Here is a 54,191-nt window from a genome sequence, read left to right as displayed (position 1 = left end):
CCCCCGGAAGAACGGCTGCTGTACGCCTCAGCCCTGGTGGCCGGCCTGCGGCGCCGTGGTCAGGGCGGCGTCCAGGAGGATCTCGGCGGTGGCCCGGGCCGCGGCGGCGGCGCCGGGGTCGCCGTCCATGCGGACCGAGACCGCGCACCCGTCGTAGAGCAGGTGCAGACGGCGGCCGAGGGTCTCCGGGTCGGGAACGCCGGCGTGCCGGGCGAGGTCGGTGAACAGGCCCCGCACCCATGCCCGGTAGTCGTTGGAGGCCTGTTCGGTGCTGCTGCCCGGCTCGGCCTCCGCGCTCGCGGCGATGAACGCGCAGCCGCGGTAGCTGGGGCCCTTGAACGACTCCGACAGCGCGTCGAAGACGCCGAGCAGCCGGTCGCGGGGGTTCTCGAAGCGTGCGAGGGCGGCGAGGAGACGGGCGGAGGTGGTGGCGTGCCGGGACTTCAGGTACGCGTGGACCAGCTCGTCCTTGCTGCCGAACGTGTTGTAGAGGGAGGCCTTGGCCACCCCGGCGCGTTCGATGATCCGGTCGATCCCGACGGTCTGCACGCCCTCGGCGTAGAAGAGCTCGTTGGCGGCGGACAGCAGACGCTCGCGCGCCGGAGCCTTGACCTCGGTGCGCGCGTCGTGCGCCCTGGTGCTGTCGGCAACCATTTCAGCCTCCCTGCTGGTTCGTGCCATCTTCCGGGTCTCGAGGCTCACCTTAGGCAATCACGGGTCGCGAACGGCTGCTGCGCCGTTCCGTCAGCAGTCCGAGCAGGGCCAGCAGTGCCAGGACGATGACGGCCGCGCCGTACTCGCGGGCGGTGGCCAGCAGGCCGCCGGCGTGGACGACGAGGTAGCCGGCGATCACCGACGGCACTCCCATCCCCAGATAGGACACCACGTAGAGCAGGGACAGCACTCCGGAGCGTTCGTGGGCGGCGGTCAGCGGAATCACGGTGCGGATGCCGCCCTGGAAGCCGCTGCCGAAGCCGATGCCGGCGATGGCCGAGCCGGTGAAGAACAGGGCGGGCGAGCCGTTCTGCACCGAGGCCAGGGTGAGGCCGACGCCGACGACGAGGCTGATGATTCCGCCGACCATGACGCCGCGGGCGGGTGCCGAGCGCAGTACGAGGGTGGCGGCGGCGGCCACTCCGGCCAGGACGAACAGGGCCAGTCCGCCGTAGACGGCCGACGTGGAGTGGGTGAGGGTCCGCACGAGCGCCGGGCCCAAGGATGCGTAGAAGCCCGCCAGGGCCCAGACCGCGAACAGGACCGGGGCGGCGTTGAGGACCGCGCGCCGCACCGTCCTGGGGAGCTTCACGTCCGGGACCAGTGTGGCGAGCGCGCCCGGGGTGGGTGTGAGGGTCTCCCGCATCAGGACGACGCCCAGTGCCTGCACGGCCATCACGACGATCAGGGCCAGGTAGACCAGGTGTGTCGGCGCGGGCAGGTACTGCACGAGGAACGCCGACGCCAAAGAGCCGGTGGCGGTGCCGAGACCGGGGGCGAAGGAGTTGGCGACGGTCCCGCGGCGGCGGTCGATGTCCAGCATCCCGGCCCCGATCGCGCCCAGTGCGGCACCGGTGGACAGTCCCTGGACCACCCGGCCGATCATCAGTTCCGGCACTCCGTGGGCCGTCGCGAACACCACCATCGCGGCCGCCTGTACGGCGAGGGCCACGAGCAGGACCGGGCGGCGGCCCAGGTGGTCCGAGAGCCGTCCCAGGGTGAGCAGCGAGACCAGGACCGCGATCGCGTACACGCCGAACACCAGCGTGGTGGTCACCGGGCTGAAGCCCCACTCCGCCTGGTAGACCGCGTACAGCGGGGTGGGGGCGCTTGAGCCCGCCAGGAACGACACGACGATCGACGCCAGCAGGTAGAAGGCCGCGCGCTGAGGCAGCACGCCGCCTGCGACGCGCCCTCTCCGCCTGGGCGCGGCCGAGGTGAGCGGGGCAGGGCCGGCTGTCTCCTCGCCGACCCGGCCGGTATCGGCCGCCGGCGTGGTGACCACGTTGCCGCGGTCCTGCGAGGTGGGCTGCTCGGGCATGCCACCGTCCCCATCTTGAGTAGACCGGTCTGTTCATTTTCGCTAGACAGATCTGTCTAACGCTGGCCTGAGGCGTTTCCTTCCCGTCATACCGACCGGATTGGCGTCACCGCGGAGGCGCTGCCGGGCTCGAGGGTGTCCACGACGAGGGCCTGGCGGGATCGTCGGCCACCCGCGGGTCGCCCGGGTAGAGGCCCGCCAGCAGGCGCGCCTCGGATCCGGCCGTGCGCCCGGGGGCTCGCGAGGCGGAGGGCCGGCCGTCGCCGGGCTGTGGTGCGCGGCGCAATGTGCCGAACGGCGTGTTCCGGGACGCTGAATATCTGTGCTCGCGAAGTGAGAAATTGGCGCAACGCGCGATGAGGTTTCTCACACGCCGGGGCGGGGCCCGGTTATTAACCGTGCACAGGCGATCGCGCCATGCTACTCTCGAATAAGTTGCAGTTGTGGTTCCCAAAATAAGTGCCCTCACCGGCTCCGTGCCGATGGGAGTGCTTCTTTATTCCGGTTCATTTGCTGGCGGGGCAATCATCGCGGCGACGCGGGGTCCGTACAGTACAGACTCCGGGCACTGCCCCAAAGGAGATGCACCACATGGCTACTGGCACCGTGAAGTGGTTCAACGCGGAAAAGGGTTTCGGCTTCATCGAGCAGGACGGTGGCGGCGCTGACGTGTTCGCCCACTACTCGAACATCGCCGCCCAGGGCTTCCGCGAACTGCAGGAGGGCCAGAAGGTGAGCTTCGACATCGCGCAGGGCCAGAAGGGCCCCACGGCCGAGAACATCGTTCCCGCCTGACGCTGAGCGCACGCATCGCAGCTGGGGCCCGCACCTTGGGTGCGGGCCCCAGCTTGCTGCGCATCAGGACGCACCCTGCCCTGATCACGCCGTGACGACCTAACTGGTCTCACGATTTTGAGGGTGCCGCGATCCCACCGGCAACGGACGTTCCCGTCAGACTCCGGATACACATCCGTCAGAGCTTCCCGACGCCCGTAACCCCGGTCTTTCGGACGCGGACCGGATCACCCCACCCGTTCGGCGCCTCAGCCCGCGGACATCGCCCGCCGGCCGAATTCGCCATCGCATTTGCTTGGCCCATTCTTGCGATTCTCTGTCCTGCTCATCGCAGCGGAATCCCTTGATGCGGCCGCTTCAAGGAAGGTTCTGCATGAGCCGCACACGTACGAATGACCGTTTCTCCGACCCGAGCCGTTCCGGCGGCCGACGCCGTCGCCCCGCCGCACCGCAGGGGGAGTTCGCCCTGCCGGACACGGCGACTCCGGCACTGCCCGCCGCCGGGGCGTTCGCCGATCTCGACATGCCCCGGCCGCTGCTGGCGGCGCTCACCGCCGAAGGCGTGACCGTGCCGTTCCCGATCCAGGCGGCGACCTTGCCCAATTCCCTCGCGGGCCGTGACGTGCTGGGCCGCGGGCGGACCGGGTCCGGCAAGACCCTCGCCTTCGGCCTCGCGCTGCTGGCCCGTACCGCCGGACAGCGCGCCGAACCCCGGCAGCCACTGGCCCTGGTGCTCGTACCCACCCGGGAGTTGGCCCAGCAGGTCACCGACGCTCTTGCCCCCTACGCCCGTTCGATGAGGCTGCGGCTGGCCACCGCGGTCGGCGGGATGCCGATCGGCCGTCAGGCCGGCGCGCTGCGCAACGGGTCGGAGGTCCTCGTCGCGACGCCGGGCCGGCTGAGGGACCTCGTCGAGCGCGGCGACTGCCGACTGGACCGAGTCGCCGTCACCGTCCTGGACGAGGCCGACCAGATGGCCGACATGGGCTTCATGCCGCAGGTCACGGCGCTGCTGGACCAGGTGCACCCCGAGGGGCAGCGCATGCTGTTCTCGGCCACCTTGGACCGCAATGTCGATCGGCTGGTCCGCCGCTACCTGCACGACCCGGTGGTCCACTCCGTGGATCCCTCCGCGGGCGCGGTCACCACGATGGAGCACCACGTGCTGCACGTGCACGCCGCCGACAAGCACCAGGCGACGACCGAGATCGCGGCGCGGGAGGGTCAGGTGATCATGTTCCTGGACACCAAGCACGCCGTCGACAAGCTGACCGAGCACCTGCTCAGAAGCGGCGTCCGCGCCGCCGCGCTGCACGGCGGCAAGTCGCAGCCGCAGCGGACCCGGACCCTGGCCCAGTTCAAGACGGGACACGTGACCGTTCTGGTGGCGACCAACGTCGCCGCGCGCGGGATCCACGTCGACAACCTCGACCTGGTCGTCAACGTGGACCCGCCCAGCGACCACAAGGACTACCTCCACAGGGGCGGCCGCACGGCCCGCGCCGGCCGGTCCGGCATCGTGGTCACGCTGGTCACCCCCAACCAGCGCCGCGACATGGCCCGTCTCATGCAGCACGCCGGAATCCGCCCGCACACCACTGAGGTCCACCCGTCCGGGGATGACCTGATCCGCATCACCGGCGCGCAGACCCCCTCGGGCATCCCGGTCGTCATCACCGCACCGGCGGCCGAACGCAAGGACGGCGCCCCCGCCTCCCGCGGCGGGCGTGGCCGTGCCGGCGCTCAGGACCGCCGCACCGGCCGGGCGGCACGCCGCACGACCCAGCGGCGGCCCGCCTACGACGCGGTGGCCTAGGACGTCTCCCCGTCACACCGCCCATCCACTTCTCCAGGAGGCACTTCTTGACCCTGGCACACGACTTGCCACGCCCTGCGGATTCCGCCCACGCGACCGTGGGCGACGCCATGGACGTGCCCGGACCGCAGGTCTGGGACGACATGACCGTCGAGGTGGCCCTGTCGGTCATGGCCAGCGCCCGTACCGGGCACCTGGTCGTCTGTGACGAGGACGGCCGGTGCACGAGTCTGGTCACCCATGCCCAGCTCACCGCCGCCCGTGACGGCCACGGCTACACCGATCAGGTCCGCCTGCGGGAGGTCGCCGGTGACGGCGGGCCGTTCGCCTCGCCGATGACCAAGATGGCCGAAGCACAGCACACCATGCGCCACCGGCAGCTCGCGGCCGTGCCCGTCGTCGACGAGCACGGCTGCGCCGTGGGCGTTCTCACGCGCTCACGCTGACCCGTCGCCCACCGGTCCCATCGCTTCCCACTCCTCCTGCGAGGCACCATGCGCTGCGTCATCGCCCGTTTCGCGTTCGACCTGTCCAAGACCGGGGTGGTGGCGTCGATGAAGGGCGTCAGGCCCGAGCCGGTCACCGGTGAGTCCGTGATCATCGGCCGCCGCCACTACCCCGTCATGCAAGTGGGCGAGGTCATCACCCGGCAGGACCGCCGTGACTTCACCGCCGGCGAGGTCCTCCGGGCCATGACCCGCCTCGGCTTCACCTGCCGCGCCCTCCCTGCCGCAGCACCGGCACCCGGGCTCACCCCACTCCAGGAAGCGTCTGCCCTGCTCGGCGTCCCCACCGCCGGGTAACCGGGAATAGGACGACGCCCTGGCCTGACCATGGCGGCATGAGGGCTCGGCCGGCGCATGCCGACCGAGCCCTCATCGCGTGGGGCGTCCGGACGCCGCCGACGGCTCACCAGCGGGCGCCGGGTGCGGCTTTCAGCGGCCCGCCGTCCGTGGAGGGCAAGCGGCACACCCCGGCCGTCCTCGCACTCACGCGCCGCCGGGTCAGCGTGCTGTGGGCCCCTGCCGCGTTGGCTCTGCTCGGACTCCACTCCCCCATCGCGGCGACCTCGACGAGCAGTTCGTCAGCGTCCGGCATGGGAACCGCCGTTGTTTCACCCGCCCGTCCCGACTGGCCGGGCCGGGGGCCCGTGGGACGGGGCGACCGGCCTGCCGCCGGTCTTCGTTCGGGCGCTGCCCCTGCCGGTCCACGGAGCGGGGCCATGCCTGCCATGACCGGATCCGTATATCTTCGACCTCGGCACACCAAAACCATTGCGAGGAAACAAGAGGTCGGCGCGGGACCAGGGCCGTCAGAAGGCGTAGCAGTTCCTTCGGGGCCCTGGTGCCGGGACGGCGTCAAGGCCCCTCCACATGTTCCACAAAGAGGTGCAATGACGGCAGCTGACTCCTTCGGCCGTATCGATGACGACGACTACCCGGCGTACACCATGGGCCGGGCCTCCGAGATGCTCGGCACCACCCCGGGCTTCCTCCGTGCCATCGGCGAGGCCCGCCTGATCACCCCGCTCCGCTCCGAAGGCGGACATCGTCGCTACTCCCGGTACCAGCTGCGCATCGCGGCCCGAGCCCGTGAGCTCGTCGACCAGGGCACCCCCGTCGAGGCCGCCTGCCGCATCGTCATCCTCGAGGACCAGCTCGCAGAAGCCCAGCGGATCAACGCCGAATACCGCCGCGCCGCCGGATCGACGGATCCCACGGGCGCAGCCTGAGACAGGCTGGAACCCGCGGCTTCCCCAGGATTTCCGCCGCTGCCGACCATGATCCGCGACGGATGCTCGACCGGAGGGTCCGCCGGTTCTCACCCAGGACCGGGGAGGGGGTCGGCTGGGGGCGTCTCGGCCTGGGCCGCGTCGGCGAGGGCCTCGGCGGCGGCTTCCGCGGCCCGCGCGGCGTCGGCGGCGGCCTGGGCGGCCTTGTCGTCCGAGGACTTCTCCCGGGTGGCCGGCGACTGGGGCAGGACTTCGCTGAAGGCGCGGGACACACCCTCGAGTGCGGAGGTGACCTCGCTGGGGATCACCCAGAACGTGCTGCCCGCGCCCTGGGCGAGCTGGGGCAGCATCTGCATGTACTGGTACGCGAGCAGCTTGGGGTCGGGGTCGTTGCGGTGCACGGCCTGGAACACCTCGTCGATCGCCCGTGACTGGCCCTCGGCCTTGAGGATCTCAGCCGTTCGGTTGCCCTCCGCGCGCAGGACGGCGGCCTGCTTGTCGCCTTCGGCGGTCAGTATCTGCGATTGGCGTTGTCCTTCGGCCCCGAGGATCACGGCCCGCTTGTCCCGCTCGGCCCGCATCTGCTTCTCCATCGCGTCCTTGATGGACTGCGGCGGGTCGATGGCCTTGATCTCCACCCGGTTGACCCTCAGCCCCCATTTGCCGGTGGCCTCGTCCAGCACACCGCGGAGCTGGTTGTTGATGGTGTCGCGCGAGGTGAGGACCTTCTCCAGGTCCATGGACCCGACGACGTTGCGCAAGGTGGTGACGGTGAGCTGCTCGACCGCCTGGAGGTAGTTGGCGATCTCATAGGCGGCCGCCCGCGGGTCGGTGACCTGGAAGTACAGGACGGTGTCGATCTCCACGACCAGGTTGTCCTCGGTGATCACCGGTTGTGGTCGGAAGGAGACGACCTGTTCTCGCAGGTCGATCACCGGATAGACACGGTCGATGTAGGGGATGACGACGTTGAGGCCGGGTTTCAGGGTGCGGTGGTAACGGCCGAGCCGTTCGACGTTGCGAGCACGTGCCTGGGGCACGATGCGTACCGCCCGCAGGACGGTGAAGACGACGAAGAGCGCGACGATCACTGCAGCGACGAGGAGCCCCGAATCCATGGTTCACTCCTGGGGGTAGACGAGCGCGGTGGCGCCGCTGATCTCGATGACGTCGACGGTCGTTCCGGGAGGGATCACCAGCGTCTCGTCATAGGCTCGGGCCGTCCATTCCTCACCGCCTATGCGGACCCTGCCGCCCGTGCCCGTGACCTCCGAGACGACATAGGCGCTCCTGCCGACCAGCGCCTCTACGCCGAATCGCTCCGCCTGGGGCCGGCGCACGTGGCGCAGCACGACGGGACGCATGAACAAGACGGTGCTCGCAGCAACGATGGTGAACACCACGAACTGCAAGGGCAGCGGCAGCCCGACTGCCGCGAATCCCGCTGTGACCAACGCAGCCCCACCCAGCATCCCCAGCGCGGCGGTGAGCGTGAAGAGTTCCGCCACGGCCAACACTGCCGCGGCGATGAGCCAGATCACCCAGGGGTCCATGGCCCCTCCTGCCGCGTGCAGTAGGTGGATGGCCGGCCGACGCGCCCCGTTCAGTCGGCGACCAAGCGTTCCCTCCAAGGTGGCGTACGTTCAGGGTCACCCGCGCCTCGGCCCTCCAGGAGTGTGCGACATGCCGTGCTCCTGGGCGCGAACACCACCGGGACGCGTTGTTGCCGCGGCGAGCGCGAGCGCCAGGCCGATGACTCCGACGACCACGTTGTTCGTGATGGTGCGCCACGTACCGACATCTCATTCCACATATCCCCATACCCGGACTGATGCATTCGAGTCCGGTCGTTTCCGACCAGGCACGACGCCGCGATCCAGCCGCCGACAGGGCAGGGGTGCGGTCGGCGAGGGCGTCCGGAGCGTCCGGGCGGGCGTCGGCGGCGGTGACGCGGGAGAGCTCGGCGGCGCACACGCCCCGAGAGCGATGAATGCTTTCAATGACAGTGCTGATGGCCCCGGGCGAAACGAGCGGGAACCGCGGACGGCCCGCCCGCACCGCCGAGCGGGTGGGTCAGTCCTGGTGCGCGTGAGGTCCGTCCATGCCGCCGAGGACACTCGCGGAGGCGAGCAGGCGCTCGCGGAGCCAGAGGTGCGCGGGGTCGGTGGTGTGACGGGGATGCCAGTACATCCTCTCGTGGATGTCGGGCAGGGCGACGGGCGGTGGCAGGAAGCGGATGTCGGTTGTCGCGGCGGCGAGTTGGCGTGCCGCCCGCTCGAGGACCAGGCTGGCCAGGGACGTACCCCGGATCAAGAAGGGGACGAGGAGGAAACTCTCCACCGTGAACTCGATCCGGCGTGGGGTGCCGAGCCGGGCGAGGTGCTGGTCGGCCAGGTTGAGTTGCCGGTCCGGCCCGATGCTGTACACGAGGTGCGGAAGACGGAGATATTCGTCGATCGTTATTCGCTGCGCCGAACCGGCCGGATTCGCGGCGTCCACGGCGCACAGCCATTGATCGCCGAACAACGGATACGACGGGAATCCGGTGTCGCCCATCAGTTCTTTCGGTTCGATGATGAGGTCGGCCACATCGGAGTCGAGCAATTGCCGCGCGTCTCTCGATCGGGGAAGGACGTGGATCGTCACCCCCGGGGCCTCGGCGGCCACCGCCTGGACAAAGGGGCTCAGCAATACCAGCGTCGCGTAGTCGGACGCGCTGATGGAGAAGCTCCGCACATCCGTGGCCGGGTCGAATTCGGAACGCTGCGCTATGGTCCGCTCGACCAGGTCGAGGATCTCCCGTACGGGTCGCACCAGCCGCTCGGCCTCCGCCGTGAGCGCGAGTTCCCTGCCCTGCCGCACCAGGAGCGGGTCACCGAACAGCTTCCTGAGGCGGGCGAGTGACGAGCTGGTCGCGGGCTGACTGAGGCCCAGACGCCGCCCCGCTCGGCTGACGTTGCGCTCGGCCAGCAGGGCGTCCAGCGCCACGAGGAGATTCAGATCGACGTTCCGCAGGTTCATCATCCCTGACCAGTCCATATATTCGCAGCACGAATACCGTGAATTCAACATATCCATTTGACGGGTGTGTTGCGCAGATCATAGCGTCCCGGTCGAGCGGTGCGGCCCGGACGGCCGAAACTGCGTCAGGTTTCCCCTCCTGGGCGGTGGCACTCGCGCCGTCGCCGGTTTGGAGAGATCGGATGATGGAATCAGGAAATACCGGCGGCGGCCTGTACGGGAAAGGCACCGTGCGGCTCGACGCCGCGCCGCGGCCGCCGGAAAGGACGGCGGATGCCGATACCTTCCGCTCGGCGATGCGCCGAGTGGTCGGCGGATTGGCCGTGGTGACCACCCGTCATGACGGCCGCGCCTGGGGAATGACCGTCAGCGCGTTCGCCTCGGTCTGTCTGGAGCCGCCGACGGTGCTGGTGTGCGTCAACGAGCGCACGGTCACCGCCGCGGACATCCACCGCGAGAGCCGTTTCGCGGTCAACCTGCTCAGCCTGGACCAAGTCCCCGTGTCACAGCTGTGCTCACGCCAGGGAACCGTGAAATTCGTCGACGACCACGTCCTCGCGGGCAGCGAGCTGCCGGCCGAGGTGAATTCGCCGGTGCTGCGGGATTCGTTGGTGACCTTCGACTGTGAGACGGCCGAGGCACGGCCCGTGGGCAGCCACCTCGTCGTCATCGGCACCGTGCGGGCCGTCATCGCGCCCGACCTCCGCTCCCCCCTGCTGTTCGGGCGGGGACGCTACCAACGCGGCGTGGATATGGAGGCGGTTCCGGCGATGACGGAGGCGGTGGCATGACGCCGACCGGCCTGCCCGCCCGCCTGTACGGCGCCGCCACCTTCCACCGTCACATGTACGACACCACCACGGGAGACACGCCATGAGGACCGGCAAGGAATACCTGGAGTCGCTGCGCGACGGCCGCAAGGTCTACGTCGGGGGCGAACTCGTCGAGGACGTCACCACGCACCCCAAGACCCGCGGATACGCCCAGGCGATCGCCGAGTACTACGACCTGCACCTGGACCCCGAGCACCAGGAGACCACCACCTTCATCGACGGGAACGGCAAGCGCCAGTCGATGCACTGGTTCCTGCCGCGGTCGAAGGAGGACGCCGTCCGCCGCCGCAAGTACGCCGAGTTCCTGTTCCGGCACTTCAAGGGCGGCATCTTCACCCGCCCGCCGGCCGGCATGAACGTCGTCATGTTCACCCAGGTCGACGACCAGCAGCCGTGGGCCGAGAACTCCCGCTTCACCGGCCCCCGCCGCGACCTTTCGGGCAACATCCAGCGCCAGTGGGAAGAGGTCACCTCCAAGGACCTCGCGATCTCGCCCATGTTCGTCGACGTGCAGTTCGACCGCGGCCGCGACGACGCGCTGGCCGAGACCCCCATGCTGCGCATCATGGAGGAGACCGAAGAGGGCATCGTCGTCCGTGGCTGGAAGGCCATCGGCACCTCGCTCCCCTTCGTCAACAACCTCCTGATCGGCAACCTGTGGCGGCCCGGCCAGACGCCCGAGCAGACCATCTACGCGATGGTGCCACTGGCCACTGAGGGCGTGACCGTGGTGGCCAGGGAATCGCGGGCCCAGCCCGACGCCGACCCCTACGACCGTCCGCTGGCGACCATCGGTGACGAGCTCGACGGGATGGTCTACTTCGACGACGTGCTGATCCCCTGGGCACAGGTCCAGCACATCGGCAACCCCGACCACGCCAAGTGGTACCCGCAGCGGCAGTTCGACTGGGTGCACCTGGAGACCCAGATCCGGCAGTGCACGCACGCCGAACTCATGGTCGGCCTCGCGCTGCTCATCACCCAGGCCCTGGGCACCAGCCGCCAGCCCGTGGTGCAGTCGCAGCTCGCCGAACTGATCCGATTCCGCGAGACCTGCCGCGCGTTCATGCTCGCGGCCGAGGAGACCGGTTTTGAGACCCCGGGCGGGCTGTACAAGCCGAACAACATCTACATCGACTTCGGCCGGGCCCACTACCTCGAGAACCAACACGACATGGTCAACAAGCTGATCGACTTCTGCGGCCGCGGCGTGGTCATCCAGCCGACCAAGCGTGAGCTGGACGACCCCTACATCGGCCCCAAGCTGGAGGAGGCGCTGCGTGGTGCCGAGATCAGCGCCCGGGACCGGATCAAGATCTTCCGGCAGATCAGCGAGCGCTTCCTCACCGAGTGGGGCACGCGCCACGAGATGTTCGAGAAGTTCAACGGCACGCCGCTCTACCTGATCAACATGCTCACCATGCAGCGCACCGAGTACCAGGTCGACGGACCGCTCACCCAGCTCGCCCGCGACGTCCTCGGTTTCGGCGACACCTCCGAGCTGGGCAGGCGGGCGCAGGAGGCGGAGAAGGCCTCGCACTACGCCGGCGTGCGCTTCCAGCCCGGGTACGCCCGTGGCCAGGACGTCCACGAGGGCTACATCGGCCCTCGGCCGGAGGAGGCGGCCGATCGGCCGTGACGGCGCCTCCCCCGGCCGTCCTGCGGCTCGGGGCCCGAGGGTCCCGGGCCGCAGGACGGCCCCGACGGCGGGTGGTGTCCCCGCCGTTCCCGGCATCCGTCATCCCACCGCCAGCAGATGGGCGGGGGCGATGCGTGACTGGGCGCGGACCGGGAGGGCGAGGGCGGCGCAGACGAGGACCACGGCGGCCAGGGTGGCGAGGAGCGCCGCGCCGCCGACGGCCGGGAGGCGTCCGTCCAGGGTGCCCCAGCCGATCGCGAGGACCGTCCCCAGCCCGGTGACCGCGCCGGTGAGGCCGCCCAGGAGGGCGAGCAGGGCACCTTCGTAGTAGCTGAGCAGGGCGAGTTCACGGGTCGTCCAGCCGGTGGCGCGCAGGACGGCGAGGTCGGCGGCCCGTTCGCGCATGGACAGCACCAGGACGTCCACGGCGCCGGCGGCGCCCAGGAGCAGCGACAGGGCGACGCTCAGGTAGTCCGCGGTACGGGCCTGTGCGACGACGGCGTTGCCCAGCAGTGAGCCGGCCGCCTCGCCGCGGAAGCCCAGGGTGAGGGCGAGCAGGACGGTGAAGGCCGCCACCGCCAGGGCCAGTCCCGCCGCGCCGAGCGCGGTACGGCCGCGCACCCGCAGCAGGTTGCGTACGGCGAGTCCGAGGACCGAACGGACGGGCGCCGCGCGGCCGGTGGCGGTCACCGGTGGCGTGATCGCGTCCAGGGGCTTCAGCCGGGTGGCGCGCCAGGCCGGGAACAGCCCGGCGGTGACCGCGAGCAGCAGCGAAACGGGCAGCACGAGCGCCGCCTTGGTCCCCGCGTCGGGCAGCTTCAGCAGCAGGCCCAGGACGTAGGCGAGCACGGCGCCCGCGGCGCCCGCGCCGAGGCCGATGGCCACGAGTTCGCCGAGGATGAGCCGGAGGATCTCCGGCGGGCTCCAGCCCAGGCAGCGCAGGGTGCCGATCTCGGTGCGGCGTGATCGCACGGAGGCCAGGGCGGCCTGGGCGAGGAAGAGCGCGCAGACGACGAGGACCAGCACGAACAGCACGGCGCTCTTGGCGTCGACGGCCTTGAGGATGCGCAGGGCCACGCCCTTGGCGGTCCAGTTCTCGACGACGTCGACGCCGGGCAGCGCGATGGTCTGCGGTGCCGGTGAGCTGCCGATGGTGATGTCCACCTGGAGACCGGGGTACGCGGCGCGGATGCGGCCCGCGACCGCGTTGACCCGTGCCTGTGAGGCGGGGTCGACGCCGGTGACGCCGGCGACCCGGATGCGGATGGCGCTGATGGGGGCCTTGTCCTGCGGGGTCGGCTGCCGGCGGCTCTTGGTGAGGACGGGGAGCGCGTCCAGGGAGGTGAGCATGGTGGGCGGTGCGGCGAGGTAGCCGCCGAGATTGCGGTCCGGACGCAGTGGCCGGTTGTGCAGCGCCGTCCGCCCGGCCTCGTCGGCGCCGGTGACCTGGGGCGAGCGGTAGGTCTCCAGCGGTACCTCGGACAGCGAGGAGAAGCCGGGCAGTTCGGTGGCGTCGTAGCGGCCGACCGGGGTCAGGTACGGGATCGGCGTCCTGCCGTAGTCCTCGTGCGCGCAGGTCCGGGTGCCCCAGCAGGCGGTTCCGGGGTGGCTGACGACCTCGCGGAACTGGGTGCCGGTGTTCTCCTCGGGCACGAACTCCACGAACTGGCGGTCCGCGTTGGTGCGCCACACCTCCGGGGACTGGTCGGCACGGGCGTGCGGGGCCAGGCCCGCCCCGGCGCGGCGGTAGCCGACGGGGCCGACCGTCCAGTAGCTGTCGACCAGGGGGGCGAAGAGGGACTTCCCGGGAAAGCCCCGCTCCAGGTCGGCGCTGACGCGTCCCACCGCCGTTCCGCGCAGGTCGTCGACGAAGTCGTGGGCGGCGGGGCTGCCCAGCTTCGCCCGCAGGGCCGCGGGGTCGCCGGCGTCCAGCCGTTCCACGGTGGCGTTCACCGTGCCGGAGGTGAGGGTCTGGTCGCTGAGCACGGCCGGGATCGTCCAGTAGGGCTCGTTCGACCAGTTCTCCTTGCGGCCCCAGACGGGTTTGTCCCGGTCGGTGAGCATGCGGCCGGAGGAGATGGCGTGTCCCAGGCCCACCAGCCGGTCCTCGGCGGCGGGGTCCACCGCCGACAGGAGCACCGGGTAGGAGACCGGGATCTCGGCGATCGCCTTGTCCTGTCCCGACCGGCAGGTCAGCCAGGAGTTCATGTCGGGGTCGAACGGCGACTCCTCGCGGCGGTCCTCGCGCAGGAGACTGGGCTTGAGGGGTCCGAATCCGCCGTCGTCGGTGTGTTCGATGTGGATGTCGGTCTTGTTGTAGTTGTAGTACCAGCAGACCGGATAGGTCCGGTGGTCCGCGTGCTCCTCCAGCAGCCCCGGGAACGTGGAGTCGGAGAAGGCCTTCGACGGCTCGATCGGATTGCGGCTCAGGTAGACGTACTGGTCGGCGGTCCGGTAGCGGCCCAGCCCCGCCGTCAGGGTCGGCTTGATCCGCAGGATCTGGGAAGGTGCCGTGCCGTCAAGGAAGGACGACACGTCGACCTTCAGCGTCCCCGGCACCGTCAGGTAGCCGACGTTGGCGACCGGCGCGGCGACCTCGATCCCGGGCATCTTCTTGATCCGGTCGTACTGGCCGAGGCCGATGCCGCCGAAGATCCCGGACAGGAAGTTCGCCTCGACCAGTCCGTCGTCGCGCTCGACCGCGGTCTGGCTCGCGTGGGGGCGCACCAGGACGTCGTACGCGGAGCGGGCGTTCTCCCGGACGGTCTCGGTGGTCCGCGCCTGACTGGTGGTCACCGTCGAGGTGAGCAGGGTGAAGCTGGTCGCGGCCACGAGGATGCCGGCGGCCAGTGCCAGCGCGCGGGCCCGATGACGCCGCAGCTGGGACCAGATCATGGCGATCACGGGCGGAGCCCCCCGAGCCGGTCGAGGACGTCGGCCGCCGGCGTCACGCGTTCGTCGGCCACGATCCGTCCGTCGCGCAGCCGCACGATCCGGTCGCAGCTCGCGGCCACCTCCACGTCGTGCGTCGCGACGAGCAGCGTCATCCCGTACTGCTCGGTCAGCGAGAGCAGCAGGTCGATGATCTCCCGGCCGGTCGCGCTGTCCAGGTTGCCGGTCGGCTCGTCCGCGAGCAGCAGGCCGGGCCGGTTGATCAGCGCCCGGGCGACCGCCACGCGCTGCTGCTGACCGCCCGACAGCTCCGAGGGCAGCGCCCTGGCCCGCTGTGCCAGGCCCACGGCCTCCAGGAGTTCCATGGCACGGGCCCGCCGGTCGAAGTCCACCCGGCGGGGCAGCACCGGCGCCAGGACGTTGTCCAGCACCGTCAGCGCGGGCAGGAGGTGGAAGCGCTGGAAGACGAAGCCGATCCGGCGTCGATGGGCGTCGAGCCCGCCCGGTGTCAGTGCGGTGCCGTCGACCTCCACCGTGCCGGAGTCGGGCAGGTCCATGCCGCCGACCACGTGCAGCACGGTCGACTTGCCGGCGCCGGACGGGCCGGTGAGTGCGACGGATTCGCCGTCCCCGATCTCCAGGTCGACGCCGTCCAGCGCCACGACTCCCGGGTGCCGGCGGGACACGTCCCGCAGGGTCACGCTCATGCTTCCGACCACCCCTCATGCATTGCGGCAATGCAGGGGTACATTGTCACAATACAGAGGGGACGCAAAATGCCGCTGCACCACGCAGTGCTCGCGCTGCTGTCCGAGGGACCGAGCCACGGCTACGAGCTCAAGAGCCGTTTCGAGGACGCCATCGGCCCGCAGTGGGGCGGCCTCAACATCGGGCACCTCTACCAGATCCTGGACCGCCTGGTACGCGACGGCCATGTCACCCGGTCCCAAGTGGCACAGAGCGACCGCCCCGACAAGACGCGCTACACCCTCACCGCGCAGGGCCAGGACGAGTTGCACTCCTGGGCGACCACGGCGTGGGTCCGCACGGGCGGCTTCCGGGACGAGTTGTTCCTCAAGCTGTTCGGCGCCGCCTCACTGGGCTCCGACGCCGTGCACGCCCTGGTGGAGACCCAGCGCCAGACCTACGTCTCCGAACTCGCCGGTCTCACCCGCCTGCGGCGCGGCCACACCGACGACCCTTTGGTGGCCCTCCTCATCGACGCCGCCATCGCCCACACCAAGGCGGACCTGGAACTCGTGGACAGCGCCGTCCAGCGGCTCGCGCCGCTCACGCGACCCGCTGTTCCGTCGCACGGGGCCGCGGAGGAACCGGAAGCCCGCGAGCGCAGGGCGACGTAGGGCGAGCCCCGCGCCGCCGCAGTCCTGCCGGGATGATCGCGGACACGGCGGCGTTCAGCGCGCGGTCACCCAGCCGGGCGTCCAGGTCCCGGCGGCGTCGCGGCCGGCCGCGGCGGCGGCGAGGTGGGCGCGGAGGGTGGCCAGCGCCGGGTGGGGGTTGTCGCGGTGCCACAGGAGCGAGTGCGGGTAGACGGGTGTCGGGTCGGTCACCGGGATGCGGCGCAGGCCGTGGCCCGCGGGCCAGACGAGGCGTGTGTCCCCGCCCATGAAGGTGGCCAGGGCCGGGGTGTCGGCGACGGTGTCGAGGAGCGCGTCGGAGCCGAAGTTGGGGCCGGTCGCCTCGATGGTGAGGCCGAACTCGGCGACGAGGTCGTCGTAGTAGGCGGCCCACTCGGTGCCGGGCACGATGCCGGGCATCCAGATCCGGTGCCCGGCGAGCTGGGCGACGGTCACCGACCGGGCGCCCGCCAGCGCGTGGGCGGGGCCGGTGAGGAGCTCGAGCGGCTCGTCGAGCACCCGGACGGACTCGATGTCCTCGGGAAGGGGCCGGCCGGGCGCGGCGACGGCGCGGAAGGACGCGTCGATCTCACCGGACCGGATGGCGGCGACGGCCGTCTCGATGTCGAACAGCATCACCACGTCGAGCTCGATCTCGGGGTGCGCGCGGTGGAAGCCGCGCATCAGGCCCGACGCCGCGCCCCGCGAGGCGATGATGTCGACGCGCAGCGGACGGCGGCCGGTGCGCACCGACGCGACCGCGCGCTCGGCGACGCGCAGCAGCTCGCGCGCGTGGGGCAGGAACGCCTGCCCGTCGATGGTGAGCTCGGCGCCGCGCGCCGTGCGGGTGAACAGCCGCACGCCGAGGCTGCGCTCCAGCGCGGCGATGCGCTTGGAGACGGCCTGCTGGGTGACCGCCAGCTCGGCGGCGGCCTCCTGGAACCGCCCCGCGTCGGCGGCGGCGACGAAGGTCCGGACGGTGTCGAGGTCCATGCCGACACCCTAAGGCCACAACCGTTGGTTGTGGTCGACGGCTCTGTGGTTGTTTGATCCCAGGCCGTGGGTCTCGCTTTGATGATTCCGATCGCGGATCGGTTGTGCGGGGTGAGTGGAGAGGGGCGTCGGGCATGGGGAGCGGGCACCGGCTGGGACGGCGGTTCGGGTGGCTGTGGGCAGCGTACGGAACCAGCGCGCTCGGCACCTGGCTCGCCTTCGGCGCGTTCCCCTTGATCGCCATCCAGGTGCTGCACGCCGGACCGGCCGAGGTCGCCGCGCTCGCCTCCGTGGGGTCCGCGGTGGGCGCGGCCGTGGCGGTGCCGCTCGGCCCGTGGGTGGAGTTCCGCCGCAAGCGGCACGTGCTGATCGCGATGGACCTGGTGCGGTTCGCGGCGCTGCTGACGATCCCCGCCGCGTTCGCGCTCGGCGTCCTCACCTTCCTCCAGCTCCTGCTGGTCTCGGTCGCCGTCGCGGCGGCCGACATCACCTTCCGCGCGGCCTCCGGCGCGTACGTGAAGACCCTGCTGCCGGCCGAGGACCTGCTCGTCGCCAACGCCCGCTTCGAGTCCACGGCATGGACGACCACGATCATCGGACCACCGCTGGGCGGCGCGGCGATCGGGCTCCTCGGCCCGGTGGCGACGGTGGTGGCCGACGCGGTCAGCTACCTGCTCTCGGCCCTGGGCATCCGCGCGACGGGCGGGCACGAGCCGCGGCCCGAGCGCCGGGAGGCCGCGCGCATGCGGACCCGGGACCTGCTCGACGGCTGGCGGTACATCCTCGCCGACCGGGCGCTGCGTCCGCTGTTCTTCAACACCGCGCTGTTCAACGGCCTGGTGATGGCCGTCCAGCCGTTGCTCGCCGTCCTGATGCTCGGCCGGCTCGGGTTCGCACCGTGGGAGTACGGCCTCGCCTTCGCGGCGCCCTCGATCGGCGGGCTGCTCGGTTCGCGGCTGGCCGTGCCGCTCGTCACCCGGTTCGGACAGCGCCAGGTCCTGGTCGCCACGGGGGCGCTGCGCGCGCTCTGGCCCGTCGGCCTGGCCTTCCTGGGGCCGGGCACCGGAGGGCTGTTGCTGGTGATGGGCGTCGAGCTGGGGCTCATCTTCTGCTGCGGGATCTTCAACCCCGTCCACGCCACCTACCGCCTCGAGCGGACCGCGACCGACCGGGTCGCCCGCACGCTGTCCGCCTGGGCGGTGACGACCAAGGCCTCGACCGCGCTCCTGACGGCCGTCTGGGGCGTGCTGGGAGGGCTGCTCGGTGCGCGTACGGCCATCGGCCTGGCCGGCGTGCTCCTGCTGGCGACCCCGCTGCTGCTCCCCCGCCGCGCGGCAGCGCAGCCGCGAGAGCCGGAGCCGGCACCGAGCCGCCCCTGACGGAGTGCGCGGTCCCGGCCGGCATCCCGCACACGGTGATCGTTTCTGACGTTACGTCAATGTGTCGTACACGGGTGCTTGTTGTGGACATGATCCATAGAACAGACTTACGTCGATTCGCACAAAGAATCGAATCGCGGTGACGCGATCACCGCGGTCGCGTCCGACCGCCCGGACCGCCGCGCCGGTGGCGGTCCGCCGTACGCACCACACCAACGAGGGGGAACCATGTCCGTACGTCCGTCGCGCAGGTCGCTGACCAGCGCCGCAGGCGCCTTCGCCTTAGCCCTGGGCTCGACGCTCGCGGGCGCCGCCGTCGCGCCGACCACCGCCGCCGCCGACACGGGAGACCGCACGTCGACCGTGGCCTGCGCGTCCCTGTGGGTCAACGACTCCGGTGGCACGACCCACGCCAGGCTGCGGAACTGCTCCGTCACCTGGGGCAAGAACATCTTCGACGGCTCCTACTGGCAGACGGTGAAGTTCGAGCTGTACGACGCCCTCACCGACGGCGTCTGCGCCAAGTCGAACGTGATCCTGTCGCCCACCGGGGCCAGCTCGCAGGCGAGCGAGTGCAACGGCGTCTACACCCCGAAGTCGGCGACCTTCAGCGGCCGGGCCACCAACATCTTCATCAGGATCGCCTACGGCTCCAACTCGACCTACGGCAAGATCAGCACGAACGTCGCACCGCCGACCGGCTTCTGACAGCCACCGCCGGCGGGTTCGCCTCCACCGGAACCACGCCGGCGCCAACGGGAGGGGATCAAGCATGCGATCGACACGCAAGGCCAAATGGGCGGCACTGGCGGCCGGAGTGCTCGCCGTGCCGGCGGCCCTGGTCGTGAGCACCGCGGGGCCGGCGACGGCCAACGCGTCCTGCGGTCAGGGCGCCTGGGGCACGGACGGCACGGACGTACGCATGCCGCCGGGCGTCAGCGCCAACATGCGCAGCGGCTCCAGCACGGCGTGCGGGGTCGTCGGCTGGGCCGACAACCAGGACGTCCTGATCTACTACTGCTGGACGTCCGGCCAGAACGGCACCTGGACCTACCTCTACAACCAGCACGACGACCGCACCGGATGGGTGAAGGACTCACTCCTGCCCTACAACGGGTCGAACCAGTACTGCGGCTTCTGACAGCCGGCCCGCCACCCGGCGGCGCCGGCCCGCACCGCGCATTGGTGCGGGCCGGCGCCGCACCGCGGATCGCTAGCCCTTGCGCCGCTCGTCGGTGTGGTCCGCCTCCCGCTCCGCCCCGGTGGCGGACCAGTTGGCGAGGATCGTCAAGGCGTCCTCGGCGGCGGACCCGGGGGGCGCGCTGTAGACGACCACGCTCAGGCCGCTTTCGTCGGGCAGGCTCATGGTCTCCTGATCGAGTTCCAGGTCGCCCACGAGCGGATGGTTGAGGCGCTTGGTGCTGTCGCGGAAGACATGCACGTCGTGGGATCCCCACAGCATGCGGAAGGCGTCGCTGCGCGTGGACAGTTCACCGACCAGGTTCGTCAGTTCCCGGTCGTAGGGGTGCTTTCCCGCCTCGACACGCAGCGCGCCGACGGCGAACCGGGCCATGCGTTCCCAGTCGCCGTAGAACCGCCTGGCCGCGGGATGGAAGAACGCGAACCGGGCGACGTTCGCTCCGCAGGTCGGGTCGGCGTACATCTCCGCGTACAAGGCCCGGCCCAAGGCGTTGGCGGCCAGCGTGTCCAGGCGGTTGTTCATCACGTACGCCGGCATCCGCGGCATCCCCTCGACGATCCGCGCGACGCTCGGCCGCACCGCCGGCCGGCTCTGCTGCGGTACCCGCGCCGCGGGCGCCGGTCCCGCGGCACGGGCGAGGTCGTGCAGGTACATGCGCTCGGTGGCGTCGAGCCGCAACGCCTGGGCGAGGGCGTCCAGCACGCTGTCGGAGACACCTTTGAGGTTGCCGCGTTCCAGGCGCGTGTAGTACTCGACGCTGACCCCGGCGAGGGCGGCCACCTCGCCCCTGCGCAGTCCGGGCACCCGCCGCTGACCGTACGTCGGCAGACCGGCCTGCTCGGGGGTGAGCTTGTCGCGTCTGGAGCGGAGGAAGGCGCTGACGGCGTCCCGGTTGTCCATGAGGACAGCGTAGGCAGGCCGCGCGAAGCGTGGGGGACCCTGGCAGTACCCCTCACGGCAAGGACTCCCCCGCCCCGGCCGGCCGGCGTTGCATGGTGTGTGCCCCGATCCCCGGGGCCCCACCCCCAGGGGTGGACAGGACCGGAAGGACACACACGATGAACAACCCGACCGAGACGGTGACGCAGAGCCCCGCGGACGTCGTACGGGGGCTGTACGCCGCGCTGAGCAGGGGCGATGTGCCGGGTGTCCTGGAAAGGCTCGCCCCTGAGGTGATCGTCGACGAGCCGGACCAGCTCCCGTACGGCGGTGTGCACCAGGGCCGCGAGGTGTTCGTGCAGTCGGTCCTCGGCGCGATGATGGGCTACGCCGCCGTCGCCATCACCGCGGCCGAGGTGTACGAGGGGCCGGCCGGCGTCGTCGGCACGCTCACCGGAACGCTCACGGCCCACACCACCGGTGAGGAGTTCCCGTTGACCATGGTGGAGATCCACCAGGTCGAGGACGGTACGGTGCGCAAGATCGACGTCTACACCAAGAACCCCCGGGAACTCGCCGCGTTCTACGCACGGGCCGAGGCGGGCACCCGCTGACGACCGCCCGGGGCGCCAGGCGCGACGCACTGGCGGGTGAAGATACGAGGCCGTGTGGACCACGGACACGTCGATCACTACGCGCTCCGCAGGCCCGGCAGCCAGTCTGATGATCACTTTCGGCGTACTTCGTGCCGGCTACGGTGCCGGCGATCATCCGAGGAGACGGGCGTGCCGCCTCACCACCTGGGTTCCGAACCGTCCCGGCGGAGGTTCCTCGTCGGCGGCGCCGCTTGCGCGGGCGCCCTCGCCGTGCCCTCCCTCAACGGCGCGCCCCGGTCGGCGGCCGCGACGCCGTACCTGCTCTACGTCACCAACAGCTCGACCGAGTACGTGTACCTCTGTCTGCACCAGACTCCCGGCGGCAACGGACCGTCAGGTGTGATGCCTCTTGCCTGGCTGGTCCGGCCGTCCCCTCCGCTCCCTACTCCTACTCCGCCCTTCAGCTGGAACGTGGATTACAGCTTCGTCTGGGCGCGGACCGGCGTGCTCACACCCGGCAGCACCTTCACGGCGATGGAAACGGTGGCCGCCGACCCGGGCAACCCGTCCGCGAGCCAGATCCAGTTCGGCGCCGACAACGGAAACCCGGGGTTCAGAGCCGGCCCCGCCACCGGCGCTCCCCTACTGGGTTCCCTGTACATCAAGGAACTGTCCACCGTGCCCGCCGACACCGCCTCGGTCGGCATCGGCCAGAGCGGCTCGCCGGTCTTCGCGGTACAGGCACAGCCCGACAAGACTCTGCGATTCACCCCGGGCGAGAACCAGTACTGGCTCGCCGCCGGCCCGGCAGACCCGTTCAAGCCCCCGCCCTTCCTCCGCGGCCAGGTGCTGGACCTCGAGGCGATCACCTCGCACGTCGAAATCCCCTACGACGGCACGCGCGTCATGCAGGCCGTCCTCAACCCGGGCCTCACGTGGACGGTGGATCCCGGAGCCCGTCGGCCGGGGCCGGTTTCCGCCCGCCCGAGATCTCTCCCCACAGCTCATGTGAGGTGATGCCGGGAAGGGCCGGGGCCCCGACGACCGGGCCGGCGGCGCGAGGGTCCTGGATGCCGATCGCCGAACGAGGCAGGAGAGAACGTGGACGATCACAGCACTCAAGGAGTCCGGACGTCGGCATCCGCCGGCGCGGGTCGCGACGCTCCCGGGCAGGCGGGGGTCATCGGCATCGCACTCGCCGCCGTGCTGACGGCGTTCCTCGCGCAAGGTTCCTGGCAGTGGTTCGCCGTGTACATCGGGGCGACGCTCCTTGCGGTGATCTTCACCTTCTACCGTCTGCCGACGTGGACGCCCGGCCTCCGGTCCGTGTACCTGCGGAATCTGGCGGCGTACGCGCTGGTCGTCGGCCTGTGCGTGGCGATCACCTTGGCCCCCATGCTGCAGCGCTGGGCGTGGCTGTTCCCGATGCCGGGCACCCGCAGCAGGTGTATCGCGCTGGGCACCTACGAGAGCATCCGGACAGAGGCGGCGCTGTCGAACCTGGCCGACCGCGCCGGCACCGCCCTGGCCCACGCCCAGGCGGTCCAGAGCCATGACGCCGTGGCCAACTGCCTGTCCGCCACCACCACCCTGTGGCTGCCGGTCTACGCGGCCGGAGCGGCCCTCCTGGCGGGGCTGTGCGCGTGGTCCATCGACCGGGTTCGGGTGGGGAACCAGGCGGTCGCGTCCAGCCGAAGGCCTCCTGGTCAGGGCTGAGCAGGCCGGCCCTCTCCCGTCGACGGCGCCATAGGGCTCCGGACGACGCGGCCCCGCCCCGGGAAGGGTGGGGCCGTGTGAGGCCTCGGGACCGGCCTCGGGAGCAATTCTCAGGGGTGTACGCGGTACTCGGTGATCAGGTAGTCGGCCTCGTCGTCCACGGAGTTCGTCTCCCAGTCCAGGTGGATCTCGGTGGGGTGTCCGTCGGGCGCGAACACCGCGTCCGCGACATCGGCCTTGTCCGCCCGGGCCTGCCGGAGTTCGGTGAGGAGGTCTCGCAGGGTCCGCACGTTCTGCGGCTCGCCGGCGATGGTCCGCCGGGCCGGCTCGTCGAGACCGACCGCCTCGGCCACCTTCCCGTCCGCCACGGTGATCCGGTACTTGCCCAGGCCACCGCGCTCGCCGCCTTCGGAGAGCAGAGTGAAGGAGTACCGCGCCGGCTCGGCCCATCGGGGTATCGGGGTCGCTTCGGTTTCGGAGCCGCAGGCGGTCGCGGGGAGCGCGAGTGCTGATACCGCGATGAGCAGGAGTGCGCGAGGTCTTGGCATCGGCGTGCCCTTCCGTGGTCGGCTGTCGCTCCGACGCGACGGGCGGCGATCCGGTTCCGCGCCGAGGTGCGGCGCGGTACGGGTGTCGGCGCTGTGCCGGCTCAGTCCTCCATCAGAGCCTTTCCGTAGTTGGCCATGGAACGGTTGTACCGCGGCAGATGCCTGGCCAGGGCGATCAGGACGAGGGACAGCCCTTCGCGCTCGCGGCCGAGGGAGGCGAGGCACAGCGCGGTGACGGCATCTAGAGCGTCGTCGAGGTGGTCCGAGCCGCGGGCGCGCTCGGCCTCCAGCATCGCCAGGCCCGCGGCCGCCTCGCCGGTGTTGCGCAGGGAGCTGGACATCTGGATCACGGCGCGGCGGCGGTTCTCGCCGGTCAGACCGCCGCGTTCGAGCGCCTCGCGGTAGAGCGGGACGGCCGCACCGGAATGGCCCCAGGAGTCGCGGGCGCAGGCCCTGTGGAACAGGCCGTCGGCATCCCCTTCGGGCAGTTCGGCCGCGAGCGCGTCGATCTGCGCGAGGAACGCGGCCTCCTCGTGGTCGTCGATGACGGCGAACAGCGCGGCAGCGCGGCGGTTGACCTCGGCGTGCCTGCCGCCCGGCTCGGCTCGGTCGGTGACGTCGTGCATGCCGTACTCCTCTGATTCCTCAGGTGGGTTCGACCGGTCCCGGCCGAGGTGATCAATCCTGGCCAGGCGGTTAGGATCACCACCAGTGATTCGGTACCGGCCGAATCACCGTCGCCGGCGTACGACGCTCGGGACACGGAACCCACGGGGGTGGGCGTGGCCATCAGTCTCGGCTTCGGGCCGTCCGACCTGGCCCGCTGCCGGTTCGCCTACTCACCGGTCTTCGAGACCCTCGCCGCGGTGCGTATCGCGACGGGACCGCAGGGCCCCGGGCCCGGGCAGCATCACCGTCGGTGGCTGCAGGAGGCCCTGCCCCGTCTCCACGCCGTCGACCTGCGGCCGCTCACTCTCCTGCAGCCGCGTCGCGGCTACACCCCGGACTTCCTCTCCCTGCCCCCGCTCGCCTCCTCCCCTGACTTCGACGGCGAGCTCACCCGGATGGCAGCCACGCCCGCTTCCGTCGTGCGCCGCGAGATCGAGATGTCACTGCTCGACACCCCGGGTGCCCGGGCCGGCGAACTCGGACGGCTGCTGCTCGGCGACCCGGCCGACGTGCTCGGCCTCCTGACACAGCTGGTGCGCGCGGCGTGGCAGGCGCTCGTCGAGCCGGTGTGGCCGCAGGTGCGGGCCGCGCTGGAGGCCGACATCGCCTACCGCTCGCGGCGACTGGCCGAAGGCGGTCTGGACGGCCTGTTCGCCGATCTCGACCGGACATTGCACTGGACCGGCGACACCCTCGTACGCGACCCCGGCGGCAACGAGCACGTCGCGCTCGGCGGGCGTGGCGTGCTGCTCATGCCCAGCGTGTTCAAGTGGGACGAGGCGATCGTGATCACGCAGCCGCCCTGGCAGCCGACGGTCGCCTACCGAGCCCGGGGCCTGGGCAACCTCTGGCAGCCGACGCGTGAACTCCCGAGCGCCGCTCTGGCACGACTCATCGGGGGCACCCGCGCCACCCTGCTGACCGCACTCGACGAGCCGGCGTCGACGACACGGCTGGCGCAACGACACCAACTGGCACCCGCCACGGTCTCCGAACACCTGAAGGTGCTGCGGGACAGCGGGCTGGTCGTCGGGGCGCGACACCGTCACGAGATCCGTTACCGGCGTACACGACTGGGGTCGGCGCTCATCCACGGCGACGAATTGCCGATAGCGCCTTCCGTCGTCACGCGCTCAACCCCTACCGCCGTTTTCCTAGCGTGACTCATCGGAAACTCCGGCCGGTCCTCCCATGAGGGCCTTGTGCCGAGTCCGCCAGGGCAGCGTATGCGTTGACCCATTTCTCGGCGGCTTCGAGACCTGAACCTGCGAGCGCCGGTGCTGGCCACCGCCGAGTACGCGAGGCAGGCACGGAAGGACGGGGCCGGAGGCTGCGTCGTCAACATCTCGTCCGGATCGGCGCTGCGTTCCCGGCTCGGCGGCGGCCCCTACGCGACGTCGAAGGGCGGCGGATCCAGCGCGGGAACCCTGCACCTGCCCCGCATCCAGGAGGGACACACCGTATGACCGAGGGCACCTACACCGTGGTCGGGGGCGGCCCGGCGGCAGGAGGCCCCGGGGCGTCCACTGCGGTGAGGCGGGCCACGCAGTCCGGCCGGCAGGTGTGTCCCTGCCGGCCGGGCCGTCGTCCCCGTGCGGGTCTCAGCCGTTGGACGCGGCCTCGAACTGACGGCGGACGCTCTCCGAGATGCGGCCGCGGTCGCTGATCTCCACGCCGTTCGACTTCGCCCAGGCGCGCACCGCAGCATTGTCGGCACCGACCTGCGTCCGCTGCTGCGGCACTCCCCTGCCACGGCTGCGCGACTGCTTGCGGGCAGCCTTCTGGAACGGAGCGAGCGCATCGCGCAACGCAGCCGCATTGTCGTCGCTGAGGTCGATCTCGTACTCACGCCCGTCGAGGCCGAAGTTCACCGTCTCGTGAGCGGTACCGCCGTCGATGTCATCGACCAGCAGAGTCTGCACGCGCTGCGCCATTTTTCCTGTTCCTTTCCCGAACAACCAACGTGACCCTACACGCAATCGGGATATCCGGCCTTGGCGAGTTGCACGACGGTTGTTGATGCGTTTGGAAGGCTCACTCCTCGGCTGGTCAGGGCCATTTCCGATCCGCTCGGCAGCCGGAAGTGCCGACGGACACGTTCCTGTGAATCGGGAAGGACCGCGGGATCGGACATCCCTCGGCGACGGACCGGGCGAAGGCCGGTCGTTCGAGACAGCACGTGTGCCCGCCGCGTTCACCGCCCGCAAGGTAAGGGGCGAAATATCGGTGAGCATGCGGTCGGCCGATGCCGTTGCCGCACCGTACCCGGCAAATCCCGGGCGGGACGGTGAGAAGTCACCCCTGCGGCGCATCACGTGCGATCGGCGCCGTCATCTCTTCGACCACGGTTCGTTAACCCGGAAGACCCAGGACATCACCTGTTGGTCCGACACCGCCGGTGCCGCCCGAACTCGAGTGACCGGCGTCCTGCCGGAAGGGAGCTTCCTGTGGTCCTCACCAGGCCTGCCGGCCGCCGCGCCGGAGTGCTGCTGGCGACGGGTGCCGTCTGCGCTGCGACAGCCCTCCCGGGCTGCTCGTCCGTCACGCGCAGCCCGGGGGCTGCGGCCCCCTCTCGCTCGGCGTCCGCCATCACCGTCACCGTCGACACCATGACGTCCGACTTTCCCGCGCGGGCGGACAATCGCCTTTCCGCGGGCCCGTGGCCGTGCACCGAATTGGAGGCCCATTTGGGCAACAGTCAGGTCGACGCGGGACATCAGCGGGATCTCATCGTCCTCGTCAACACCTCGACCCGGCCATGCGTGCTGCGGGGCTACCCTTCCGTTGCCGTCGCAGGCAGGAATGGCAGTCGCGTCGCCACCAGGATCACGCACGATGGCGGCGACGCCTTCTACACCGAACCCGCTCGCCGCCTTCTCGTGCGGCCTTCGGGTGAAGCCTCGTTCAACGTCGCGTGGCAACGTGTGCCGGAGGGGGTGAGCGACGTCTGCCGTGCCGGCTCCGCATACATCGTGGGCGCTCCGATCGCCGCCCGCACGGCATACCTCCCCATCGACGTCTCGCCCTGCTCGCGCGGCCTCCTGGCGGTGTCGGCTTTCGTGCCGGGCAACGTGGGCATCAACGCCTAGCCTGTCGGTGGAGGCCGATCGCCCGGCCCTCTCCCCTGGGTGCCGACTGCGGACCGTGTGTCTCCGCTTCGTCCGTCCACGGGGCCCTGTCCATGCCGCGATGCAACCGACCGCTACGGCAGGCAGACCTGGCACGCCGTCACCCGTCGAGCCGAACGCAAGCTGACACGCCGTGCACGTATCGAAGGCGGCTCGTATGGTCGATACGCAGGCAGGACCGACCCTGAAGATGCGCAGACAGGGTTGTATCAATGGGTACGGCCGCTTCCCGTGTGGGGGCGGCCGTCCACATCAGGCGGGACGCGGCACGCGCTGACGTCAGGAGCGCCGGCCTCACCTTCGGGCGTACCTGACCGGGAGCCCTGGCCGCGCTGCCGACGTACGAAGCCGCAGTTCAGGGGCGCCTGGCACGGACAATCCCAGGCTGCGAGCACGGACCGGGCCCGCCGCGCTGATGCGGGTCGGGCGCCGGGACTCTTCGAGAGGGCAGGCACCGCGATGCCCACCCTCCGTCAGACCGCGCCGTGCGCCCAGCGCTTGACCGGCGCCGGTTCAGGTCGTCCCGCGGCGCTGCCTGGCCGCGCGCGAGTGCAGACCGAGGCGGATGGCCAGGGCGGCCAGGCCCGTCAGGGTAGCGGCCTGCGCCCACAGCCTCCCGAGGCCGTAGGGGACGGCGGCCGGCACGTCGTACGGGAACGGCAGCATGGCGAACAACGGCGTCACGACCAGCGCCGCCGCGCAGATTGCCCCGCGGCGAACGCGGGCGAGGGCGAAGGCCGCAGGGAAGGCCAGCACGAGCGGCGCGAAGTAGGTGAACACGTGCATCGGGTCCGCGCGCCCGGACTCGGTCACCCCGGGGCCCGCCAGCGCCTGGAAGACGGTGACCGATCCCACGACCATCGGCACACCGAGGCCCAGTGCGATCAGTGCGGCAGTACGGCGGGCGCGGGCGGCGGCCGGGGGAAGGTCGGGCGGGGCGGCCAGGACCGCCGCCGAGGCCAGCGCGAGGCCGATGACGGTCGGGAGGTTCTGCGCCAGCCCCGCCGGGCCGCCGGATCCGTAGGCGACCGGTACCGACAGTCCTGCGCCGGCCAGGGCCGCACCGACCGCGATCCGCGCCCACGCCCAGCTGCCTGCGAGAAGGCACCCCAGGACGACCGGCCACGGCGCGTAGGCGAGCGGCGCATAGGTGCGCTCGCCGTCCCAGGGCAGCGGATCGAGCGGCCACACCGCCAGCAGCGCCGCCGACAGCGAGGCCGCCACCGCGACGATGCAGGGGATCAGCGCGGCCAGCACCCGCCCGGCCGGGCGGGCCGAGTCCAGGCCCGTCCGCATCCGCAGCGCGTGCCCTGCCACGGCCGCCGTCTCGCGCAGCGCCTCCAACCGGCCCACGCCCCTGGTGACGTCCTCGAGGGTCGCCGCGATCTCCGCACCGTGCTGCCGACGGTACGCGGCCGGATACAGGCCGATCACCGGGTGCCGTCTGCCCACTGCGCGCTCCCCCGCCTCGATCTCACGGTCGCTCATGCGCTTGCTCCGCCCGGTACCGGCCCTGGGCGGCCGAGCCCGATACGGCGAGCGGCCTCGTGCGCCGTCGTGCGCATCCGGTCCGCCTCCGCAGCAAGGAGGGTGTACCCGGCGTCGGTGAGCGCGTAGGTCCGGCGCAGCCTGCCCTCGACGATCTCCTCCCGGTCGACCCTGACGACCCCCTGCCCCAACAGGCGGTCCAGCGCCCCGTACAGGGTGCCCGCCCGCAGACGGACCCGGCCGCCGGAAATCGCGGCGACCTCCTCGATCAGCGCGTACCCGTGCCTGGGTGCATCGGCGAGTGCGGTGAGCAGGAGCAACGTCGGCTCCTGCAAGGAACGTTCAGCCATGCCCGCAGACTATATATCGGTGAACTGCATATACAAGTTCCTTGACTTTTCCGACCGTTCATTTGCCTTGCCCACAAACAACTTGTGCACGAGTCAATATGGCGCTAGATTTCTCGGTGTCGGCGGCACCCCAGCGGCGCACCGGCGAAGGACACGACCCGCACTGCCCAAGGAGAAGAACCACCATGAACGACACCACCGCCCGCCCCGCCCCGCACAACCCCACGGTCGTCCTGGTGCACGGCGCGTTCGCGGACTCCTCCAGCTGGAACGGCGTCATCGAGCACCTGCGTCAGGCGGGATTTCCGGTCCTCGCGCCGGCCAACCCGCTGCGGGGCCTGGCCGGTGACGCCGCGTACGTCGCCAGCGTGGTGAAGAGCGTCGAAGGACCCGTCGTGCTCGCCGGGCACTCCTACGGCGGCGCCGTGATAAGCCAGGCCGCCGACGGGGATCCGAAGGTCAAGGCGCTGGTGTACGTCGCCGCCTTCATCCCCGAGAAGGGCGAGAGCGCCCTGGAGCTGTCGAACGCCTACCCGGGGAGCACCCTCGGCCGGAACCTCCACGCTGTGCCCTTCCCGCTGGCCGACGGCGGCACCCGGACCGACCTGTACATCAAGACCGACAGCTTCCACGACCAGTTCGCCGCCGACGTCCCGCAGTCCGTGACCGACCTGATGGCGGCCACCCAGCGCCCGGTCGCCGCGGCCGCCCTGGAGGAGACGGCCACCGCGGCCGCATGGCGGTCGATCCCCTCGTGGAGCCTGGTCGCCACCGCGGACCGCAACATCCCGCCGGCGGCACAGCGCTTCATGTCCGAGCGCGCCAAGGCCCACACGGTGGAGCTCGACGCCTCCCACGCGGTGCCGGTCTCCCAGCCCGAGGCCGTCGCCCGCATCATCCGGCAGGCCGCCGAGAGCGCCACCCGCTGACCAGGCTTCCGGCAGGTGTTCGGAGGTGTTGCCCAGGCCCGTGGCAGTCGCTAGTTTCGATCGGGTGACTGCCGGGTCGGCCTTGAGCCATGCACGAGTTCGGTTGCCGGCCTTGGCGTGAGCGCGAGGCGGGCAAGAGCCCCGCCCTCCTTCCGAGTCTTCTCGCGGCGCCCCATGCGGTGCCCGTTCCCAGCGAATTCGAGACCCGGAGACCGATGTCACCCATGCCGAAAGACCAGCAGAACCCGTACGCGAACGAGCCGACGGCGGCTCCACCCCGGTTGGACCACACCGCTGTCTACGCCCGGGACCGGCAGTTGTCGGCCGAGTTCCTGGCCGTGATGCTGGGCCTGAAGGTCGGCGCGCCCTTCGGGCCGTTCCTCCCCGTCGATCTCGGCAACGGCGTCACACTCGACTACTACGAGAAGCTCGACGAGCCGATCCAGTCGCAGCACTACGCGTTCCTCGTGTCCGAGGGGCAGTTCGACGAGGTGATCGCCCGCCTGGAAGCGGTGGGGGTCACCTACTACGCCGACCCCGGCCATACCGAGCCCGGCCGGATCAACCGCCTGTTCGGTGGCCGTGGCGCGTACTTCGCCGACCCGGACGGTCACAACATGGAGGTCATGACCCGGCCCTACGCCCGTCCGTAGCCGACGGCCGTCGACTCGCCGTTCCTCCTCCCGGCCTCGGGCGGTGAAGCCCGGGGCCGGCCGAGGGGTGGGGGCCGGTTCACTGGTCCTGCATGAGGTTCCGCACGTACCGCAGCACGCTGTACCAGGCCGAGTCCTCGTCCTCCATGGCCGCGGCGTCGGCACGACGCATGCGTGCCAGCAGCCTGTCGCGCGCGCCCTCCGGGTCGACGCCCTCGTCGGTGGCGGCCTCGGGGTCGTAGTCCGGCCGTTCCTCCTCCAGCGCGTGGAGGAAGAACGCCAGCACGTCCACCGCACTGTTGAGCAGGTGCGGGTGCCCGTCCTCCGGAATGCAGTACACGGCCCCGGCCCGGGTGTCGACGATGACGTCGTCCATGCCGATCCCGCCGAGGGACAGCCACGACGACATGTCGAAGGGGCAGCTCGGGTACTTCTCCGAGACGGCCTGCCAGGCCTCGCCGCCGATGCGCAGGTCCCCGTCGATGAGCCGCTGGTCCGCCTCGAACCAGCCGATCCGGTCCGGAAGACCCACGTCCCTCAGAAAGACCCGGGTCGGCTCGTGAGCGACGCCGGCGAGCGCCGCGTCATCCACAGTCACCAGTTCTTCGGAGCCGAAAACCGACTCCATCGCGACGCGGTCGACCAGAGGACTCATTTCGCGGTTGCCGGTCCTTCACTCGGAGGCGCCTGACGGCCGACGCTGATCACGGTCTTGCCGCGGGCATGGCCCCGCTCCACGTGGCGCATGCCCTCGGCAGCCTCCTCCAGCGGGTAGGTACGGTCGACCACGGGGGCCAGTCGGCCCGCCTCCATCAGCGCGGTGACGGCTAGCAGGTCCTCGTGGGTGGGCCCGGCCGGGGTCGCCGGGAGGATGACGCACAGCCGCTGCCGGACGAGCGCGTCGGCCGCGACCAGGCGCAGCGTTGAGGCGACCGCGCCGAACAGGCGGCCGGGCGATCCGCCGCCGTTGGCCACGAGGGTGCCTTCCGGGGTGAGTGCCCGGCGCAGCCGGCCCAGCGGGTGGTTGCCGACGTTGTCCAGGATCAGGTCGTAGCGCGCGCCCGACTGGGTGAAGTCCTGCCGGGTGTGGTCGACGACGTGCGCGGCGCCCAAGGAGCGCGCCAGGTCGGCGTTGCCGGGGCTGCACACCGCGGTGACCTCGGCGTCCAGGGCCGCGGCGATCTGCACCGCGAAGTGGCCCACGCCTCCGGTGGCGCCGTTGACCAGCACCCGCTGCCCGGCCTGCGCCCGGCCCACGGTGCGGATGCCGCGCAGCGCGGTCACCGCCCCCATCGGCACCGCCGCCGCCTGTTCGAAGGTCAGCCCCGCGGGTTTGGGGACCACCAGGTCGGGGGTGGTGCGGGCGTACTCGGCGAAGGAGCCCGGGCAGAAGCCCAGCACCTCGTCACCGGGCGTGACGCCCTGCACGCCTGCGCCGACCGCCTCCACGTGCCCGGCCGCGTCGATGCCCGCCACCGGCACCTTCGGCCGGGTCGTCCCCATGCCGCCCATCAGCCGCGCCACATACGGGTCGCCGCGCATCATGTGCCAGTCGTACGGGTTGACGGCCGCCGCACGCACCCGCACCAGTACTTCGCCGGATCCCGCCTCGGGCCGCTCGACGTCCTCCAGGCGCAGGACTTCCGGCGGACCGAACCTCTTCTGGACGATCGCTTTCATCGCGCTCCCCAACCCCTCGTCGCCGACCGCCCGAAGCGGTACGCCCGGGCGGTGCGCCACTCAACTCCCTTGTCACGCACGGTAGGTGTACGGCGTACACCCGTCAAGAGGCGTGGCAGAGGAAGGCCGCCCGCGCGGCGTTCGTCGCGCCGCGTCAGGCCCGGTTCCGGAGCCGCTCCAGGCCGTCCAGCATCAGGTCGAGGGCGAACTCGAACTCCAGCTGGTCGTCGCAGCCGGCACCGACGACGGACTGCGCGTCATGGGCGACCGCCATGGCCAGCTCGGTGACGTGGGGGTAGCGCGCGGCTATCTCCTCGGGTGGCGGTGCGTCCGGATCCGGCTCGCCGCCCGGGCTGTCCTCGAACAACTCCTGGGAGAAGCCCAGGACACGGCTGCCCATGACGTGCATCGCATGATGGACCAGGTCCAGCGGGAAACCTCCGGTCCTGAAGATCCCGATCATCGAGTCCAGGTACGCCAGCACCGCCGGCGTCGGGGCCGTCCGCGCCTTCATCCGCGTCTCGATCACCCCGGACGCCCAGGGATGACGCAGCAGCATCCGGCGCGCGGACAGCACACGCCCGCGCACCGCGCTCTGCCAGTCCGCCCCGGCGACCGGCGGGTCGATCTCGCCGACCACGGCATCGATCATGCCGTCGAGCAACTCGTCCTTGTTCGCCACATGCTTGTACAGCGCCATCGGCACCACACCGAGCGCCCCCGCGATCTTCCGCATGCTCAGCGCCGCGACCCCGCCGTCATCGGCCAGCGCCACCGCGGCACCCAGAATCCGCTCCCGGCTCAACGGCTTGCGGGGCCGCGTCGTGGCTCCGGACTGCATGGCGATCTCCACCGTCCCCCTCTCAACTGCTCCACCGGGCCTGCCCCGACACGTCCCCACCGGCACGCGCCGGCAGGCCGGGCCCCATCCTCCCCCACACCCGCCGCCGATGCGTGTGGCGTCAGCTGTCGCTGCGCCGGCGCGGGTGCCGGACGGCGGCGAGGGCGGTGCAGGCCGCGGCCGCCAGGAGCAGGAACGTCGCCCCCTCTCCGTAGTAGCCGGACGTGTTCGCGATGACCGGCCCGACGCACAGGATCGCGCCGTAGGACAGGACCTGGGCGGCCGTCCCCGACCGGTAGAACACCCCCACCGCGCACGCCACGGCCAGCAGCAGGAGAATCACGATGCCCGGCATGTCGTCGCGCACCCACAGCAAAGTGGCCGGTGCGACCGCCGCGAAGGGTCGATCCCGCGCCAGACCTCGCCCATGCCGCCCCGGCCCACGGTCTCCACCAACTCGTACCGCCCCGACAGCACACGCACGGCGTACCTCCCGCCCCGTTCCCCACACACCCCACCCAGGTGACTTGGTGTCAGCCTATAGACGTACTTGTCACGTGTGAGCCGTTATCCACAGGCTTCGGTGGGGGCGCAAGGGCGTGAACGGCGGCGCCCGGCGCGATCGGTCGCTCACGACCGTGCGGCGACGGCGACGGTGTCGGTGGCGCGGAGGAAGCCGCGGACGCCGTCGAGGAGGCCCGCCGGATTCTCGTAGAACGGGAAGTGGCCGCCGTAGGTGTACGTGGCGTACTGGACCACGTCGTAGACCTTCTCGAGGTCCGCGCGCGTGGGAGGCGGCTGGAGGGGGTCCGGGAAGCCGGCGAAACCCGTCGGCACGGTGATGCGGCCGCCAAGCGGCAGCGTGCTGCCGTTCTCGTCGTATCCGCCCTTGTACATCCACAGGCTCGTGTCGAACGCACCGGTGGCGACGTAGAGCATGATCTCCGTCAGCAGCTGGTCACGGGTGAAGATCTCCTCGAAGGCACGGGTGCGGCGGTCGCTCCACAGGTAGTACTTGTCGACGATCCACGCCGCCGCGCCGACCGGGGAGTCGGCGAGGTAGCCGACGGGCGTCGGGCGGTAGCTCTGCTGCTGGTAGTAGGCCAGCTGGAGCTGGGCTGTCTCCTGCGCCGCGATGTTCCCGGCCCGGTCCTCGGGCGGGGCGAAGCCGGTTCCCGGATCGACGACGCCCTTGTGCAGACCGGTGTTGCGGATGGGCGCCCCGGTGATGCCGATGGCCACGCACCGGCGGTGCTCGTGGCCGAGCCAGCCCGCCGTCACCGCACCCCAAGCACCGCCGTGCGCACGGTAGGTGCCGTACCCGAGCACCTGCGTCATCAGGGCGTCCACACGGTCCGCGGTGGCTCGCGGGCCGACGGGCGAACCGACGTCCGAGAAGGCGAACCCCGGCAGCGAGGGGACGACGACGTCGACGGCGTCGCCCACGCTGCCCTCGTACTCCCCGGGACGCACCAGCGGACCGACCAGGCCGAGCAGGGACGCGAAGCTGTAGGGCCAGCCGTGCAGCAGCACCACCGCCCGGCCCCGGCTGTGCGGCGACCGGACGTGCACGAAATGCATCAGGTCGCCGCCGATGCGCACCCGGAACTGCGCAAAGCCGTTGAGGCGACGCTCCTGCGCCCGCCAGTCGAAGTCGCCGCCCCAGTAGGCGGCGAGCCCGCGCATGGAGGCGTCGTCGGGGCCGAGGTCCCATCCCGTGGGGCCGGTTCGGGGGAAGCGGGTCCCGGCCACACGCCGCCGTAGGGTGCGCAGTTCCGCTTCCGGTACCGCGATCTCGAACGGCACCGGATGGCAGGTGCCTTGTCGTGTCGGGTCCATGAGGGTGTTTCCTTCGAGGAACATGGCCAGCGACCCGGCACGGCGCAGCACGCAGCCCGCACCGCCGGCCGGCGACGCACAGCTCGTCCTCGACTTCACCAACAGCCACGCCGACCGGTTCGGCCGCCCCGAGCGGTTCGCCGACGCCGCGGGACTGGCGGACTGGCTGGCCGAGCGCGGCTTCGCCGACGCCGCGACCGACGTGACCGCCGCCGACGCCGCCTCCGCCCGCGGACTACGGGACGCGGTGATCACCCTGCTGCTCGGCCACGCCGACGACCCGCACACCAGCACCCAGGCCCTGGCCGAGGCGGAGGAACAACTGCGGCGCACCGCGACCCGCCACCCCCTGGTCACCGTGATCCACGGCTCCGGCGCGCGCCTGGCACCCGCCCAGCAGGGCCTGCCCGCGGCCCTCGCCACCGTCCTCGCCGCCATCGCCCACCTCGCCCTCGCCGGCAGCTGGCAAAGGCTCAAGGCGTGCCGCAACCCCGGCTGCCACTTCACCTTCTACGACCGCAGCCGCAACACCTCAGGCGCCTACTGCAGCAACACCTGCAGCACCCAGGTCGCCATGCGCAGCTACCGCCGTCGCCAGCGCACTTGAGGCCGTGATCGGTGTATCGCGGGCGTATCGAAAAGCGCATACGCCACCGCAACGGCCCTGCGTCTCCAATGGGGGCGTGAACGACAACGCATCCCCGTCAGCACCGCTCCGCCGCATACGCAGGACCGTGCTCCTCAGCCTGGCGATCCTCGGCGTGGCGGGCGCCGCGTCCGTCGTGCGGCGGCCGCTCATGATGTCCGCTCCGATGTGCATGGCGGGGCGGTGGCACGGCTGCTTCGACACGTTCAACGGTGTGGTGCTCATGACGTTGGTCGCGCTGCCCTTGGCCTTGCTGGTGGTGTGGGTTCTGGCGCATGGTCGGCGTGCCGCCGGCGGCACATCGGCTTGGCGGATGTCGCTGGCCGAGGTGGGCATGGTCCACGGGACGGTGCCGTTCCTGTGGCTGACCATGATGCCGGGCGGTGGTGCCGGCGTCGTCCCCGCCCGGGTGAGCCTGGTACCGCTACGGGACCTGGTCACGATGGGGCCCCTCGGCATCGTCGGCAACCTGCTGGTCTTCGCGGCGCTGGGGTTCTTCGCCCCGATGCGGTTCGCGGCGCTGGCGTCCGTGCCGCGGATCCTGGCGCTCGGGGCGGGCTGCTCGGTGCTGGTCGAAACCGCGCAGTACGTCCTGCGGCTGGACCGGGTGTCCTCCGTGGACGACGTCCTGGTCAACGCCGCCGGCGCCGTGCTGGCCGCGCTGGCGTCGCGCCGCTGGTGGCGCACCACGGCGGAAGCGCCGTCGGAGCAGCCTCGCCCCGCGCCGGCACCGGCAGGCTGAGCGCCCGGTGGGCGCACGTCGCCGCATACGTCGGCGATATGTCGTGGTGCTTAGGCTTCGGGCATGCGCGTACTGATCGTGGAGGACGAGCCCTACCTGGCGGAAGCCGTCCGTGACGGTCTGCGGCTGGAGGCGATCGCCGCCGACATCGCCGGTGACGGCGACTCCGCCCTGGAACTGCTCGGCGTCCACTCCTACGACCTCGCGGTCCTCGACCGCGACATCCCCGGCCCCTCCGGCGACGAGGTCGCGCGGCGCATCGTCGCCTCCGGCAGCGGCATCCCGATCCTCATGCTCACCGCCGCCGACCGCATCGACGACAAGGCTTCCGGGTTCGGGCTCGGCGCCGACGACTACCTCACCAAACCGTTCGAGCTGCGGGAGCTCGTCCTGCGGCTGAGGGCGCTCGACCGCAGACGCGCGTACGCCCGGCCCCCGGTCCGCGAGATCGCGGGCCTGCGGCTCGACCCCTTCCGCCGGGAGGTCTTCCGCGACGCACGCTACGTCGCGCTCACCCGCAAGCAATTCGCCGTGCTGGAAGTCCTCGTCGCCGCCGAAGGCGGGGTCGTCAGCGCCGAAGAGCTACTGGAACGGGCCTGGGACGAGAACGCCGACCCCCTCACCAACGCCGTGCGCATCACCGTCTCCGCACTGCGCAAACGACTCGGCGAACCATGGATCATCGCCACGGTGCCCGGCGTCGGCTACCGGATCGACGCCGGGACTCGTGCGTAGACGCCCAGGGAGCGGCGCCCGGCTCCGGCGAACCGGGGCACCGGGACGCGCGGCCGGTGCCGAGGCGGCAGCCGGTCAGGCCAGGTCGCCCGCCGGGATCCGGGTCGGGGCGAACCACTGCTGGATCCAGTTCGGGTAGGCGAGCGGCGGCCGGCCGGCCTCGTCGAGCTCGGCGAGATCCTGCTCGGTCAGCATCAGGCCGACGGCGGAGACGTTTGTCCGCGAGTTGCTCCACTGGACCATCAAGATCCTCCGCGACGAACAGGCGGCCGGCCGCACCCCTGCCGACCTCGACCCCGTCAGCGCCACCCGGATCATCGTCACCGGCGGCGAACGCGCCCTGACCGACCAGGTCACCAACACGCACCTGGTGGCACGGCGTCTACCGCCGCCCCATGAGCTAGTGCCCACGGGGCCTGCCCAGCCCGTCGACGGTACTAGGGTGGGCAATGGAGGTCTGTGACACAGCCCGGAACGGGTGACGGAGCAGGGAGACCCGCGACGCGGTACGCGGTCCGCCACAGGCCCGGCCGCCACGAACGGTGACCGGCCCGGACCGCGGGCACGCCGCCGGGCGTTGGGGATGGACCAAGGGCGGTTCTGAACCATGAGAAGCACACATCGGCTTGAGCCCAACTCGGCGAACCTCGGCGGTGGCCCCGTGCTCGCGGCGTGGGAACGGTTCGTGCAGGGCGAGGATCACGTCCCCGGCATCCGGCCCCTGGTGGCGATCTCCTGGCAGCGCTGCCGGGAGCAGTACCGAGTCGATCCCCATCTCACGAAGGCTCCGGTGGCCGTCGCGAAGCCCGACCACACGCCCGAGCACGACGTGGTCTTCGCCGAGCTGGGCTTTCGTGCCGCCGCCGTGACACATGAAGTGGGCAACCTCGGTGGGCTCGTCACCGTCGCCGACGCCACCGGCCGGATCCTGGCCGCGTGGGGCGACCACGCCACGCTCGCCCGGGCCGACGACTGCAATCTGGCGCCCTGGTTCTGCTGGTCCGAGTGCGCGGTCGGCACGAACGGCATGGGCACGGCGCTCGAGGCGCACGGCCCGGTGCCGATCAGGGGCGCGGAGCACTGGTGCCAGGCGTTCCACAACTGGGTGTGCGCGGGCATCGCGGTGCGTGACGTGGTGACCAGGGAACCGATCGCGGTCCTGAACGTCTCCTTCTGGCGCAGTGGGCTCCCCGCGGCCGCCGAAAGCTGGCTGGCGAGCGCGGTCACCATGACCCGGTACCAGCTCAAGAGGCGCGCCCGGGACAGCGGCGCGGAGTTGGTCGCGGCCTACACCCAGGCCAGGGGGACGTCCGGTGCGGCGCTCGCCGCCGTGGACACCGCGGGCAAGGTGGTGATCGCCGACGACATGGCGAGCGTGCTCCTGGGCGTCCCTGCGTACACCCCGGCGATCGACCCCACCCTGCGATGGAACCCCGGGCTACCGGAATTCATCGCGGCCGCCCGGTATGCCAGCAGGCAAGGGGCCCACGATCCCGACTGGGTCGGCTCGACGCAGATCTTCGCCCACCTGACCGACGAGCCGACGACGATCACCATCCGACCCGTCTTCTCCTCCGGGCACCTGATCGGGAACCTGGTTCTGTTCGGGCTTTCCGACGGGGCGCGGCTGCCCCGCGGGGAGGGGTCCCCGCACCCTCGGGTGCCGCCGCGCCGGCTGGTCGCGATGCGCGACAACCGGATGGTGCTGCTGCGACTGCCGGAAGTCTCCTTCGCCGAATCGCACGGGAACGACGTGTGGCTCTCCACCGATCAAGGTCGATTGCGAGCCGCCTCCCTGAGCCTGGACCAGCTCGACAGTGATCTGGCGGATGTCGGCTTCCTGCGCGTGCACCGCCGGTACGTGGTCAATCTGAGCCGCATCCGGGAGATCGAGCGCGGGCTCAAAGGCGAGTTGTCCCTGGTCATGGACGACCGGACGAACGAGATGGTGCCGGTTTCCCGGCGGAACGCGCCCGCTGTGCGTCGCGCACTGAACATCTGAGCGACGACGCAACCTCTGATCCGGAAGGAGACCCCCGTGTCCGACATCCCGGACGCCGCTGCCGGCGAGACGAACGCCGGCAACGCGGGCGGCCTCGGCCTCTCCGTCGCCGGGCACCGCGGCCGGCCGATCGCAGGCGCGAGCAACCGCGACTGGTGGCCGAACCGGCTCGACCTGAGGATCCTGCGGAAACATCCCGCCAAGGCCGATCCCCTGGGCGAGGACTTCGACTACGCCGCGGCGTTCCGCACGCTGGACCTCGACGCCCTGGCGCGCGACGTCGACGACGCGCTGACCACGTCGCAGGAGTGGTGGCCGGCCGACTTCGGCCACTACGGGCCGCTCGTGATCCGGATGGTGTGGCACTGCGCCGGGACCTACCGCATCCACGACGGCCGCGGTGGCGCGGGCGCCGGCATGCAGCGGTTCGCACCGCTGAACAGCTGGCCGGACAATCGCAACCTCGACAAGGCGCGCAGGCTGCTCTGGCCGGTGAAGAGGAAGTACGGCCGCAAGATCTCCTGGGCCGACCTGATGGTCTTCGCGGGGAACCGCGCCCTGGAGACGATGGGCTTCACGACCTTCGGCTTCGCCGGCGGCCGGGCGGAGGTGTGGGAGCCCGACGAGGACGTCTACTGGGGTCCCGAGCACGCCTGGCTCGGCGACGAACGCCATGGCGGCGTCCGGGAGCTGCAGAGCCCCCTGGCCGCCGACCAGATGGGCCTCATCTACGTCAACCCTGAAGGGCCGAACACCGTCCCGGACCCGCTCACCTCCGCACGGGACATCCGCGAGACCTTCCGGCGCATGGGGATGAACGACGAGGAGACCGTCGCGTTGATCGCGGGCGGCCACACATTCGGCAAGACCCACGGCGCGGCCGCCCCGGACGCCCACCTCGGCCCCGAGCCCGAGGGCGCCCCGCTCGAGGAACAGGGCCTGGGATGGAAGAGCAGCTACCGCACCGGAATGGGCACGGACACCATCTCCAGCGGGCTCGACGGTACGTGGACGCCCACCCCCACGACGTGGGACAACAGCTTCTTCGAGACCCTGTTCGGCTACGAGTGGGACCTGGAGCTGAGCCCCGCAGGTCTGTGGCAGTGGGTCCCGCGGGACGGCGGCGGGGCCGGCACGGTCCCGGACGCCCACGACCCGTCGACGACGCACGCCCCGACCATGCTGACGACGGACCTGGCGCTGCGGTCGGACCCGGTCTACGAGCCGATCTCACGGCGCTTCCTGGACAACCCGGACCAGCTGGCGGACGCGTTCGCGCGGGCCTGGTTCAAGCTGACGCACCTCGACATGGGACCGGTCCAGCGCTACCTCGGACCGCTGGTCCCCCGGGAGACGCTGCCCTGGCAGGATCCGGTCCCCGCCGTGGACCACGAACTCGTCGGGGCGGCGGACATCGCCGCGCTCAAGGGCCGGCTCCTCACCTGCGGGCTGTCGGTCTCCCAGCTCGTCTCGACCGCGTGGGCGTCGGCATCGACGTTCCGCGTCAGCGACAAGCGCGGCGGGGCGAACGGCGCGCGCATCCGCCTCGAGCCGCAACGGGGGTGGGAGGTCAACGACCCCCCCGCGCTGGCACAGGTGCTGCGCACCCTGGAGGGCGTCCAGGAGTCCTTCAACGGCTCCCAGGCCGGGGACAAGAAGATCTCGCTGGCCGACCTCATCGTGCTCGGCGGGGCCGCCGCCGTCGAGCGCGCCGCCGGGACGGCCGGCTACGACGTACACGTCCCCTTCCTTCCGGGACGCACGGACGCCACGCAGGAGTGGACCGACGTGGAGTCCTTCGCCCCCCTCGAGCCGACCGCGGACGGGTTCCGCAACTACCGCGGCAAGGGCGACCGGCTGCCGTCGGAGCACCTGCTGGTCGACCGCGCGAACCTGTTGGACCTGAGCACGCCCGAGATGACCGTCCTGGTAGGTGGCCTGCGGGTGCTGGGCGCCAACCACCGTCGATCGCCGCTGGGCGTCTTCACCGCGGAGCCCGGGTCGCTGACCAACGACTTCTTCGTGAACCTGCTCGACACGCGCACGGAGTGGGAGCCGGCGTCCGCGACCGCCGAGACCTTCGTGGGCCGCGACCGGGCCACCTGCGAGGTCAAGTGGACCGGCAGCCGCGTCGACCTCGTCTTCGGGTCGAACTCCGATCTGCGTGCCGTCGCGGAGGTCTACGCGAGCGACGACGCTCGGGAGAAGTTCGTGAAGGACTTCATCGCCGCATGGGACAAGGTCATGAGCCTCGACCGGTACGACCTCGCTTGATCCTCCCAACGGTGGCACATGGGGGACGAACGGTAGCCGGTCGCGGGCGAACGGCATGAGCCGGCCCGCACCCGCGCTCACCCTTGTCGGTGTGATTCATCCGGCGTAGCGTGCCTATTGGGTAGCAAATTGTCCACTTTTCGGCGCAATTCGATTCGGCGCGCTGAATTCCACGCCAATTCGGAGAACATTTTCGAAGGAAGGTGTGCGACCGGCCGCGATGTACCGCCGCCGGCGGAAATGGACACAGCGATTCGGCATGAGGAGAGTGAAGCCCCGATGACGACCATGCAGGAGCGATCCGACCTGCTGGACAAGATCGGGTTGGCCGAACAGAACAAAGCAGCGCTGGGTCAAGTGCTGGGAACCGGGAGCATCGGGTATGCCGCCGAGAAACCGGATGGCACCATGCAGGCCACCATTCGGATCCACCCGGATGAGCTGACCTGGGATCCCTCAATTCTGGTCATGCCGCATGGAGGCAATATCGAGCTCGAGCTCATCAATGACGACCTGAACACGCACTGCGCGCTCCTGCCGAGCAATGGCGACCGGAAGTTCATCTGGTTGGTGAACCATTCGCGCGGACGGGCGACCCTCGACCTCGACGGACCGGGCTACTACTGGTACTGCTCGCCCACGGGCAACGACGAGGGCCGTGGGTTGACCGGGGCCATCGTCGTCCTGGGGGAGGCTCCGCCGGAGGCTCGCCTCGACCGCCCCGAGCAACCGCGGCCGTAGGAAGGAGGAGGAGGAGATGTCCGTCGACTACGTGGACGCGGGTGAGGCCGTCGACCAGGGGATGCTGAGCGGCAAGGTCGCGGGCGGGGAGGTCGCGCCGCCGGTGGTGGCCGGCCTCGATTACGAGCGCATACTCAACGCCCGCCAGGAACCCCACAACTGGATCACCTACTACGGCGCCTACAACGGGCAGCGGTACAGCCCGCTGGACCAGATCAACACCGAGAGCGTCAAGCGCGTCGTCCCCGCATGGGTCTTCCAGGCCGGCACGACCGGACTGATCGCGGGCGCGTCGACCTACTCGTTCGAGGCCGCCCCGATCGTCGTCGACGGGGTCATGTTCCTGTCCGGCTGGGACGGCTGGGTCTGGGCCCTCGACGCGAAGACCGGTGTGGAGATCTGGCGGTACAAGCACGCGGTCCCCTTCGACGTGTCCTTGTGCTGCGGAAACGTGAACCGCGGGGTCGCCGTGGCCCAGGGGAAGGTCTTCTCCGTCACGCCGAACGCGCGTCTGCTCGCACTCGACGCCACCACCGGAAAGCGGGTCTGGGGCAAGACCTACGGTGACGTCCGGGCCGGGGAGAGCGCCACACTCGCCCCGCTGATCGTGAAGAACATGGTCGTCGTCGGCAGTTCCGGCGGCGAGTTCGGCGTACGCGGCCACCTCGACGCGTTCGACCTCGACACCGGCGAGCACCAGTGGCGCTGCTACACGGTGCCCAAGCCCGGGGAGCCGGGCTCGGACACCTGGCCCGCCGACGGCGAGGCCTGGGCGCGTGGTGGGGCGAACTGCTGGGTCACCGGCACGTTCGACCCGGAGACGAACCTGCTGTACGTCGGCACCGGCAACCCGGCGCCCGACTTCGACGGAGCTGTCCGCGAGGGTGACAACCTCTTCACCGACTGCGTCATCGCCGTCGACGTCGACAGCGGTCAGATCCGCTGGCACTACCAGTGCACCCCGCACGACGTGTGGGACTACGACAGCATCGCCGAGTGCATCCTGTTCGAGCGGGACGGGCGCAAACTGCTCGGGCACTTCGACAAGAACGGCTACTTCTTCGTCCTCGACCGCACCAACGGGGCGAGGGTCGGCATCACCCCCTTCGTGGACCGCATCACGTGGGGGGCCATCACGAGGGACGGACGGGTGACGGCCAAGCTGTACCCGGACAAGGAGGGAGAACCCGTCCACTTCTACCCCGGTCCGGCCGGTGCCAAGGAATGGACCCACGCGGCCTACAGCCCGAAGTCCGAGCTGTTCTACGTCCCCGTCCAGGACACGGGTGCCACGGCCACCCGACGGCGCCGGGAGTTCAAGGAGAGCATCCCGTACTGGGGCGCTGGCGTTCAGGTGGACATCGAGGACATGGCGGGTTCCGTCAGCGCGTTCGACGCCGACGGCGAGGAGAAGTGGCGCTGGCGCAACGAACTGCCGATGTGCGCCTCGGTGCTGGCCACCGGGGGTGACCTGGTGTTCGCCGGTGAGCCGTCCGGCGAGTTCAACGCGCTCGACGCCCACACCGGGCAGGGGCTGTGGCAGTTCCAGTGCGGGAGCGGCCACCACAGCAGCCCGACCACCTACATGGTCGACGACAGGCAGTACATCGCCGTACCGGTCGGCTGGGGCGGGTGGGCCGAGGGATTCCTCCCCGGCATGCTCGGCGCGGGGCACGGAAGCGCCCTGATCACCTTCGCCCTCCCGGAATGGTCGTAGCGCGCGACCGGAGCTCGCCGTATCCGGCCGGAGAGGAGGTGAGTCCATGGAATCCCAGCTCGCTGTGTGGGAGACGCCCGAGTTCGAGGAGATCGCGGTCGCGGCCGAAGTGACCATGTACGTCGCCCGGCTGGAGGACTAGCGGACGGGGGCATGCCGGACCGGTTCCGGCGCCCCCGACGGCTCGGGACGCCGACAGGCGGCCGGGCCGACAACGGACCCGGACATTCGACGAACGGAGTGCCGCCGTGTTGCTGCGAGTGCTGGGCTCGGCGGCGGGGGGCGGGTCCCCGCAGTGGAATTGCGGCTGCCCGGTGTGCGCCGCGGTCCGCTCGGGGGCCGGCCCCCCGCGCACCCAGTCCTCGATCGCCGTCAGCGCCGACCGCTGCCGGTGGTTCCTCGTCAACGCCTCACCGGACCTCCGCGCCCAGTTCGAGGCCTTCCCGGGCCTTCACCCGCAGGGCGACCGCACGACGCCGCTGGAAGCGGTGCTGCTCACCGACGCCGAGCTGGACCACACCCTGGGCCTGCTCCTGTTGCGCGAGGCCCGTGCCCTGCGGGTGTACGCCACGCCGGCGGCGCACAAGACCCTGTGTGACGGCTCGGGAATCCTGAGCACGCTCCAGCACTACTGCACCGTCGAGTGGCGGGCGGTGATCCCCGGCACCGACCTGGCTCTGGCGGACGGGCTGTCCTGCCGCGCGTTCGACGTACCCACCGCCAAACGCGCCCGGTTCGGGGCCGAGGCGGACCACGGCCGCGTCGTGGGCTACCGGCTGACCGACGAGCGCAGCGGGGGGACGCTGGTCTACCTGCCGGCCGTGCAGTCGCTGACGCCGGCGCTGCGCACGGAGGTCGAGGGCTGCGGATGCCTGCTGTTCGACGGGACCTGCTGGCGCGACGACGAGCTCGTACGGCTGGGACTGGCCGGCAAGACGGCCCGGGAGATGGGCCACCTGCCCATCGACGGCCCGGACGGCAGCCTGGCCCAGCTCCCGTCGCTGGCCGCGGGGCGGACGATCTTCGTGCACGTCAACAACACCAACCCGATCCTTCTGGAGGACACGCCCGAGCGGCACATCTTGCGGGAAAGCGGCATAGAGGTGGCCACGGACGGCCTCGAGGTCCAGGTGTAGAACCGTGACGACGACCATCACGAGAACCGGCGCCGACGGCTTCGTCGAGGCGTTGCGGGCCCACTCGCGGCGGTACCACGACCAACACCCCTTCCACGTCCGGATGAACGCCGGCCGGCTGAGCCATCGGCAGATCCGCGGCTGGGTGGCCAACCGCTTCTACTACCAGGAGAACATCCCCCGCAAGGACGCCGCGATCCTTTCCAACTGCCCCGACCTCGACGTCCGCCGCCGCTGGATCCGACGGATCACCGACCACGACGGCACCGCCGCCGGCGAGGGCGGCATCGAGGCGTGGCTGCGCCTGGGCGAGGCCACCGGGCTGACCCGCGAGGAGGTCCGGGACCACCGGCACCTGGTACCGGGGGTGCGGTTCTCCGTCGACGCCTACGTGAACTTCGCCCGGACCCGCCCGTGGGTGGAGGCGGTGTCGTCCTCGCTCACGGAACTGTTCGCGCCCGACCTGATGGCCGCGCGCCTGGCCGCGTTCGAGCGCTGGTACCCGTGGATCGACCCCGACGGCCTCGCCTACTTCCGCACCCGCCTGGAGCAGGCTCCTCGCGACTGCGAGCACGCCCTCCAGGTGGTCACGTCGCACTGCCTCTCCGCCGAGTCGCAGGCGCGCGCCCTCGACGCGCTCTCGTTCAAGTGCGACGTCCTGTGGAGTCTCATGGACGCCATCGACCAGGCCTACCCGGAGTGACCGCCATGGACCCGACCCCTCCCGGAGCGACTCGGAGCAGGACCAGGACCGGGCCCGGTGTCGAGGTGTGCGGCTCGGACCGGCCCCGGTTGGCGCGTCATGTCCGGCTCACCTTCTGCCGGACCAGGCAGCGTCAGGTGCTGCTGCACCCCGAGACGGTGGTGGTCCTGAACGGCAGCGGCGCGGCGATCCTCGAACTGTGCGACGGGCGGCACACCGTAGCCGAGATCGTGACCGAGCTGGGCGCCCGCTACCAGACCGTCCCGGGGGACGAGGTGCGGCGGTTCCTGACCAGGCTCGTCGCCCGGCGCTGGATGGAGCTCACCGATGGATAGCCCGTTCGGGTTGCTCGCCGAACTCACCTACCGCTGCCCGCTGGCCTGCCCGTACTGCTCCAACCCGCTGAACATGGCCGGTTACCAGGACGAGCTGGCCACGGACGAGTGGCGGCGGGTGCTGGCCGAGGCGGGCGACCTGGGGGTTCTGCAGTGCCACCTGTCCGGCGGGGAACCGCTGCTGCGGCGCGACCTGGTGGAGATCACGGCGGCCGCCCATCACCTGGGCCTCTACACCAACCTCGTGACCAGCGCCCTCGGGCTCTCGCGTCCGAGGGCCGAGCAACTGCGGGCCGCCGGCCTGGACCACGTGCAGATCAGCATCCAGGCCGACGAAGCGGCCGCGTCCGACCGGATCGCCGGCATCCCGTCCTTCCGGCACAAGCTCGAGGCGATGCACGTGGTCAAGGAGCTGGGCTGGCCCCTGACCATGAACGTGGTGCTGCACCGGCACAACATCGACCGTGTCGCCCACGTGCTCGACCTGGCCGAGGAGGTCGGCGCCGACCGGCTGGAGCTGGCCAACACCCAGTACTACGGCTGGGCCTGGCGGAACCGTGCCGCGCTGCTGCCCAGCCGTGCCCAGCTCGAGGCGGCCGAAGTCGTCGTGCGGGCCGCCCGTGAGCGGTTGCGGGACCGCATGGACGTCATCTACGTCATCTCCGACTACTACAGCCGCTACCCCAAGCCCTGCATGGGCGGCTGGGCGTCCCGGCAGCTGACCGTGACACCGAACGGCGACGTCCTGCCCTGCCCGGCCGCCCAGACCCTGCCGCTGCCGCGAGCCAGCGTGCGGGAGCACTCGCTGGCGTGGATCTGGGCGGAGTCCCCGGTGATGACCGCGTTCCGGGGGACCGACTGGATGCCCGAGCCCTGCCGGAGCTGCTTCCGCCGGGAGGTGGACTTCGGCGGGTGCCGTTGCCAGGCGTTCCTGCTCACCGGCGATGCGGCCCGCACCGACCCGGTCTGCCACCTGTCGCCCGACCACCATCTGGTCACCCGGGCGGTGGTGGCCGCCAACGCCGGCTCGCGGTCCGGCGATCCACCGCTGGTCCCCCGACCGCACCGGGTTCGCCGGCCGGACCGCGTCCCGGGCGGAGCGGGCGGCTAGCCGCCGAACCACAACGGCAGCGCGGCAGCGGCGATGATCAAGGTGACCCCGCTCAGCAGGTCCGAACGGATCCGTATGAGACGCGCCGCGGCCCGCCCCAACCGCAGCCCGACCAGCGACATCACCGCCGTCATGATGCCGAAGACGGCGGCCGAGAACCACGGCGAGAGCCCGAGAATCCCCAGACTCGCCCCGGCGAACAGGTTGTCCAGGCTCAGCGTCAGCGGGATGCCGAACAGCGCCCACGGATGGTCCAACTCGTTCGGCTCGGGGTTCCGAAGGGCCGAGATGACGAGGTAGAGACCGTACCCACCCAGAGCGGCCGCACCCACCAAGTCGGCGACGTCCCCGACGGATTCCCCGATCTGGCGACCGATCAACAGCCCGACCAGGGGCATGACCGCGTCCCACAGCCCGAAGGTCAGCGCGACCTGGACCGCGCGCTTCAGACCGAACGGGACGGTGCCGAGCGCGATCGACACTCGGAAATTGTCGAGACTGAGTACAAAACCCAGGACCAGTATTTCCCAGATCATGGCGATGTCGCTGCCCGAAGACGACCGATGACGGCGGGGCCGAATCCGCCGCGTGGAGTGACCGCCGGGTGGGAAACGATATCCCGCACATTCCGCGGAACAAATCCGCGAAGCGGACTTCTGGAACGCTGTCAACACTACTCGCCGCATCGCGCGGGGCCAATTGATCCGCGGAATTGCCCTGCCGCAGCACCCCCTCCCCCGGCGCGCCTCGGGCCGTACGGCAAACCCGAGGCGCGTGGGGAGGGTGGTACGGGGCGGACCGGATGTCGACGGTTCAGACCAGCTTCGCCCGGAAGATCTGCTGCGTCTCGTCGCGCTGTGTACGTGTCGCGCCGCGGTCGCTGGTGAACACCACGACGCCACGGTGCAGGGCGGGCCAGGTGCTGTTGCCCTGATGGCTCACCTGGGTGGCGCCGGACCAGCCCTTCTCGCCGTCGAGGGTGGCGGTGAAGACCTTCCAGCGCCAGTCGGTCGAACGGGAGTCGTACCAGACCGCGCGGACCGTGCCGTCAGGGTCCACGCCGAGCTTGGCCCGCTGGCTCATCGCTTCGGCGTCGAGGGCGACGTTCTCGAACGCCGTCCAGGTCGTGCCGCCGTCGGTGGATCGGCTGGCTCGGAGCTGGAGGTTGGAGCCGGAGCTCTGGAGCGCACCGCTCTCCCAGATCGCGACGAACGTTCCGTCCCGGTCCACGGTCAGGCCCGGGTGCCTGTCCGAGCGGTCACTGACCCTGCTGACCTGGACCGGAGCGCTCCAGCCGCGGCCCGGAGCCCTGCGTACCGACGCCAGGACCTGCCAGTTGTCCGGGTCCGTACCGCCGGCGGCCGGCTGGCCCGCGGGCGGGGTGTGACCGGTCCACAACGGGTCCGGGTCGTAGCGGTCGTCCTGCCAGGTGATCACGGCGTGCTTGCCGTCGTGGACGGCGACGACCGGGAACAGCGAGGCGGGGTAGCGCGGCGAGCGCGCATCGCCGGGCACGCCCGGACTGGTCGCCTTGCCCGCCGCGGAGATGTTCACCGCGGCCTTGTCGAGGCCGACGATCTGCGCGTACACGTCGAACGCGCCTTCGCCGTTGTCGGACCAGGCGACCAGCGGATGCTTGTCGTCGACCAGTGCCAGTGCCGGGTGGACGGCACGACCCTTGCCCCTGCTGATCTTGGTCGGGGCCTTGAAGGAGCCGCCGCCGTCGGCGCTGTGCGCCAGGAGGATCACCGGACGGTGCGGCTGCTCCTTGCCCTGCTCGTCCTGCCAGACCACCCACACGTCATGGGAGGTCGCGACGATCCGCGGGAACCGCGCGGTCGCCGAACGGCCGGACAGGGTGGCGGACCCGGTGATCCTGCCCTTGCCGTCGAGCCGGCGGTAGACCACCTTGCTCGCCTGGTTCTCGTGCACCTCCGCAACGACGTGCGTGACGTCGCCCACGACCGCGACATCGGAGAAGCCGGTGAACGCGCCCGGGTCGCCGGTGACGAGCGCCGCCTTGTCGTCGGCGGTGTCGGCGGCCGGCAGCGCGATCTCGGGCCGGGGGTCGGCCGGAGCACCGACGGAGACGAAGACGGGCGAGGTGGCACCGCGGAGCTGGTCGGGCAGGTTCGGGTCGGCGTCGGAGCCGGAGGCGCTGCCGGGGGAACGGGCCTCGGCCCGGTACCAGCCGTGGTCCGTGCCCTTCAGCACGAGCGGCAGCTCGTAGCTCTCGTTGGCCCGTTGCGGCCGGTAGCTCGCGATGGGGCCCGCCGAACGACCGGGAGCCGCGTAGACGTGGACGGTGGTCCCCTTGCCGCCCCTGACGTTCACACGCAGCGTGGCCTTCTTGGGCAGCTTGCGGTCGGCCACGACCACCTCGTCGCCGCCGATCGCCTCGAACACGCCGTCACCGTCGACGTCGGCCTCGATGGTCAGGAAGGGCCCCGCGGTGTTCTGCGCGACCGTCGTACGGCCGCTGCGGAACCCGTCGAGGATGCCCAGGACCGAACGCTTCGCCGCGAAGACGTGGGTGGTCGGCGTCCCCGGGGCGTCGATGTCCCACAGCTCGCGGAAATGGCAGTCGCTCGCGGCCGCCACCCCGAAGCGGAAACCCGCGTTCCAGCGGTTCTCCGCGTACTCGACCTGCTCGTCCGGCCCGGTGGACACGTTGAGCACCTCGACGAGGTCCGCGCCCTGGACGCTGGCGTTGGCGTTCGGGCCCGTCGCCGGCGTGTACTCACCGTCGTCGGGGTGCGCCTGCGACCACACCGCCCCTTGCGCGTGCACGTCCCAGACCGACTGCTGTACGTGGCGGAAGGCCGCGGAACCGGACGGGTTGGCGCCGTCCACGATCACGTCCACGTTGCCCAGCACGATGGCGTGAGGCGAGCCGTTCGCCTCCTCACCCGGGAGCAACAGCAGTTTGGACGACTTCCACTGGGGGTCCCAGACCTGGTCGTACGTCCGGTGGTCGGTCAGGGGCATGAAGTCGAGGCCGGCCTTCTCGCCCTGGGCGATCTGGTCGCCGACGGGAAGGTTCCCGGGGAGGGTCTGGTGCGAGGTCTGCCGGGGCCCGCTGCCGTCCGACGAATGGTCGTCGTGGACGTGGGTGTCACCCGCGAGCCACGTGCCCCTGGGCGCCTTGGCCCGGTTGAGCACGGAGCTCCCGCCCACCGCCTTGACCTTGCCGTTCGGCCCGAGGGCGGATCCGGTGACCGCCTCGGCGGTGCCCGCACCGACGCCGACCGCCGCGACGGCGGTACCCGCTATGACCACGAACCTTCGGCGGGTAAGGCCCTCGGGCCCACGGTCCGGCCCGGTGGACCCTCTTGTCGTCTCCATGTACTGCGCCTTTCCGTGCACCGTTCCCCTGCGGATCGGTGTGAAGTCCCCGAGACGCTAGAGCGCGCCTTTTTCTGCGAAATGAACGAGCAGCGAACCATTCGCACCTATTGCGGGTATATGGCATCACTTGCCGCCCGGACGATTCCCTCGTGCACGCGCTCAAAGGGACGACCGACCGGCCCGGAGCCATGCGGAAGGGCATCGCGAGGTCGCGGGCGCGGGTGCGGCCGCCTCCAGGCAGCGCTGATGAACCGGTTTCCAGGACCGGCTTCGCAGAGAGCCCAGCCGTCCTCCCCGCCCCGCCACTGTGACAGCCGGTCCGTGTCCCCTGCATGGGTCGAACGCCCCTATGGGTGTGGCTGCCCTCCGGGTCAAACGGCTCCCCTGGGCGTTCCCCGGAACCTCCGCGAGTCGTACCGGGCCGGTGGCCGGTACCCCTGCACCCCCGCACCTCTGCAGGCCACCGGCCTCCTCCCCCGGCACCCAGGCGGGTGATCAACCGTGCCGCCACTGCTCCGCGTCCTCGCGCCAGGCCTCACCGGCCGACCTGGACAGCACAGCCGCGCTCGGTTCCTCGACACGGGTCAGCGCGACCATCGCCAGGTCGTCCTCGGGAAGCGCGCCCGAGTGCTCGACGACATCCTCAAGGATCTCCCCCAGCACATCCGGCAGGCACACGTGGCCCGGTGTGCCCTCGCGGATCCACCGCCACGTCGTGGCGCGTTCCAGCAGCGGGTAGCACCGCCCGGCGGCGTCGCGGGCCTCCATGAGGCCGTCGGTGTAGAGCAACAGCGTGTCCCCGGGGCACAGTTCGAAGCGTTCCTCCATGGCGCCGCAGTCCCGCAGACCGTACAGGCCCAAAGGGGGAGCCGGGCAGCCCGCCACCAGCGCGACGCTCCCCCGGCGGGCCCGTATGGGCGGCGGATGGCCGTGGTTGACCATGCGGGCGAACGGCTCGCCGTCCCGCACCTCCAGCAGAAGCGCCGTCACGAAACGTTCGTCCTTCTCGCGGGAGAGGTCGTCGCTGTCGGCCAGGTGGAACAGGAAGCTCTCCTCCAGCCGCGCCGACAGCTCCGCCAGGGTCGCGGCGCGCGGCGCCCACTCCCGGAAGGCACCGAGCACCGCCGCGACGTCCTCGAACGTGGGCAGGCCCTTGCCGCACACGTCACCGATGATCAAGCGGGTCGCCTCGCCCGCGCGCGCGACCGCGTACAGGTCACCGCCGACCTGTCCCCGGCCCCCGCAGGGACGGTAGATGGAGGCGAGCCCCAGCGCGCCGATGCGCCCGGGGAGCGGCCGCAGCAGGACCCGCCGGACGGTGTCGGACACGGCGTGCGCCCGCGCCGCCCGGCAGCGGTAGCGGTCCTTCACGCGTCCGAGCACCATCGCCGCGGTCCCCGCGGTGATCAGCGGCGCGAGGCCGCACGCGAGGCTCGGGTGGGAGTACAGCGGCAGGATCACACACACCGCGCACACCGCGAGGATCCACGCCACGACGCTCGCGACGGCCAGGTACCGCAGCGGTTTCCCCTCGTCCCGCCGCTCCTCGAACTGTTCGACGTCGGTCATCAGCGTCACTCCCTCGCGGTCTTGCGCGGGCCGGGAGCCGACGGATCCGCGAGCGGCCCCGGAACCGCGCATTGGCGTCCCGCTCGTGACGGGACAACTCGACCGTAGGGAGGAGTACGGCCGGGCCCCTTGCCCCGTCGTGCACGGGCCTTTGCCCGTCCGTGCAGTGCCCGGCACCATGGCACCTGTACCGCTCGGGTACCGCCGGACCGCGGCAGCACTGGTGACGGTGTTCAGGGGCGGTGGGTCACGCCCGGCGGGCGGCCCAGACCGTGCGCTCGGTACGGACGCCCACGTCGGTGCGGCGCGGGATGCCGTCGGGGCCTTCTGCGTCGAGCAGCCGGTCGAGGGCGGTGAGGTCGTCCGCCGTCAGGGCGGAGGCGACGGTGGTGCGCATGCGGCGCAGGCTGCTGAGTGCGTAGCGGCGGACGGTGTCGGTGGGGGGCGGGGCGACGTCGATGGTCAGGGTCCGTTCGCCCTCGATGGTGAAGCCGGCCTTCGTCAGCTTGGTCCCCCAGTCGGCGCCGCGGTGGGGGATGTGCTCGGCGTGGTGGTGGTCGAGTGCGGCGTGGCAACGCTCCTCCAGGCCCGGGGCGTCCTGCGGGGCGTCCCCGGGCAGGAAGCGGGGGAAGCCGGCCAGCTCGACGACGGCGAGCAGTCCGCCCGGGGCGAGCAGGTCGTGGACCTGGCGCAGGGTCTGGTCGGGCTCGGTCATGTGGTGCAGGGAGGCCGAGGCCCACACCAGTTCCGGGGTGCCGAGGTCGGGCCAGCCCGCCGCGTCGAGGTCGGCCTCGACCAGGCGCACGCGCTCGGCCACTCCGGCTGCGGCTGCCTTCGCCTGCAGGCGGCGCAGGTGCGGGGCCGAGGAGTCGACGGCCGTCACCTGTGCCGCGGGGAAGCGCCGAAGGAGGGCGAGGGTTCCCGCTCCCGTCCCGCAGCCCAGGTCCACGATGCGGCGGGGGCTGTTCTCGACGGGCAGCCAGGCCGTGATGGACGCGTTGTGTTCGGCGAGCACTTCCGCGTCCAGGTCGAGGATCTCCGCCTGAACGGCAGTGTCGTGATCGTGCTCGTGCTCGTGGACGTGGGGCGCGGCATGGTCCGCTGCGTGCGGGTGGGGGTGATTCATGGCGCCCACGCTAAGCGGGCCGTCCGCGGGCGGCCCAGCGGCTTCCGGAATGCGCAAGGCGATGCCCTGCCGCGCTGCGGCAGGCGCAAACCGTCACGGTGACGCCTTCCCGGTGGCCTCGCCGCGCTGGTGGCCGCGGCGGGCGTCGCGGTCGAAGATGCCCAGGATCTCGCAGGGCCCGCCCTCGGCGCCGATGGCGTGCGGGAGCATCGTGGGGAACTCCGCCGCCTGGTTGGTCTCGATCCGCAGGCGCCGGTTGCCCAGGAGCAGGACCGCGGTGCCGGACAGGACGACGAGCCATTCACGGCCGGGGTGGGCGCGCATGCCCGAGGGATGGTCGGGCGGCGGGTTCGTCATGCGCTGCCGGATGACGGTCATGCCGGGTTCCGCCTTGATCGGCCAGCGCATCTGCCCGCGCGCCCGGTCGATCGTCGGGTGGGAGACGACGTCGTCCGCCGCGGTCTCCACCAGCTGGTCCAGGGAGGTGTCCAGGGCGCGGGCAAGGGTGACGAGCTGGTCCAGTGCCAGGCGCCGCTGCCCGTTCTCGATGCGGGAGAGCGTGGATTGACTGACGTTGGCGCGCGCGGCCAGGTCCTCCAGGGACCAGCCCTGGGCCACGCGCAGGGCGCGGATGCGCTTGCGCACCAGGCTGTCCAGATCACCATCGTCTTGCGTCATGAGCAAGAGTCTATGCGTGCGCGGCAAGACATGCCCGGGCGTCGTCACCGTTCGGCCCGGCTGCGGCGGCCGCGAGGGGCGCGGCCGCCGCGGCCGGGGCACGCCGTGGGTGCGATGCGAGAGCCGCGTGCGCCCTTCACCGTCCCCGTCGGCCGACGCCCGTCCTCGCACCGGCTACTGGGTCACACCCTTCTGGATCTCCCAGAAGCGGAAGATGGTGGACGGGTCGAGGGTCCACTCCAGGCCGTTGATGTTGTCCTTGGACACCACGTACTGCTTGCCCTGCCACAGCGGGATGATCGGGACGTCGTCGGCGAC

56 protein-coding genes and 1 pseudogene are annotated in these 54,191 nt (G+C 71.1%); 32 read left to right on the top strand and 25 right to left on the bottom strand.

The window, feature by feature from the left end; genetic code table 11:
* Positions 1-27: 27 nt before the first annotated feature.
* Positions 28-654 carry a TetR/AcrR family transcriptional regulator gene (locus tag ACFV3E_RS22875; RefSeq protein ID WP_500536292.1) on the bottom strand — a complete coding sequence of 209 codons (627 nt, stop codon included), beginning with the start codon at positions 652-654 and terminating at the stop codon, positions 28-30.
* Between the two features lie 49 nt (positions 655-703).
* Positions 704-2,035: an MFS transporter gene (locus tag ACFV3E_RS22870; RefSeq protein ID WP_500536291.1), complete on the bottom strand. Its 1,332-nt coding sequence runs from the start codon at positions 2,033-2,035 to the stop codon at positions 704-706.
* A 591-nt stretch (positions 2,036-2,626) separates the two neighbouring features.
* Here ACFV3E_RS22870 and ACFV3E_RS22865 point away from each other — a divergent pair.
* The 5 genes from ACFV3E_RS22865 to ACFV3E_RS22845 all read left to right on the top strand — a co-directional run bounded on the left by ACFV3E_RS22865 (position 2,627) and on the right by ACFV3E_RS22845 (position 6,378).
* Entirely contained in the window at positions 2,627-2,830 is a 204-nt protein-coding gene (locus ACFV3E_RS22865) for a cold-shock protein (RefSeq protein ID WP_030224351.1), read from the top strand.
* A gap of 373 nt (positions 2,831-3,203) precedes the next feature.
* Positions 3,204-4,646, top strand: coding sequence for a DEAD/DEAH box helicase (locus tag ACFV3E_RS22860; protein WP_500536290.1), 1,443 nt, complete (start codon positions 3,204-3,206; stop codon positions 4,644-4,646).
* A gap of 47 nt (positions 4,647-4,693) precedes the next feature.
* Entirely contained in the window at positions 4,694-5,092 is a 399-nt protein-coding gene (locus tag ACFV3E_RS22855; RefSeq protein ID WP_500536289.1) for a CBS domain-containing protein, read from the top strand.
* Positions 5,093-5,140: 48 nt separating this feature from the next.
* The gene (locus ACFV3E_RS22850) at positions 5,141-5,449 is read left to right on the top strand and encodes an SCO5918 family protein (protein ID WP_499516311.1); all 309 of its coding nucleotides are present in this window, start codon (positions 5,141-5,143) and stop codon (positions 5,447-5,449) included.
* 590 nt (positions 5,450-6,039) lie between these two features.
* Complete coding sequence (locus ACFV3E_RS22845; protein ID WP_500536288.1) at positions 6,040-6,378, top strand: MerR family transcriptional regulator; 339 nt, start codon at positions 6,040-6,042, stop codon at positions 6,376-6,378.
* 89 nt (positions 6,379-6,467) lie between these two features.
* Here the strand turns inward: ACFV3E_RS22845 and ACFV3E_RS22840 are convergent, their stop codons facing one another.
* The 3 genes from ACFV3E_RS22840 to ACFV3E_RS22830 all read right to left on the bottom strand — a co-directional run bounded on the left by ACFV3E_RS22840 (position 6,468) and on the right by ACFV3E_RS22830 (position 9,456).
* A complete protein-coding gene (locus tag ACFV3E_RS22840; RefSeq protein ID WP_500536287.1) occupies positions 6,468-7,496 on the bottom strand; it encodes an SPFH domain-containing protein in 1,029 nt (342 codons plus the stop codon).
* A gap of 3 nt (positions 7,497-7,499) precedes the next feature.
* The gene (locus tag ACFV3E_RS22835; RefSeq protein ID WP_500536286.1) at positions 7,500-7,931 is read right to left on the bottom strand and encodes an NfeD family protein; all 432 of its coding nucleotides are present in this window, start codon (positions 7,929-7,931) and stop codon (positions 7,500-7,502) included.
* A 520-nt stretch (positions 7,932-8,451) separates the two neighbouring features.
* Positions 8,452-9,456 (bottom strand): LysR family transcriptional regulator, encoded by a 1,005-nt coding sequence (locus tag ACFV3E_RS22830; RefSeq protein ID WP_500536285.1) that lies wholly within the window; start codon positions 9,454-9,456, stop codon positions 8,452-8,454.
* 125 nt (positions 9,457-9,581) lie between these two features.
* On the opposite strand from ACFV3E_RS22830, the gene ACFV3E_RS22825 reads away from it, so the two are divergent.
* Both ACFV3E_RS22825 and ACFV3E_RS22820 read left to right on the top strand, forming a co-directional pair.
* Positions 9,582-10,190 (top strand): flavin reductase family protein, encoded by a 609-nt coding sequence (locus ACFV3E_RS22825; RefSeq protein ID WP_500536284.1) that lies wholly within the window; start codon positions 9,582-9,584, stop codon positions 10,188-10,190.
* 82 nt (positions 10,191-10,272) lie between these two features.
* Positions 10,273-11,871: a 4-hydroxyphenylacetate 3-hydroxylase family protein gene (locus tag ACFV3E_RS22820; RefSeq protein WP_500536283.1), complete on the top strand. Its 1,599-nt coding sequence runs from the start codon at positions 10,273-10,275 to the stop codon at positions 11,869-11,871.
* A 99-nt stretch (positions 11,872-11,970) separates the two neighbouring features.
* Here ACFV3E_RS22820 and ACFV3E_RS22815 read toward each other — a convergent pair whose 3' ends face one another.
* Positions 11,971-14,766: an FtsX-like permease family protein gene (locus tag ACFV3E_RS22815; protein ID WP_500536282.1), complete on the bottom strand. Its 2,796-nt coding sequence runs from the start codon at positions 14,764-14,766 to the stop codon at positions 11,971-11,973.
* A gap of 5 nt (positions 14,767-14,771) precedes the next feature.
* Complete coding sequence (locus ACFV3E_RS22810; protein WP_500536281.1) at positions 14,772-15,470, bottom strand: ABC transporter ATP-binding protein; 699 nt, start codon at positions 15,468-15,470, stop codon at positions 14,772-14,774.
* A 69-nt stretch (positions 15,471-15,539) separates the two neighbouring features.
* On the opposite strand from ACFV3E_RS22810, the gene ACFV3E_RS22805 reads away from it, so the two are divergent.
* On the top strand, positions 15,540-16,124 hold the full coding sequence (locus tag ACFV3E_RS22805; RefSeq protein WP_500536280.1) for a PadR family transcriptional regulator: 585 nt from the start codon (positions 15,540-15,542) through the stop codon (positions 16,122-16,124).
* A gap of 54 nt (positions 16,125-16,178) precedes the next feature.
* Here ACFV3E_RS22805 and ACFV3E_RS22800 read toward each other — a convergent pair whose 3' ends face one another.
* On the bottom strand, positions 16,179-17,114 hold the full coding sequence (locus ACFV3E_RS22800; RefSeq protein ID WP_500536279.1) for a LysR family transcriptional regulator: 936 nt from the start codon (positions 17,112-17,114) through the stop codon (positions 16,179-16,181).
* A gap of 134 nt (positions 17,115-17,248) precedes the next feature.
* Here ACFV3E_RS22800 and ACFV3E_RS22795 point away from each other — a divergent pair, with 134 nt between their 5' ends.
* The 3 genes from ACFV3E_RS22795 (at position 17,249) to ACFV3E_RS22785 (ending at position 19,634) form a co-directional block, all read left to right on the top strand.
* The gene (locus tag ACFV3E_RS22795) at positions 17,249-18,493 is read left to right on the top strand and encodes an MFS transporter (protein ID WP_500536278.1); all 1,245 of its coding nucleotides are present in this window, start codon (positions 17,249-17,251) and stop codon (positions 18,491-18,493) included.
* 228 nt (positions 18,494-18,721) lie between these two features.
* Positions 18,722-19,201 carry a hypothetical protein gene (locus tag ACFV3E_RS22790; RefSeq protein ID WP_500536277.1) on the top strand — a complete coding sequence of 160 codons (480 nt, stop codon included), beginning with the start codon at positions 18,722-18,724 and terminating at the stop codon, positions 19,199-19,201.
* 64 nt (positions 19,202-19,265) lie between these two features.
* On the top strand, positions 19,266-19,634 hold the full coding sequence (locus ACFV3E_RS22785) for an SH3 domain-containing protein (RefSeq protein WP_499516297.1): 369 nt from the start codon (positions 19,266-19,268) through the stop codon (positions 19,632-19,634).
* Between the two features lie 72 nt (positions 19,635-19,706).
* On the opposite strand, the gene ACFV3E_RS22780 is transcribed toward ACFV3E_RS22785, so the two are convergent.
* Positions 19,707-20,594 (bottom strand): helix-turn-helix domain-containing protein, encoded by an 888-nt coding sequence (locus ACFV3E_RS22780; RefSeq protein WP_500536276.1) that lies wholly within the window; start codon positions 20,592-20,594, stop codon positions 19,707-19,709.
* 158 nt (positions 20,595-20,752) lie between these two features.
* On the opposite strand from ACFV3E_RS22780, the gene ACFV3E_RS22775 reads away from it, so the two are divergent.
* The 3 genes from ACFV3E_RS22775 to ACFV3E_RS22765 all read left to right on the top strand — a co-directional run bounded on the left by ACFV3E_RS22775 (position 20,753) and on the right by ACFV3E_RS22765 (position 22,885).
* Positions 20,753-21,187, top strand: coding sequence for a nuclear transport factor 2 family protein (locus ACFV3E_RS22775; RefSeq protein WP_500536275.1), 435 nt, complete (start codon positions 20,753-20,755; stop codon positions 21,185-21,187).
* Between the two features lie 171 nt (positions 21,188-21,358).
* The gene (locus tag ACFV3E_RS22770) at positions 21,359-22,186 is read left to right on the top strand and encodes a RhiA family protein (protein ID WP_500536274.1); all 828 of its coding nucleotides are present in this window, start codon (positions 21,359-21,361) and stop codon (positions 22,184-22,186) included.
* A gap of 84 nt (positions 22,187-22,270) precedes the next feature.
* Positions 22,271-22,885, top strand: a complete 615-nt coding sequence (locus ACFV3E_RS22765) for a hypothetical protein (protein ID WP_500536273.1) — start codon at positions 22,271-22,273, stop codon at positions 22,883-22,885.
* Between the two features lie 110 nt (positions 22,886-22,995).
* Here ACFV3E_RS22765 and ACFV3E_RS22760 read toward each other — a convergent pair whose 3' ends face one another.
* Entirely contained in the window at positions 22,996-23,433 is a 438-nt protein-coding gene (locus tag ACFV3E_RS22760; protein WP_500536272.1) for a DUF6174 domain-containing protein, read from the bottom strand.
* Positions 23,434-23,534: 101 nt separating this feature from the next.
* Entirely contained in the window at positions 23,535-24,059 is a 525-nt protein-coding gene (locus ACFV3E_RS22755) for a tetratricopeptide repeat protein (protein ID WP_500536271.1), read from the bottom strand.
* Between the two features lie 156 nt (positions 24,060-24,215).
* Here ACFV3E_RS22755 and ACFV3E_RS22750 point away from each other — a divergent pair, with 156 nt between their 5' ends.
* Together ACFV3E_RS22750 and ACFV3E_RS22745 are read left to right on the top strand one after the other, a co-directional pair.
* Positions 24,216-25,265: an ArsR/SmtB family transcription factor gene (locus ACFV3E_RS22750; protein ID WP_500536270.1), complete on the top strand. Its 1,050-nt coding sequence runs from the start codon at positions 24,216-24,218 to the stop codon at positions 25,263-25,265.
* 84 nt (positions 25,266-25,349) lie between these two features.
* Positions 25,350-25,505 (top strand): annotated as a pseudogene (locus ACFV3E_RS22745) (SDR family NAD(P)-dependent oxidoreductase); the annotation flags it as partial.
* Positions 25,506-25,703: 198 nt separating this feature from the next.
* On the opposite strand, the gene ACFV3E_RS22740 reads toward ACFV3E_RS22745, so the two are convergent.
* Complete coding sequence (locus tag ACFV3E_RS22740; RefSeq protein WP_500362586.1) at positions 25,704-26,036, bottom strand: histone-like nucleoid-structuring protein Lsr2; 333 nt, start codon at positions 26,034-26,036, stop codon at positions 25,704-25,706.
* A gap of 675 nt (positions 26,037-26,711) precedes the next feature.
* Between ACFV3E_RS22740 and ACFV3E_RS22735 the strand changes: the two genes are divergently transcribed.
* The gene (locus tag ACFV3E_RS22735; RefSeq protein WP_500536269.1) at positions 26,712-27,191 is read left to right on the top strand and encodes a DUF4232 domain-containing protein; all 480 of its coding nucleotides are present in this window, start codon (positions 26,712-26,714) and stop codon (positions 27,189-27,191) included.
* A 552-nt stretch (positions 27,192-27,743) separates the two neighbouring features.
* Here ACFV3E_RS22735 and ACFV3E_RS22730 read toward each other — a convergent pair.
* Together ACFV3E_RS22730 and ACFV3E_RS22725 are read right to left on the bottom strand one after the other, a co-directional pair.
* On the bottom strand, positions 27,744-28,718 hold the full coding sequence (locus ACFV3E_RS22730; protein ID WP_500536268.1) for a hypothetical protein: 975 nt from the start codon (positions 28,716-28,718) through the stop codon (positions 27,744-27,746).
* A complete protein-coding gene (locus ACFV3E_RS22725) occupies positions 28,715-29,068 on the bottom strand; it encodes a PadR family transcriptional regulator (RefSeq protein ID WP_500536267.1) in 354 nt (117 codons plus the stop codon). Before ACFV3E_RS22725 ends, ACFV3E_RS22730 begins: the two co-directional genes overlap by 4 nt.
* A 185-nt stretch (positions 29,069-29,253) precedes the next feature.
* On the opposite strand from ACFV3E_RS22725, the gene ACFV3E_RS22720 reads away from it, so the two are divergent.
* Complete coding sequence (locus ACFV3E_RS22720) at positions 29,254-29,997, top strand: alpha/beta fold hydrolase (protein ID WP_500536266.1); 744 nt, start codon at positions 29,254-29,256, stop codon at positions 29,995-29,997.
* 224 nt (positions 29,998-30,221) lie between these two features.
* The gene (locus ACFV3E_RS22715) at positions 30,222-30,650 is read left to right on the top strand and encodes a VOC family protein (RefSeq protein WP_500536265.1); all 429 of its coding nucleotides are present in this window, start codon (positions 30,222-30,224) and stop codon (positions 30,648-30,650) included.
* Positions 30,651-30,729: 79 nt separating this feature from the next.
* On the opposite strand, the gene ACFV3E_RS22710 is transcribed toward ACFV3E_RS22715, so the two are convergent.
* From ACFV3E_RS22710 to ACFV3E_RS22690, 5 genes are all read right to left on the bottom strand, one after another.
* A complete protein-coding gene (locus ACFV3E_RS22710) occupies positions 30,730-31,305 on the bottom strand; it encodes an SUKH-4 family immunity protein (protein ID WP_500536264.1) in 576 nt (191 codons plus the stop codon).
* Positions 31,302-32,330 carry an NAD(P)-dependent alcohol dehydrogenase gene (locus ACFV3E_RS22705; protein ID WP_500536263.1) on the bottom strand — a complete coding sequence of 343 codons (1,029 nt, stop codon included), beginning with the start codon at positions 32,328-32,330 and terminating at the stop codon, positions 31,302-31,304. Before ACFV3E_RS22705 ends, ACFV3E_RS22710 begins: the two co-directional genes overlap by 4 nt.
* A 154-nt stretch (positions 32,331-32,484) precedes the next feature.
* Positions 32,485-33,171, bottom strand: coding sequence for a TetR/AcrR family transcriptional regulator (locus ACFV3E_RS22700; protein ID WP_500536262.1), 687 nt, complete (start codon positions 33,169-33,171; stop codon positions 32,485-32,487).
* 121 nt (positions 33,172-33,292) lie between these two features.
* Positions 33,293-33,538 carry a hypothetical protein gene (locus ACFV3E_RS22695; RefSeq protein WP_500536261.1) on the bottom strand — a complete coding sequence of 82 codons (246 nt, stop codon included), beginning with the start codon at positions 33,536-33,538 and terminating at the stop codon, positions 33,293-33,295.
* A gap of 263 nt (positions 33,539-33,801) precedes the next feature.
* Positions 33,802-35,010 (bottom strand): epoxide hydrolase family protein, encoded by a 1,209-nt coding sequence (locus ACFV3E_RS22690; RefSeq protein ID WP_500536260.1) that lies wholly within the window; start codon positions 35,008-35,010, stop codon positions 33,802-33,804.
* Positions 35,011-35,032: 22 nt separating this feature from the next.
* On the opposite strand from ACFV3E_RS22690, the gene ACFV3E_RS22685 reads away from it, so the two are divergent.
* The 3 genes from ACFV3E_RS22685 to ACFV3E_RS22675 all read left to right on the top strand — a co-directional run bounded on the left by ACFV3E_RS22685 (position 35,033) and on the right by ACFV3E_RS22675 (position 37,133).
* Positions 35,033-35,617, top strand: a complete 585-nt coding sequence (locus ACFV3E_RS22685; RefSeq protein WP_500536259.1) for a CGNR zinc finger domain-containing protein — start codon at positions 35,033-35,035, stop codon at positions 35,615-35,617.
* A gap of 76 nt (positions 35,618-35,693) precedes the next feature.
* Positions 35,694-36,398, top strand: coding sequence for a VanZ family protein (locus tag ACFV3E_RS22680; protein ID WP_500536258.1), 705 nt, complete (start codon positions 35,694-35,696; stop codon positions 36,396-36,398).
* Positions 36,399-36,461: 63 nt separating this feature from the next.
* Complete coding sequence (locus ACFV3E_RS22675; RefSeq protein ID WP_500362598.1) at positions 36,462-37,133, top strand: response regulator transcription factor; 672 nt, start codon at positions 36,462-36,464, stop codon at positions 37,131-37,133.
* Between the two features lie 75 nt (positions 37,134-37,208).
* Here ACFV3E_RS22675 and ACFV3E_RS22670 read toward each other — a convergent pair whose 3' ends face one another.
* On the bottom strand, positions 37,209-37,376 hold the full coding sequence (locus ACFV3E_RS22670; protein ID WP_500536257.1) for a hypothetical protein: 168 nt from the start codon (positions 37,374-37,376) through the stop codon (positions 37,209-37,211).
* Here ACFV3E_RS22670 and ACFV3E_RS22665 point away from each other — a divergent pair.
* The 10 genes from ACFV3E_RS22665 (at position 37,360) to pqqE (ending at position 47,152) form a co-directional block, all read left to right on the top strand.
* Entirely contained in the window at positions 37,360-37,596 is a 237-nt protein-coding gene (locus tag ACFV3E_RS22665) for a hypothetical protein (protein ID WP_500536256.1), read from the top strand. The genes ACFV3E_RS22670 and ACFV3E_RS22665 overlap by 17 nt on opposite strands.
* A gap of 144 nt (positions 37,597-37,740) precedes the next feature.
* Entirely contained in the window at positions 37,741-39,135 is a 1,395-nt protein-coding gene (locus ACFV3E_RS22660; RefSeq protein ID WP_500536255.1) for a DNA-binding protein, read from the top strand.
* A 129-nt stretch (positions 39,136-39,264) separates the two neighbouring features.
* The gene (gene katG / locus ACFV3E_RS22655; protein ID WP_500536370.1) at positions 39,265-41,409 is read left to right on the top strand and encodes a catalase/peroxidase HPI; all 2,145 of its coding nucleotides are present in this window, start codon (positions 39,265-39,267) and stop codon (positions 41,407-41,409) included.
* 279 nt (positions 41,410-41,688) lie between these two features.
* Entirely contained in the window at positions 41,689-42,150 is a 462-nt protein-coding gene (locus ACFV3E_RS22650; protein ID WP_500536254.1) for an MSMEG_3727 family PQQ-associated protein, read from the top strand.
* Positions 42,151-42,166: 16 nt separating this feature from the next.
* Positions 42,167-43,867 carry a PQQ-dependent dehydrogenase, methanol/ethanol family gene (locus ACFV3E_RS22645; RefSeq protein ID WP_500536253.1) on the top strand — a complete coding sequence of 567 codons (1,701 nt, stop codon included), beginning with the start codon at positions 42,167-42,169 and terminating at the stop codon, positions 43,865-43,867.
* Positions 43,868-43,913: 46 nt separating this feature from the next.
* Positions 43,914-44,009, top strand: a complete 96-nt coding sequence (gene pqqA / locus ACFV3E_RS22640; protein WP_329374523.1) for a pyrroloquinoline quinone precursor peptide PqqA — start codon at positions 43,914-43,916, stop codon at positions 44,007-44,009.
* A 106-nt stretch (positions 44,010-44,115) separates the two neighbouring features.
* Complete coding sequence (pqqB, locus tag ACFV3E_RS22635; RefSeq protein WP_500536252.1) at positions 44,116-45,003, top strand: pyrroloquinoline quinone biosynthesis protein PqqB; 888 nt, start codon at positions 44,116-44,118, stop codon at positions 45,001-45,003.
* Between the two features lie 4 nt (positions 45,004-45,007).
* Positions 45,008-45,706, top strand: coding sequence for a pyrroloquinoline-quinone synthase PqqC (gene pqqC, locus ACFV3E_RS22630; RefSeq protein ID WP_500536251.1), 699 nt, complete (start codon positions 45,008-45,010; stop codon positions 45,704-45,706).
* 137 nt (positions 45,707-45,843) lie between these two features.
* Positions 45,844-46,041 (top strand): pyrroloquinoline quinone biosynthesis peptide chaperone PqqD, encoded by a 198-nt coding sequence (pqqD, locus tag ACFV3E_RS22625; RefSeq protein WP_500536250.1) that lies wholly within the window; start codon positions 45,844-45,846, stop codon positions 46,039-46,041.
* Positions 46,034-47,152 (top strand): pyrroloquinoline quinone biosynthesis protein PqqE, encoded by a 1,119-nt coding sequence (gene pqqE / locus ACFV3E_RS22620; protein ID WP_500536249.1) that lies wholly within the window; start codon positions 46,034-46,036, stop codon positions 47,150-47,152. Before pqqD ends, pqqE begins: the two co-directional genes overlap by 8 nt.
* On the opposite strand, the gene ACFV3E_RS22615 is transcribed toward pqqE, so the two are convergent.
* The 5 genes from ACFV3E_RS22615 to ACFV3E_RS22595 form a co-directional block, all read right to left on the bottom strand.
* Positions 47,149-47,634, bottom strand: coding sequence for a manganese efflux pump MntP (locus ACFV3E_RS22615; RefSeq protein WP_500536248.1), 486 nt, complete (start codon positions 47,632-47,634; stop codon positions 47,149-47,151). The two genes, pqqE and ACFV3E_RS22615, sit on opposite strands and share 4 nt — an antisense overlap.
* A gap of 331 nt (positions 47,635-47,965) precedes the next feature.
* Entirely contained in the window at positions 47,966-50,431 is a 2,466-nt protein-coding gene (locus tag ACFV3E_RS22610; protein WP_500536247.1) for a CehA/McbA family metallohydrolase, read from the bottom strand.
* A 564-nt stretch (positions 50,432-50,995) separates the two neighbouring features.
* On the bottom strand, positions 50,996-52,069 hold the full coding sequence (locus tag ACFV3E_RS22605) for a PP2C family protein-serine/threonine phosphatase (protein WP_499516253.1): 1,074 nt from the start codon (positions 52,067-52,069) through the stop codon (positions 50,996-50,998).
* Between the two features lie 247 nt (positions 52,070-52,316).
* A complete protein-coding gene (locus ACFV3E_RS22600; RefSeq protein WP_500536246.1) occupies positions 52,317-53,195 on the bottom strand; it encodes a class I SAM-dependent methyltransferase in 879 nt (292 codons plus the stop codon).
* A gap of 93 nt (positions 53,196-53,288) precedes the next feature.
* Positions 53,289-53,873 (bottom strand): helix-turn-helix domain-containing protein, encoded by a 585-nt coding sequence (locus ACFV3E_RS22595; RefSeq protein ID WP_500536245.1) that lies wholly within the window; start codon positions 53,871-53,873, stop codon positions 53,289-53,291.
* Between the last annotated feature and the right edge of the window lie 318 nt (positions 53,874-54,191).

This window comes from Streptomyces sp. NPDC059718 (assembly GCF_042733315.1).
Lineage (GTDB): Bacteria > Actinomycetota > Actinomycetes > Streptomycetales > Streptomycetaceae > Actinacidiphila.
Note: the sequence above shows the minus strand (reverse complement) of the source record. Positions and strands in the feature narration are given on the sequence as shown.

Excerpts from the sequence above, each read along its gene's own strand:
- ACFV3E_RS22875 (WP_500536292.1), bottom strand. The coding sequence starts at position 654 with ATGGTTGCCGACAGCACCAGGGCGCACGACGCGCGCACCGAGGTCAAG.
- ACFV3E_RS22870 (WP_500536291.1), bottom strand. The coding sequence starts at position 2,035 with ATGCCCGAGCAGCCCACCTCGCAGGACCGCGGCAACGTGGTCACCACG.
- ACFV3E_RS22865 (WP_030224351.1), top strand. The coding sequence starts at position 2,627 with ATGGCTACTGGCACCGTGAAGTGGTTCAACGCGGAAAAGGGTTTCGGC.
- ACFV3E_RS22860 (WP_500536290.1), top strand. The coding sequence starts at position 3,204 with ATGAGCCGCACACGTACGAATGACCGTTTCTCCGACCCGAGCCGTTCC.
- ACFV3E_RS22850 (WP_499516311.1), top strand. The coding sequence starts at position 5,141 with ATGCGCTGCGTCATCGCCCGTTTCGCGTTCGACCTGTCCAAGACCGGG.
- ACFV3E_RS22845 (WP_500536288.1), top strand. The coding sequence starts at position 6,040 with ATGACGGCAGCTGACTCCTTCGGCCGTATCGATGACGACGACTACCCG.
- ACFV3E_RS22840 (WP_500536287.1), bottom strand. The coding sequence starts at position 7,496 with ATGGATTCGGGGCTCCTCGTCGCTGCAGTGATCGTCGCGCTCTTCGTC.
- ACFV3E_RS22835 (WP_500536286.1), bottom strand. The coding sequence starts at position 7,931 with ATGGACCCCTGGGTGATCTGGCTCATCGCCGCGGCAGTGTTGGCCGTG.
- ACFV3E_RS22830 (WP_500536285.1), bottom strand. The coding sequence starts at position 9,456 with ATGGATATGTTGAATTCACGGTATTCGTGCTGCGAATATATGGACTGG.
- ACFV3E_RS22825 (WP_500536284.1), top strand. The coding sequence starts at position 9,582 with ATGATGGAATCAGGAAATACCGGCGGCGGCCTGTACGGGAAAGGCACC.
- ACFV3E_RS22820 (WP_500536283.1), top strand. The coding sequence starts at position 10,273 with ATGAGGACCGGCAAGGAATACCTGGAGTCGCTGCGCGACGGCCGCAAG.
- ACFV3E_RS22815 (WP_500536282.1), bottom strand. The coding sequence starts at position 14,766 with ATGATCTGGTCCCAGCTGCGGCGTCATCGGGCCCGCGCGCTGGCACTG.
- ACFV3E_RS22810 (WP_500536281.1), bottom strand. The coding sequence starts at position 15,470 with ATGAGCGTGACCCTGCGGGACGTGTCCCGCCGGCACCCGGGAGTCGTG.
- ACFV3E_RS22805 (WP_500536280.1), top strand. The coding sequence starts at position 15,540 with ATGCCGCTGCACCACGCAGTGCTCGCGCTGCTGTCCGAGGGACCGAGC.
- ACFV3E_RS22800 (WP_500536279.1), bottom strand. The coding sequence starts at position 17,114 with ATGGACCTCGACACCGTCCGGACCTTCGTCGCCGCCGCCGACGCGGGG.
- ACFV3E_RS22795 (WP_500536278.1), top strand. The coding sequence starts at position 17,249 with ATGGGGAGCGGGCACCGGCTGGGACGGCGGTTCGGGTGGCTGTGGGCA.
- ACFV3E_RS22790 (WP_500536277.1), top strand. The coding sequence starts at position 18,722 with ATGTCCGTACGTCCGTCGCGCAGGTCGCTGACCAGCGCCGCAGGCGCC.
- ACFV3E_RS22785 (WP_499516297.1), top strand. The coding sequence starts at position 19,266 with ATGCGATCGACACGCAAGGCCAAATGGGCGGCACTGGCGGCCGGAGTG.
- ACFV3E_RS22780 (WP_500536276.1), bottom strand. The coding sequence starts at position 20,594 with ATGGACAACCGGGACGCCGTCAGCGCCTTCCTCCGCTCCAGACGCGAC.
- ACFV3E_RS22775 (WP_500536275.1), top strand. The coding sequence starts at position 20,753 with ATGAACAACCCGACCGAGACGGTGACGCAGAGCCCCGCGGACGTCGTA.
- ACFV3E_RS22760 (WP_500536272.1), bottom strand. The coding sequence starts at position 23,433 with ATGCCAAGACCTCGCGCACTCCTGCTCATCGCGGTATCAGCACTCGCG.
- ACFV3E_RS22755 (WP_500536271.1), bottom strand. The coding sequence starts at position 24,059 with ATGCACGACGTCACCGACCGAGCCGAGCCGGGCGGCAGGCACGCCGAG.
- ACFV3E_RS22740 (WP_500362586.1), bottom strand. The coding sequence starts at position 26,036 with ATGGCGCAGCGCGTGCAGACTCTGCTGGTCGATGACATCGACGGCGGT.
- ACFV3E_RS22735 (WP_500536269.1), top strand. The coding sequence starts at position 26,712 with ATGACGTCCGACTTTCCCGCGCGGGCGGACAATCGCCTTTCCGCGGGC.
- ACFV3E_RS22730 (WP_500536268.1), bottom strand. The coding sequence starts at position 28,718 with ATGAGCGACCGTGAGATCGAGGCGGGGGAGCGCGCAGTGGGCAGACGG.
- ACFV3E_RS22725 (WP_500536267.1), bottom strand. The coding sequence starts at position 29,068 with ATGGCTGAACGTTCCTTGCAGGAGCCGACGTTGCTCCTGCTCACCGCA.
- ACFV3E_RS22720 (WP_500536266.1), top strand. The coding sequence starts at position 29,254 with ATGAACGACACCACCGCCCGCCCCGCCCCGCACAACCCCACGGTCGTC.
- ACFV3E_RS22715 (WP_500536265.1), top strand. The coding sequence starts at position 30,222 with ATGCCGAAAGACCAGCAGAACCCGTACGCGAACGAGCCGACGGCGGCT.
- ACFV3E_RS22710 (WP_500536264.1), bottom strand. The coding sequence starts at position 31,305 with ATGAGTCCTCTGGTCGACCGCGTCGCGATGGAGTCGGTTTTCGGCTCC.
- ACFV3E_RS22705 (WP_500536263.1), bottom strand. The coding sequence starts at position 32,330 with ATGAAAGCGATCGTCCAGAAGAGGTTCGGTCCGCCGGAAGTCCTGCGC.
- ACFV3E_RS22700 (WP_500536262.1), bottom strand. The coding sequence starts at position 33,171 with ATGCAGTCCGGAGCCACGACGCGGCCCCGCAAGCCGTTGAGCCGGGAG.
- ACFV3E_RS22690 (WP_500536260.1), bottom strand. The coding sequence starts at position 35,010 with ATGGACCCGACACGACAAGGCACCTGCCATCCGGTGCCGTTCGAGATC.
- ACFV3E_RS22685 (WP_500536259.1), top strand. The coding sequence starts at position 35,033 with ATGGCCAGCGACCCGGCACGGCGCAGCACGCAGCCCGCACCGCCGGCC.
- ACFV3E_RS22675 (WP_500362598.1), top strand. The coding sequence starts at position 36,462 with ATGCGCGTACTGATCGTGGAGGACGAGCCCTACCTGGCGGAAGCCGTC.
- ACFV3E_RS22670 (WP_500536257.1), bottom strand. The coding sequence starts at position 37,376 with ATGGTCCAGTGGAGCAACTCGCGGACAAACGTCTCCGCCGTCGGCCTG.
- ACFV3E_RS22660 (WP_500536255.1), top strand. The coding sequence starts at position 37,741 with ATGAGAAGCACACATCGGCTTGAGCCCAACTCGGCGAACCTCGGCGGT.
- ACFV3E_RS22650 (WP_500536254.1), top strand. The coding sequence starts at position 41,689 with ATGACGACCATGCAGGAGCGATCCGACCTGCTGGACAAGATCGGGTTG.
- ACFV3E_RS22645 (WP_500536253.1), top strand. The coding sequence starts at position 42,167 with ATGTCCGTCGACTACGTGGACGCGGGTGAGGCCGTCGACCAGGGGATG.
- pqqA (WP_329374523.1), top strand. The coding sequence starts at position 43,914 with ATGGAATCCCAGCTCGCTGTGTGGGAGACGCCCGAGTTCGAGGAGATC.
- pqqE (WP_500536249.1), top strand. The coding sequence starts at position 46,034 with ATGGATAGCCCGTTCGGGTTGCTCGCCGAACTCACCTACCGCTGCCCG.
- ACFV3E_RS22605 (WP_499516253.1), bottom strand. The coding sequence starts at position 52,069 with ATGACCGACGTCGAACAGTTCGAGGAGCGGCGGGACGAGGGGAAACCG.
- ACFV3E_RS22600 (WP_500536246.1), bottom strand. The coding sequence starts at position 53,195 with ATGAATCACCCCCACCCGCACGCAGCGGACCATGCCGCGCCCCACGTC.
- ACFV3E_RS22595 (WP_500536245.1), bottom strand. The coding sequence starts at position 53,873 with ATGACGCAAGACGATGGTGATCTGGACAGCCTGGTGCGCAAGCGCATC.